Source organism: Brevibacterium sp. CCUG 69071 (assembly GCF_021023135.1).
Classification (GTDB): domain Bacteria; phylum Actinomycetota; class Actinomycetes; order Actinomycetales; family Brevibacteriaceae; genus Brevibacterium.
Window position 1 is genome coordinate 344,079 of the sequence record NZ_PGFV01000002.1, and the last position, 57,671, is coordinate 401,749.

The 57,671-nt window shown below is 65.2% G+C and carries 50 protein-coding genes (2 of these 50 cut by a window edge); 30 read left to right on the forward strand and 20 right to left on the reverse strand.

Annotated elements, in window-relative coordinates; translation table 11 throughout:
- On the reverse strand, positions 1-2,565 hold the 5' portion of the coding sequence (locus CV023_RS06830; RefSeq protein ID WP_230744723.1) for a choice-of-anchor G family protein. Its footprint begins 1,125 nt before the window's first position; 2,565 of the gene's 3,690 nt are visible here — the first part of the coding sequence; its start codon is at positions 2,563-2,565; its stop codon lies off the left edge, out of view.
- Between the two features lie 736 nt (positions 2,566-3,301).
- Between CV023_RS06830 and galE the strand changes: the two genes are divergently transcribed.
- On the forward strand, positions 3,302-4,285 hold the full coding sequence (gene galE / locus CV023_RS06835) for a UDP-glucose 4-epimerase GalE (RefSeq protein WP_230744724.1): 984 nt from the start codon (positions 3,302-3,304) through the stop codon (positions 4,283-4,285).
- 36 nt (positions 4,286-4,321) lie between these two features.
- Here galE and CV023_RS06840 read toward each other — a convergent pair whose 3' ends face one another.
- Together CV023_RS06840 and CV023_RS06845 are read right to left on the reverse strand one after the other, a co-directional pair.
- Positions 4,322-5,074 (reverse strand): class I SAM-dependent methyltransferase, encoded by a 753-nt coding sequence (locus CV023_RS06840; protein ID WP_230744725.1) that lies wholly within the window; start codon positions 5,072-5,074, stop codon positions 4,322-4,324.
- Between the two features lie 56 nt (positions 5,075-5,130).
- On the reverse strand, positions 5,131-6,324 hold the full coding sequence (locus tag CV023_RS06845; protein ID WP_230744726.1) for an alpha/beta fold hydrolase: 1,194 nt from the start codon (positions 6,322-6,324) through the stop codon (positions 5,131-5,133).
- A gap of 54 nt (positions 6,325-6,378) precedes the next feature.
- Between CV023_RS06845 and CV023_RS06850 the strand changes: the two genes are divergently transcribed.
- Positions 6,379-6,741 carry a MerR family transcriptional regulator gene (locus CV023_RS06850; protein ID WP_230744727.1) on the forward strand — a complete coding sequence of 121 codons (363 nt, stop codon included), beginning with the start codon at positions 6,379-6,381 and terminating at the stop codon, positions 6,739-6,741.
- A gap of 123 nt (positions 6,742-6,864) precedes the next feature.
- Positions 6,865-8,670 (forward strand): formate--tetrahydrofolate ligase, encoded by a 1,806-nt coding sequence (locus tag CV023_RS06855; protein WP_230744728.1) that lies wholly within the window; start codon positions 6,865-6,867, stop codon positions 8,668-8,670.
- 61 nt (positions 8,671-8,731) lie between these two features.
- On the opposite strand, the gene CV023_RS06860 is transcribed toward CV023_RS06855, so the two are convergent.
- Genes CV023_RS06860 through CV023_RS06870 form a run of 3 tightly spaced genes read right to left on the reverse strand, consistent with a single transcriptional unit; the run spans position 8,732 to position 11,101 of the window.
- Positions 8,732-9,295: an antibiotic biosynthesis monooxygenase gene (locus CV023_RS06860; RefSeq protein ID WP_230744729.1), complete on the reverse strand. Its 564-nt coding sequence runs from the start codon at positions 9,293-9,295 to the stop codon at positions 8,732-8,734.
- A gap of 28 nt (positions 9,296-9,323) precedes the next feature.
- On the reverse strand, positions 9,324-10,115 hold the full coding sequence (locus CV023_RS06865) for an NAD(P)-binding domain-containing protein (protein ID WP_230744730.1): 792 nt from the start codon (positions 10,113-10,115) through the stop codon (positions 9,324-9,326).
- Positions 10,112-11,101 (reverse strand): helix-turn-helix transcriptional regulator, encoded by a 990-nt coding sequence (locus CV023_RS06870; RefSeq protein WP_269067193.1) that lies wholly within the window; start codon positions 11,099-11,101, stop codon positions 10,112-10,114. Before CV023_RS06870 ends, CV023_RS06865 begins: the two co-directional genes overlap by 4 nt.
- 125 nt (positions 11,102-11,226) lie before the next feature.
- Between CV023_RS06870 and CV023_RS06875 the strand changes: the two genes are divergently transcribed.
- Complete coding sequence (locus tag CV023_RS06875) at positions 11,227-11,631, forward strand: VOC family protein (RefSeq protein ID WP_330166651.1); 405 nt, start codon at positions 11,227-11,229, stop codon at positions 11,629-11,631.
- A 16-nt stretch (positions 11,632-11,647) separates the two neighbouring features.
- Here CV023_RS06875 and CV023_RS06880 read toward each other — a convergent pair whose 3' ends face one another.
- Complete coding sequence (locus CV023_RS06880) at positions 11,648-12,115, reverse strand: SRPBCC family protein (protein ID WP_230744732.1); 468 nt, start codon at positions 12,113-12,115, stop codon at positions 11,648-11,650.
- Between the two features lie 52 nt (positions 12,116-12,167).
- A complete protein-coding gene (gene bla / locus CV023_RS06885) occupies positions 12,168-13,127 on the reverse strand; it encodes a class A beta-lactamase (protein WP_230744733.1) in 960 nt (319 codons plus the stop codon).
- A 139-nt stretch (positions 13,128-13,266) separates the two neighbouring features.
- Between bla and CV023_RS06890 the strand changes: the two genes are divergently transcribed.
- Positions 13,267-14,187, forward strand: a complete 921-nt coding sequence (locus CV023_RS06890; protein ID WP_230744734.1) for a LysR family transcriptional regulator — start codon at positions 13,267-13,269, stop codon at positions 14,185-14,187.
- Between the two features lie 5 nt (positions 14,188-14,192).
- Complete coding sequence (locus tag CV023_RS06895) at positions 14,193-15,092, forward strand: serine hydrolase (protein WP_230744735.1); 900 nt, start codon at positions 14,193-14,195, stop codon at positions 15,090-15,092.
- Between the two features lie 104 nt (positions 15,093-15,196).
- Here CV023_RS06895 and CV023_RS06900 read toward each other — a convergent pair whose 3' ends face one another.
- From CV023_RS06900 to CV023_RS06910, 3 genes are read right to left on the reverse strand one after another with little or no spacing between them, the layout of a single operon-like run.
- On the reverse strand, positions 15,197-16,033 hold the full coding sequence (locus tag CV023_RS06900) for a MetQ/NlpA family ABC transporter substrate-binding protein (protein WP_230744736.1): 837 nt from the start codon (positions 16,031-16,033) through the stop codon (positions 15,197-15,199).
- A gap of 47 nt (positions 16,034-16,080) precedes the next feature.
- Positions 16,081-16,755, reverse strand: a complete 675-nt coding sequence (locus CV023_RS06905) for a methionine ABC transporter permease (protein WP_230744737.1) — start codon at positions 16,753-16,755, stop codon at positions 16,081-16,083.
- Positions 16,755-17,771 carry a methionine ABC transporter ATP-binding protein gene (locus CV023_RS06910; RefSeq protein WP_230744738.1) on the reverse strand — a complete coding sequence of 339 codons (1,017 nt, stop codon included), beginning with the start codon at positions 17,769-17,771 and terminating at the stop codon, positions 16,755-16,757. Before CV023_RS06910 ends, CV023_RS06905 begins: the two co-directional genes overlap by 1 nt.
- 473 nt (positions 17,772-18,244) lie before the next feature.
- On the opposite strand from CV023_RS06910, the gene CV023_RS06915 reads away from it, so the two are divergent.
- From CV023_RS06915 to CV023_RS06930, 4 genes are read left to right on the forward strand one after another with little or no spacing between them, the layout of a single operon-like run.
- Positions 18,245-19,318: a glycosyltransferase gene (locus CV023_RS06915; RefSeq protein ID WP_230744739.1), complete on the forward strand. Its 1,074-nt coding sequence runs from the start codon at positions 18,245-18,247 to the stop codon at positions 19,316-19,318.
- A complete protein-coding gene (locus CV023_RS06920; protein ID WP_230744740.1) occupies positions 19,315-20,979 on the forward strand; it encodes a hypothetical protein in 1,665 nt (554 codons plus the stop codon). The genes CV023_RS06915 and CV023_RS06920 overlap by 4 nt, the downstream gene beginning before the upstream one ends.
- Positions 20,980-21,001: 22 nt before the next feature.
- On the forward strand, positions 21,002-21,514 hold the full coding sequence (locus CV023_RS06925; RefSeq protein WP_230744741.1) for a GtrA family protein: 513 nt from the start codon (positions 21,002-21,004) through the stop codon (positions 21,512-21,514).
- A gap of 7 nt (positions 21,515-21,521) precedes the next feature.
- The gene (locus CV023_RS06930; protein ID WP_230744742.1) at positions 21,522-21,884 is read left to right on the forward strand and encodes an iron chaperone; all 363 of its coding nucleotides are present in this window, start codon (positions 21,522-21,524) and stop codon (positions 21,882-21,884) included.
- A gap of 40 nt (positions 21,885-21,924) precedes the next feature.
- On the opposite strand, the gene CV023_RS06935 is transcribed toward CV023_RS06930, so the two are convergent.
- From CV023_RS06935 to CV023_RS06965, 7 genes are all read right to left on the reverse strand, one after another.
- Positions 21,925-23,214, reverse strand: a complete 1,290-nt coding sequence (locus CV023_RS06935) for a DUF6716 putative glycosyltransferase (RefSeq protein WP_230744743.1) — start codon at positions 23,212-23,214, stop codon at positions 21,925-21,927.
- Positions 23,215-23,269: 55 nt separating this feature from the next.
- Positions 23,270-24,262: a hypothetical protein gene (locus tag CV023_RS06940; protein WP_230744744.1), complete on the reverse strand. Its 993-nt coding sequence runs from the start codon at positions 24,260-24,262 to the stop codon at positions 23,270-23,272.
- On the reverse strand, positions 24,262-25,692 hold the full coding sequence (locus CV023_RS06945) for an alpha-2,8-polysialyltransferase family protein (protein WP_230744745.1): 1,431 nt from the start codon (positions 25,690-25,692) through the stop codon (positions 24,262-24,264). Before CV023_RS06945 ends, CV023_RS06940 begins: the two co-directional genes overlap by 1 nt.
- Positions 25,689-26,684 (reverse strand): glycosyltransferase family 2 protein, encoded by a 996-nt coding sequence (locus CV023_RS06950; RefSeq protein WP_230744746.1) that lies wholly within the window; start codon positions 26,682-26,684, stop codon positions 25,689-25,691. Before CV023_RS06950 ends, CV023_RS06945 begins: the two co-directional genes overlap by 4 nt.
- Positions 26,685-26,899: 215 nt before the next feature.
- Positions 26,900-27,787 (reverse strand): N-acetylneuraminate synthase family protein, encoded by an 888-nt coding sequence (locus CV023_RS06955; protein ID WP_230744747.1) that lies wholly within the window; start codon positions 27,785-27,787, stop codon positions 26,900-26,902.
- Positions 27,784-29,157, reverse strand: a complete 1,374-nt coding sequence (locus tag CV023_RS06960) for an acylneuraminate cytidylyltransferase (protein ID WP_230744748.1) — start codon at positions 29,155-29,157, stop codon at positions 27,784-27,786. Before CV023_RS06960 ends, CV023_RS06955 begins: the two co-directional genes overlap by 4 nt.
- Before the next feature lie 148 nt (positions 29,158-29,305).
- Entirely contained in the window at positions 29,306-31,093 is a 1,788-nt protein-coding gene (locus CV023_RS06965) for a dolichyl-phosphate-mannose--protein mannosyltransferase (protein WP_230744749.1), read from the reverse strand.
- A 169-nt stretch (positions 31,094-31,262) separates the two neighbouring features.
- Between CV023_RS06965 and CV023_RS06970 the strand changes: the two genes are divergently transcribed.
- The 10 genes from CV023_RS06970 (at position 31,263) to groL (ending at position 42,116) form a co-directional block, all read left to right on the forward strand.
- The gene (locus CV023_RS06970) at positions 31,263-31,949 is read left to right on the forward strand and encodes a DUF4190 domain-containing protein (protein ID WP_230744750.1); all 687 of its coding nucleotides are present in this window, start codon (positions 31,263-31,265) and stop codon (positions 31,947-31,949) included.
- Between the two features lie 153 nt (positions 31,950-32,102).
- Positions 32,103-32,528 (forward strand): DUF4190 domain-containing protein, encoded by a 426-nt coding sequence (locus tag CV023_RS06975; RefSeq protein WP_230744751.1) that lies wholly within the window; start codon positions 32,103-32,105, stop codon positions 32,526-32,528.
- A gap of 98 nt (positions 32,529-32,626) precedes the next feature.
- Entirely contained in the window at positions 32,627-33,049 is a 423-nt protein-coding gene (locus tag CV023_RS06980; RefSeq protein ID WP_230744752.1) for a DUF4190 domain-containing protein, read from the forward strand.
- Positions 33,046-33,999, forward strand: a complete 954-nt coding sequence (gene rsmI, locus CV023_RS06985; protein WP_442859925.1) for a 16S rRNA (cytidine(1402)-2'-O)-methyltransferase — start codon at positions 33,046-33,048, stop codon at positions 33,997-33,999. Before CV023_RS06980 ends, rsmI begins: the two co-directional genes overlap by 4 nt.
- A gap of 730 nt (positions 34,000-34,729) precedes the next feature.
- Positions 34,730-35,353, forward strand: a complete 624-nt coding sequence (locus CV023_RS06990; RefSeq protein ID WP_230744753.1) for a hypothetical protein — start codon at positions 34,730-34,732, stop codon at positions 35,351-35,353.
- A 223-nt stretch (positions 35,354-35,576) separates the two neighbouring features.
- The gene (gene metG, locus CV023_RS06995; protein WP_230744754.1) at positions 35,577-37,292 is read left to right on the forward strand and encodes a methionine--tRNA ligase; all 1,716 of its coding nucleotides are present in this window, start codon (positions 35,577-35,579) and stop codon (positions 37,290-37,292) included.
- Positions 37,292-38,266 carry a TatD family hydrolase gene (locus tag CV023_RS07000; protein ID WP_230744755.1) on the forward strand — a complete coding sequence of 325 codons (975 nt, stop codon included), beginning with the start codon at positions 37,292-37,294 and terminating at the stop codon, positions 38,264-38,266. Before metG ends, CV023_RS07000 begins: the two co-directional genes overlap by 1 nt.
- Positions 38,267-38,555: 289 nt before the next feature.
- Positions 38,556-39,749: a resuscitation-promoting factor gene (locus tag CV023_RS07005; RefSeq protein WP_230744756.1), complete on the forward strand. Its 1,194-nt coding sequence runs from the start codon at positions 38,556-38,558 to the stop codon at positions 39,747-39,749.
- Between the two features lie 444 nt (positions 39,750-40,193).
- Positions 40,194-40,487 (forward strand): co-chaperone GroES, encoded by a 294-nt coding sequence (gene groES / locus CV023_RS07010; protein WP_166973277.1) that lies wholly within the window; start codon positions 40,194-40,196, stop codon positions 40,485-40,487.
- A 36-nt stretch (positions 40,488-40,523) separates the two neighbouring features.
- On the forward strand, positions 40,524-42,116 hold the full coding sequence (gene groL / locus CV023_RS07015) for a chaperonin GroEL (protein ID WP_230744757.1): 1,593 nt from the start codon (positions 40,524-40,526) through the stop codon (positions 42,114-42,116).
- A 172-nt stretch (positions 42,117-42,288) separates the two neighbouring features.
- Here the strand turns inward: groL and CV023_RS07020 are convergent, their stop codons facing one another.
- Positions 42,289-42,528 (reverse strand): hypothetical protein, encoded by a 240-nt coding sequence (locus CV023_RS07020; RefSeq protein WP_230744758.1) that lies wholly within the window; start codon positions 42,526-42,528, stop codon positions 42,289-42,291.
- 304 nt (positions 42,529-42,832) lie between these two features.
- Here CV023_RS07020 and CV023_RS07025 point away from each other — a divergent pair, with 304 nt between their 5' ends.
- Both CV023_RS07025 and CV023_RS07030 read left to right on the forward strand, forming a co-directional pair.
- Positions 42,833-44,410 carry a polysaccharide pyruvyl transferase family protein gene (locus CV023_RS07025; protein ID WP_230744759.1) on the forward strand — a complete coding sequence of 526 codons (1,578 nt, stop codon included), beginning with the start codon at positions 42,833-42,835 and terminating at the stop codon, positions 44,408-44,410.
- A gap of 190 nt (positions 44,411-44,600) precedes the next feature.
- On the forward strand, positions 44,601-45,284 hold the full coding sequence (locus CV023_RS07030; protein ID WP_230744760.1) for a DUF1707 SHOCT-like domain-containing protein: 684 nt from the start codon (positions 44,601-44,603) through the stop codon (positions 45,282-45,284).
- 83 nt (positions 45,285-45,367) lie between these two features.
- Here the strand turns inward: CV023_RS07030 and CV023_RS07035 are convergent, their stop codons facing one another.
- Positions 45,368-45,814, reverse strand: coding sequence for a hypothetical protein (locus CV023_RS07035; protein WP_230744761.1), 447 nt, complete (start codon positions 45,812-45,814; stop codon positions 45,368-45,370).
- 85 nt (positions 45,815-45,899) lie between these two features.
- Between CV023_RS07035 and CV023_RS07040 the strand changes: the two genes are divergently transcribed.
- From CV023_RS07040 to CV023_RS07075, 8 genes are all read left to right on the forward strand, one after another.
- Positions 45,900-46,904 (forward strand): pseudouridine synthase, encoded by a 1,005-nt coding sequence (locus CV023_RS07040; RefSeq protein WP_230744762.1) that lies wholly within the window; start codon positions 45,900-45,902, stop codon positions 46,902-46,904.
- A 9-nt stretch (positions 46,905-46,913) separates the two neighbouring features.
- A complete protein-coding gene (locus tag CV023_RS07045) occupies positions 46,914-47,576 on the forward strand; it encodes a GntR family transcriptional regulator (protein ID WP_230744763.1) in 663 nt (220 codons plus the stop codon).
- Between the two features lie 232 nt (positions 47,577-47,808).
- Positions 47,809-49,335, forward strand: coding sequence for an IMP dehydrogenase (gene guaB / locus CV023_RS07050; RefSeq protein ID WP_230744764.1), 1,527 nt, complete (start codon positions 47,809-47,811; stop codon positions 49,333-49,335).
- Between the two features lie 554 nt (positions 49,336-49,889).
- Positions 49,890-51,398 carry a pyridoxal-dependent decarboxylase gene (locus tag CV023_RS07055; RefSeq protein ID WP_230745173.1) on the forward strand — a complete coding sequence of 503 codons (1,509 nt, stop codon included), beginning with the start codon at positions 49,890-49,892 and terminating at the stop codon, positions 51,396-51,398.
- The gene (locus CV023_RS07060) at positions 51,395-52,843 is read left to right on the forward strand and encodes a lysine N(6)-hydroxylase/L-ornithine N(5)-oxygenase family protein (RefSeq protein ID WP_230744765.1); all 1,449 of its coding nucleotides are present in this window, start codon (positions 51,395-51,397) and stop codon (positions 52,841-52,843) included. Before CV023_RS07055 ends, CV023_RS07060 begins: the two co-directional genes overlap by 4 nt.
- Positions 52,840-55,317, forward strand: a complete 2,478-nt coding sequence (locus CV023_RS07065; protein WP_230744766.1) for a GNAT family N-acetyltransferase — start codon at positions 52,840-52,842, stop codon at positions 55,315-55,317. The genes CV023_RS07060 and CV023_RS07065 overlap by 4 nt, the downstream gene beginning before the upstream one ends.
- Before the next feature lie 151 nt (positions 55,318-55,468).
- Positions 55,469-56,554, forward strand: coding sequence for a LacI family DNA-binding transcriptional regulator (locus CV023_RS07070; RefSeq protein WP_230744767.1), 1,086 nt, complete (start codon positions 55,469-55,471; stop codon positions 56,552-56,554).
- 111 nt (positions 56,555-56,665) lie between these two features.
- Positions 56,666-57,671, forward strand: partial view of a substrate-binding domain-containing protein gene (locus CV023_RS07075; protein WP_230744768.1) — the 5' portion only. The gene runs 89 nt beyond the window's last position; only the first 1,006 of its 1,095 coding nucleotides appear in the window; its start codon is at positions 56,666-56,668; its stop codon lies off the right edge, out of view.

Below are 57,671 nucleotides of genomic sequence, written 5' to 3' on the forward strand. Positions count from 1 at the left end.
GGCCGAGGCTGATGCGGAGGCCGAGGCGTTCGCATCAGCGGTCGTCTCGTTGCTGGCGTCTGCGACCGTGGAATCGTCGGCATCAGCAGCGGCCGAGGCCGAGGCTTCGCTGGACGAGTCCGCGGTTGCTGCCGAACTTGCGGCGGCGGCCGGATCGGCATCGGCCGCTGCTGTGGCGTCAGCGTTCGTCGAGTTCGTGTTGTCGGCGTTGGCGGCGGCGTTGGCTGCCTGCTGTGCCGAGGCGTTGGTCTCATCCGTGGCGTCTGCCGAGGTCTCCGAGGAGGCTTCTTCATTCGCGGCGGATTCGGCTGCTGCTTCGGCGTTCTCATCCGCTGCTGCCGATGCCGTGTTGTTGGCATCTTCGTCAGCGGCTGCCTGAGCGGCTGCCTGCGCGGCGGGATTGCCGTCATCGTCAGCATTCGCCGATGCCGATGCCGAAGCCGCAGCGTTGACGTTGGCATCCGCGTCGTCGGCGGCTGCAGCGTCTGGATCAGCTGCCGCGTCTGGATCGGCTGCTGCATCTGCATCTGCAGCGGCGTTCTCCGAGGCGGTGGCCGAGGAATCAGCGTTCGAGGCTACGGATGCGGCTGCTGCCGGGTTGGCATCGGCCGCGGAGGAGGCTTCAGCGTTGGTGTCATCCGTGTTGTCCGCATTCGCGGCTGCCTGCGATGCTGCCGTCGACGAAGCGTTCTCGTCGGTAGTCGCATCGGTTGACGCCTCCGAGGAAGCATCCTCGGTGGCAGCAGCCTCGGCTGCTGCTTCGGCATTCTCGTCCGCGGCGGCAGACGCGGTGCTGGTGGCATCGTCGTTTGCGGCGGCTTCGGACGCGGCCTGTGCGGCAGGGTTGTTGTCGCCATCGGCATCGGCCGAGGCGGCAGCCGCGGCAGCTGCGTTGGCGTTGGCATCCTCATCGCCGGGCTCTTCCTCCGCGGTCGCGCGGACCGAAGAAGAGGCGAGGTTGATGTCGACAGCGTTCGCTTCGGGCAGCAGTTCCAGGCTCACTGCATTGACGGTGAAGCCGGAACCGTTGTTGCCGTCGACCAGGCTCTCATCCAATGCTGACTGGGTGCTGGCCCGTCCTTCGACAGGAGTCGGGTTCGGCGACTGCTCGTTGATCGTGAGGTCGACAACCTGGTTGAGCGCATTGAACACCGGATCGAGAGACTCGAGCACCGGATCGATGATGCCGGTCACCGAACCGGAGAGTTCATCGACGGTCGCCGTGAGGATCCCACCGACAATGGGCTTGGTGATGTCGAGTACCGCGGAGATGACCGGCTGAGTAATGGCGTTGAGGACCGCGCCGACAGGGACACCGAGGAGTGAGAGGTCGGTTGTGATTGTCGGGTCGGAGTCATCCGTTCCGGCGAGCTGTCCGAGCGTTGCGTCGACGGTGACAGAGCCGTTCACGGCAGGAATTCCGAGAGCCGAGATTCTTGCTGGAAGGTCGATGACTAGATGCACTTCGTTGAGGGCGTCGGTGAGCGTCTCCGTCACTTTGCCGGTGAGTTCGCCCAAGGCGTCGGAAACGGCCGTGGTGATCTTCGAGATCGTCGCAGAGGTCAGTACCTCGGTGTTTGGATCGAGGCCATTGAGGTCTTCACCGTTGCCGCCCTCGACGATTTTCGCGAGGTCGATCTTGATGTCGCCTTCGGCGAGGTCGATGGAGACGATTCCGGACTTGTCTTCGAGCTGCTCGTTGACGATGTTCTCGACGACGCTGTTCAGTGCGTCGCGGACTTCGACCGACACGGTCGTATTCGGACCGCCGATCTCCACCGAGGCGGCTAGCACGTCGATGTCGACCCCGATCTTCGCGAGCTCGCCGACAAGACCCTCGTCACCGATGACTTCTTCGAGCGTCGCCCCGGTACCGTCGACCAGATCATCGAGCAGGTCGGAGATGTCGCCGACGGCCGGGCTCGAAACGGTGAGGATTCCGTCTGCGACAACGTACTGCGAATCATAGGTGGTGCCGTCGCTGTCAGCAGTCGAGGCAATCGCTCCGAGCTCGAGGCTGAGCTCATCGACGATCTCGTCGGTGACTCCGTCGAGGCCCAACTGACCGAGCACCGAGGTGAGATCGACCTTCGCATTGCCGAAATCACCGTTGTTGATGTCATCGATATTCAGAGCGCCATCCGAACCGACTGCTCCAGCACTGGCCTTGGCGCTGTCAGCAGACGGCGCGTTGCCGTAGGCGTTGAGCGCTCCTACATTGCCGAGCTCGAGCAGACCGTCGCCCCCCTCGTCGCTGATGAGCGGGAGTGAGAGGCCGGGAACTTCGATTCCCAGTGACCGAAGCACTTCGAGGTTCAGCGGGGTTGTGTCGGCTGTCGCATTGGACGGTGAGCTGCTGTAGGCCGACAGCGCGTCGACAGCGTCAGCGCTGAGCAGGTCGGCGGCGATCAACTGTCCGAGAGCTTCCGAGTCCTCTTCAGGATTGACTTCATCGGCGGTACTCGGTGATGTTGTCAGCAGGGTCAGCCCCACTGCCGTAGCTGCGGCGACCGTGCCAACCGCGATTCTCCGGCCGGTACCGGGCCGGCCCTTTAACTTCTTCATGGTCCCCCACATCGATTGATTCTTGCGTGTTCGCAGACCGCAGCCTGAGTGGAGACGGGCAGTCTCCTGACAGAACAGTCACAACACTACGGAGTCATGAAAAAGTAACGTATGAATAACTCACAAAGTTATACTCTCGTTATAGTTACGCAATGGTAGGTTGGGTCTGCACGACAACGTGGAGTACGTGCGAGGAGGTTGGAGGTAACCGTGGTGGCCGCTTGATGCCCTGGTGAGAGTTCCCCCAGGCGCGCGGTACACGTTGCCGAGCAAGAAGAACCCGCAGGTGAGTGGCCTCAAACCGGGGGTCTGAGGCTCGGCCGAACTGCTGCCCCGGTGAGGTACGTGCTTCTCGACGCTGGCCGATTCTCCGTGCCCTGCGATCCTTAGAAGGAAACGAAATGATCCTGAAACGATTACAACTGCTGGCGTCATATGAAGAAATGCCGACAAAAGCGATGAGAAATCGAGGGTTTCGGCGCGTGCAGAAGCGTCGAAACCGTGTGTCTGGCCACCTGCTCCACCCGTGCATCTACGCCCGGACGATGGAAGGACCGGCGTTCTCGTTGATACCTTCGCCGGCCCGACGACGCTGAGCTCAACAGCTCTGCGCTCCGGGGCGCGGCCTTGGTTCGGTGTACAGCGAGTCGTATAAGCGCAGCCCCACCACCTATTGTTGAGGTGGACGCTGCCCATAATGGCGGGATATCCATGATGGAGAAGGAGAGATCTGCGCATGTCAGTACTGGTGACAGGGGGAGCGGGCTACATCGGCTCACACGTGGTGCGGCTGCTGTCCGAACGCGGCGACGAGGTGCTCGTCGTCGACGACTTCTCCACCGGGATCGCGTCCCGGGTCGAAGGCCTGCCGGTCCTCAACCTCGACCTCGCCGCCGCCGACGCTGAAGACCGCCTCGTCGCCGCGATCGAGGAGCACTCGGTCGACTCGATCATCCACTTCGCCGCGAAGAAGCAGGTCGGCGAGTCCGTCGAGGAACCGGTCATGTACTACCGCCAGAACATCGGCGGATTGACGAACATCCTCGCCGCCGTCGAGCGCACCGGCATCGCCTCCCTTGTCTTCTCCTCCTCGGCCGCGACCTACGGCATGCCCGACGTCGACATGGTTCCCGAAGACCTCGACTGCCGCCCGATCAACCCCTACGGCCAGACAAAACTCATCGGCGAATGGATGATCGACAATGCGATCACCTCGGCGAAGATGCGGGGGGCCACCTTCAACGCCGTGAAGCTGCGGTACTTCAACGTCGCCGGAGCCGGCTGGCCCGAACTCGCCGACACCGCGGTCATGAACCTCATCCCGATCGTCCTCGGCCGCCTCGCGGCCGGCGAAGCCCCCATCGTCTTCGGCGACGACTACGACACTCCCGACGGCACCTGCATCCGCGACTACGTCCACGTCAAAGACCTTGCCGAAGCGCACATCTCTGCCCTCGACTACATGAAGGCCGGCGGCACCACGGAGACCGTGTTCAACGTGGGCACCGGCACCGGAGCATCCGTGAAGGAAGTCATCGACGCCATCGCCGAGGCGACCGGTCGTGACATCGTCCCCGAAATTGGCGAGCGTCGTGCCGGTGACCCCCCGGCCCTGGTCGCCGACGTCTCCCGTATCGGTGCACTGCTGAGCTGGAAGGCCGAATACGACCTCGATGAGATCGTCCGCAGCGCGGTCGAAGCCGCAGGGATGGGGCGCTGACCGTTCTTCCGGGCTCTTAACCGTTCTTCCGGACAGCTAGCCGTTCTTTCGGGCCGCGATGAGGTGCCGTGTGGAGTGGGCGATGAAGGGTTCGCCCCTGCGTAGGCTTTCGTCGAGCCTCCGTAGCTGCGGGAGGTAGGCATCGACGGTGAACCCGGGTACCCACCACGGGCACTTGCGGAGGATCCAGACGATGGCGCCGATGTCGCGGAACTCCATGCGGCAGCGTGCGGTACGCAGCGTTTCGACCCTCAGCCCGGCCGCCTCGGCGTCCTGGGCCTCCGTATCCGGATGACGCGCCTGACGGTTCTCCGGCAACGGACCGAGGAAGACCTCGATGAGTTCGAAGGCCGAGGCAGGACCGACATGCTGAGCGAGGTAGATGCCGCCGGGAACAAGGACGCGGGAGACCTCAGACCATCTGGGGCGAACCGGATGACGGGCGCTGACGAGTTCGAAGCTGCCGTTGGCGAAGGGCAGATGATCCGCGGTCGCCTCGGCCACGTCGACGCCACGCGGACCTAATCGCTGACGGGCGCGGAGGAGATTGGGCGGGTGGGATTCGGTCGCGGCCATCCGCGGCGGCAGGACAGGCGCCTCGTCGATGACCTCACCGCCGCCGGTGTCGATGTCGAGCGCCGCCTGGACGGTCGACAGGCGTTGGGCCAGCAGCTGCGCGAATCCCCACGGCGGACGTTCCTCACTGGCCCGTCCCTCGAGCCAGTCGAAGCCCCATCCCATGATATCGGCGGCCTGGGCTTCGGCGACGAGGTCCTCGAACGAGCGCATGAACCCATCGTCTCATTGTTCGTCTCACTATTCGTGTCACTGTTTGCCGTCCGGGATCACCGCGTCGTCGTCCGGGCCACCGAACTGTCGTTGGGAAACACCACGTCGGCGGGGGCCTCCGCGGTGCCGTCGGGGGCCTGCGCTTCGTCGGAGGCCACCGGATTGTCGTCGACGGACCGAGACGAGAACCAGGAGCGGATGTCGGCCGCGAACTCCTCCGGGCTCTCGAGCGGGACGAGGTGCCCGGCGCCGGGGAACCGGGTGATGCCCGGGTATCCCGGAAGTCTCTTGGCGAGGCGTTCGGCCTGCTCGACGGGAATCCATGGATCGTCCTCGCCCCAGCCGATGTGGACGGGGCACCGCACCTCGCCGAGGCTGTCCGCAATGCCCTGCGTATGCCGAGGTGAGAGGCTCGCCACCTGGCGATAGAAGGCGCTCTGCCCCGCGGGCGAGCACCAGGGGTCTGCAAGATCGTCGAGGTGGGACAACTCGAGTCGGGAATCCTCGAGCCGGGGCACCTCGAGCCGGAAAATCTCGGGTCGAGGGCCGTTGGGCGCGGAGCTCGCGGCGCCGGCGATGTACTCGCGCACCAGTGCGCGATGAAGGGGTGCCGGGAGTGCGGCGAAGACGGGTTCGTTCTCGGCGACGAGGCGGAAGAACGGCGAACCCCACGGGTCGAGGGTGACGATGTCGAGCAGGTACAACGAGGCGAACTCGCGGCCGTCGAACAGGTGCGCACCCAGCGCGACGGCCCCGCCGATGTCGTGGGCGATGACATGAGGTGACTCGAGCTTCCAGACCTCGAGCAGCTCGGCCAACCGGCGACCTTGGGTCACGAGGTCGACGGCAGGGGGCTCGGGTAGGGCGGGGATCGCCTCGGCGGGAGCAGCCTCAGCGGGAGCAGACTCGGCGGGCGGGTGATCGGTGAAGCCGCCGCCGGGGATGGACTCACCATAGCCGGGCATGTCCCAGAGGTGGACGCGATAACTCTGCCCCAGCTCGTGGGCGAGCGGGCGCCACATTCGCGATGACCACGGGGTCCCGTGGCAGATGACGATGTCGCCGAGGCGGTCGTCGCTCTCCGGTGGCCCGATGACTTCGGTGGCCACTTTAGTGCCGTCGCGGAGTCGGATGCGGGTGCGCGGGGAAGTGGGCTCGGCATCCGTGAGGCGATCACCGGTGCGGCGGCAGGCGGTGGAGCGACGGTCGGCTGTGGGGTGGTCGACCGTAGGGCGGGTCTGCGGGTTCATGGTTCGACGGTAGAACTTCAGGTCGACATGAAGTCAAGGTGGCATCATGGTGTGATGAAGATCGGAGATGCGGCGGCAGAACTCGGGTTGGCCGCGCACGTGCTGCGCCACTGGGAGGACGAAGGCGTCGTCGTGCCCGGGCGGACCGCGAGCGGGCATCGCGACTACTCAGCTGAGCACCTGAGTCGGTGCCGGATCGTGCTCTCGTGTCAAAGCGTGGGGATGAGCCTGGCCGAGATCCGGGCAGTTCTCCACCGGGGTGAGTCCGGCCGCGGACCGCTCATCGACGCTCGCATCGAGGGCATCCGGCGCCAACGGGCGGCGCTCGACTCGGCCGAGAGATTCCTTCTCCACGTCCGCGGGTGTCGACACGATCTCATCACCCGTTGCCCGGAGTGTTCGATCCACGCTGAGTGAGCGGCGGCAGATGACGGAGAACCACCTCGGCGGGTGTTGCGGTGAGCGGAACGCAGCTCGCAATGCGCAAATTCACGTTGTGTTGATGGTCACAAAACGGACCATAAGCGGCATGATGGCCTTATGACCACAGATTTGGATATTGCGCTCAACGCCGAGCTCGATCCCATCGTCGACGTTGCCGGTGGACTGGGTTTGGACGCGAAGGACATCATTCCCTACGGCTGGACCAAGGCCAAGGTCCCCATCGACGTGCTCGACACCGCACGGGCCTCGAGCACCGACGGCAAGCTCATCCTCGTCACCGCGATGAGCCCGACGCCCGCGGGTGAAGGCAAGACCACCACGAGCATCGGACTGGCCGACGGACTCAACGAACTCGCGCGCTCGAAACCCGAGGTCGGCAAGGCCGTGCTGGCCCTGCGCGAACCGAGCATGGGGCCGGTGTTCGGAATGAAGGGTGGGGCGGCCGGCGGCGGGTACGCGCAGGTCGTGCCGATGGAGGACATCAACCTCCACTTCACCGGTGACTTCGCGGCCATCGCGTCGGCGAACAACCTCGCCGCGACCATGCTCGACAACCACATCCACTTCGGCAACGACCTCGACATCGATCCGCGCCGGATCCACATCCGCCGCGTCGTCGACCTCAACGATCGCGCCCTGCGCGGGGTCGTCATCGGCCTCGGCGGGATCAACGGGGGAGTGCCCCGCGAAGACGCCTTCGACATCGTCGTCGCCAGCGAGGTCATGGCCGTGTTCTGTCTCTCGACCTCACTGGCCGACCTCAAGGAACGCCTGGGCCGGATCGTTCTCGCCCACAGCCGTGCTCGTCAACCCATCACGGTGAGCGACATCGGGGCCGCCGGGGCGATGACCGCGTTGCTGCGCAATGCCTTGGCCCCCAACCTCGTCCAGAGTCTCGAGCACACTCCGGCATTCATCCACGGCGGGCCCTTTGCGAACATCGCCCACGGCTGCAACAGTCTGCTCGCGACGAAGGCGGCGCTGTCCCTCGGCGACTGGACCGTCACCGAGGCGGGCTTCGGCGCGGATCTCGGCGCCGAGAAATTCCTCGACATCAAGTGCCGGACCGCAGGGATCTGGCCCTCCGCGGTGGTCGTCGTCGCGACCCTGCGGGCTCTGAAGTACCACGGCGGCATCGAGGTCAAGGACGTGCAGACGCCCAACACCGAGGCGGTCCTCGCCGGCATGTCCAACCTCGAACACCATTGCGGCAACCTGCTGAATATCTACGGGCTGACCCCGGTGGTGTGCTTCAACAGGTTCCCCAGCGACACGGACGAGGAGATGGCCGCGGCGATCGAGCACCTGCGTGCCCAGGGGATCGCTGCGGTTGAGTCAACGCATTGGGCCGATGGCGGCAAGGGTGCGCTTCCCCTCGCCGAGGCGGTCGTCGAGGCCGCTGGAGGTGCCGGGGGTGCCGGGGGTGCTGGGGCAGACAGCGCGGGCTCCGCCGAGTCGCGGACGATCCATGCTGAGTCCGGCGGTGAAAAGCGACACGAATCGTCCGCAACTCGCCCATTGCCTGGCGAGCCCCGCTACTCTTACGAGCTCGACCAGCCGCTCGAGGACAAGATCCGCACGGTCGCCCAGCGGATCTATGGGGCCGCCGATGTCGATCTGCCTGTCGCGGTCACCCGCAAGCTCAAGCAGTTCACGGAGGAGGGCTATGGCGACGCCCCGATCTGCATCGCCAAGACCCAGTACTCCCTGAGCACGGATGCCACGCTGCGCGGGGCGCCGAAGGATCACATCATCGAGGTCAAGGATGTCCGGCTCTCGGCGGGCGCCGGATTCGTCGTCGTCATCGCCGGCGACATCATGACGATGCCGGGCCTGCCGAAGGAGCCTTCGGCGCTGAAGATCGATGTCGACGAGAACGGTGACATCACCGGGCTGTTCTGAACTTCGAACCGAACTGACGATACGCGATCACAGTCGCACAGCCTCGGTGCAGGAGACAGACTCACCTCCGCGGCTTCTGCAGCCAGGGGCGCAGCAGCCGGGTGCTCACGGGCAGGAAGATGTAGGTCATCAGCGGTGTGAGGATGCAGATGTTCAGCAGCACCGCGAGCACTTTCGGCCAGCTTTCGAGGTGCGGCATGAGGAGGAACGTTGAGAGCAGGCTGAGCGGGAAGAACGGCAGGAAGATGCTCACCGCCTGCTTCCACCTCGGCGGAACCACCGTTTCTGGGATCGTCAGCGTGTCCTCGCCCTGCGGTTCGAACCAGCCCTCGATGCCGGTGCGGTGTTCGACGCGGGTGGTCTCGACGAGTTCCGAGGCACTGTCGATCCACCAGCGACGATCGTCCGATTCGTCCCATGCGCGTAGGGACTTCTCGTCGGCGAAGCGATAGAGCAGGTGCCACTCGTCGGAGTCCGGGGACGTTCTCACCCAACCTGAGCCGAGGTAGCCGTCGCGTTCGCGGGCCAGCGCCTGTCCTGCCTGCGCCCAGGCGTTGAAACGACGGTGCTGCCCGGGTTGGACGGTGCGGGTGATCGAGACGGTGACAGGAGAATGCTGTGGCATAGGCAGAAGCCTATGCCACGCTCACGATTCAGCTCGAGCCGGTCACCCGCGCGAAGATGCGATCGAGAGCCGTGGCGAGCGCGGCCCGGTTGTCCTCGTCCATCCACTCGCGGTTGAGCATCTCATTGAGTCCACCGGGGGTCTCGTGAGCGGCGACGAGCTCGCTAATCGGATCGTTTGTCTGAGCGAGGGTGGTGCCGAGACCGACATACTGGCCGCGGATGAAGTGATCGGCATCGGACTGCTCCCATCCTTGGTCGATGAGCCAGGCGGTGATCGTCTGCAGATAGGCGAAGTGCGCGGACATCGTCGCCGTCACCGCCGACAACGTGTTGAACAGAGTCTCGTCCTTCGCCGTGACCGATCCGCCGAGGTCGTCGAGGATGGCCTCGACCTCTGTGTTCGCCGGATACATCGCGGTCACACCTTTGCGCTCGCGGACGGCCGGCAGGGGGATGATGCGCACAGTCGTCGGCGCATTCGGCAGGTGCTTCGCCAGTTCCTCGGTCGAGACTCCGGCGACGGCGCTGACCAGGGTCTTCTCAGCCGGGATCTCGATTCCGCCGAGGACCTCCGCGGTCTGCTGAGGGAGCACGGCGAGAACGATGAGATCGCTGCGGTCGACGACTTCCTGGTTGCTGCCGGCCACCTCGGCGGTGGAGATCTTCTCTGCCAGACCTGCCGCGCGTTCGGCGTTGCGAGGGGAGAGGACGAAGCTGCGTCGACGCTCATCCGCGGTGTCGGCCTGGGCCGCTGCGCTCAATCCGTCGACCATCGCCGAGGCGATCTCGCCGACTCCGATGAAACCGATCGTGCTCATGTGGTGCCTCCTTGCGTGGGGTGCGTGGTGGACGCGTGATCATTGTATTCGACGAGTTCAGCACCGATCCGTGCGAGCTCATGGCGCAGTTCGGGCGGTGAGAGGACCTCGATCGTTCGACCCCAGCCGGCCAGCTGCTCGGCGAGGGCGACGACAAGGTTGGCCTGCACCTCGGCGATGGTGAATTCCGAAGACTCCTCGACGACGGTGAAATATCGTCCGAAGTGCGCGCGGAGGATCGGCACGGTCCAGTGAGGACAGCTGATCGTCGAGGTGACCGTTGAGCGCAGCGCCTCCACCTCGTCGACGTGCGCAGCCCAATATGCGGCGAGATCGAAATCGGTGTCGACATCGGAGAGAGGAGTGGCCGGATCCGTCGGCTTCACCTCGACGATTCGGTCGACGCGATAGGTCCGGACCATATCGGAGTGAGCGACGAAGTACCAGATTCCGGCCTTCGCGACGAGTCCGAGGGGTGCCGCCGGCAGCGTTTCGGCGGACCCGTCGCGGTGGACGTAGCTGAATTCGACGACGTGCTTCCGCACGAGTGCGGTGCGCAGTGTCTCGAGCAGTTCGAAGCGCTCGCCCGAACGTGGGATCTCGGCCCAAGAGGCGTGATCGTAGTGGATCCGCGTGGCCAGGACCTCGGCCTCGGCGCGCAGCGATTCGGGGAGAGCACGGATGAGTTTGCGGGTGGCCAGTCGGGTGTCGGGGCCGGCCAGTCCGGCAGTGCCGAGCATCCAGAACAGGGCGCGTGATTCGCCGCCGGAAAGGCCCGTGAGATTCGTCCGAGCTCCACCGATCAGTCGCCAGCCTCCACCTCGACCGGGCTGAACAGTGACGGGCACGCCGGCGGCGGACAGGGCTTCGAGATCTCTGCGTGCCGTGGCGATCGAGATCTCGAGTTCCGCCGCGACCTGCGCCGCCGTCACCTTTCCCCGGGACTGCAAGAACAACAGAAGTGAAAGAAGACGATCGGCACGCATGGGTCAAGTGTCTCAGCAGAAGTGCTCATGAGGTGAGCACTTTAGCTGACATGGTGGTGTCCGTGGATCGAAGCCGATCCTCATCAGCCGCCGACACCAATCGTCGGCACACGTGAAAGGACAGAATGATGAGTCTTCTCAAGGGACTGACGACGATGGTGCTCACCGCCGAGGATGTCGAGTCTGCCGGCCGGTGGTACGCGGAGCTGCTGGGGGTCGCGCCCTACTTCCGCCAGCCGCCCGAAGGTCCCGCGGCTTATCTCGAATTCCGGATCGGTGCCGACGAGGACGAACTCGGGATCATGGACCGTGACTACTCACCGGAAGGCACCACCGGAGGAAGCAGCTCGGTGACCTATTGGTATGTCGACGATGTCGAGGCGGCGGTCGCGGAATTTCTCGCTCACGGGGCACAGCCGCATATGCCGGTCACCCCGCGCGGAACCGAATTCGTCACTGCGTCGGTGGCTGATCCATTCGGCAACGTGCTTGGCCTTATGCACAGCCCGCATTGGGCGGGGCGCCACTGAGCGGTGCAACGAGACTCTACGCGTTCTCGATGACCTGCTTGATCGCCTTGAGGGTTCGGGGGATGCCGTCCCTCGCGGCCGCGGTTCGCTCGGCAATCTGCTCTGCTGCCTGGGGTCCGTACTTCTCGGCGAAGAACGCCTGGCCCTCCGGCAGGAACTCCCACGATTCGGTGAGCAGCGTGCCGCCTTCGGCTTCCTCCACGCTGTAGGTCCAGTGGACCCGGCCGGGGCCTACGCTCCATCCGAAGGCGCGACCTTCATCGGCGATGACGACTTGACTGCGGGTCTGCCATTCGCGATCAGGGGTCACGTTCCGTCCGGTGAACCAGGCGCCGACCCGCGGACCGTCGCCCTCGTCCCACCAGCACTCCCGGCAGATCGGTGACCATTCGCCGGTTCGGGTCACGTCCGCAACGGTCGCGTAGACGACAGCGGGATCGGAGTCGATGAGGATGGAATCGGCAAGGGTGAGGGATTCGGTCATGCATGTCACTCTACCGACCCGGATCGGTGAAATGAGCGCTCGTCCACGTCCGTCACGTGAACCCGTCGAGCACCGCCCGCGCGGTCTCCTCGATGAGGGCGGCGTCGGATTCGACGGCCGGATCGTTGTTCTCGGTGAGGATCGCGATGACGATCGGATCTCTCTGCGGCGGGAAGACGAAGGCCACGTCGCTGCGGAGAGCATCGGCATGACCGGACTTGTCCGCAACCTTCCACCCTTCGGGGGCACCTGCAGTGATGAGGTCCTTTCCGGAGGCGTTCCCGCTCATCCAGTCGATGAGGGACTCACGATTCTCATCCGAGAGGTTCTCCGGCTCGAGCAGCGCCGCGAGGTTGCCCGTGAACGCTGCCGGGGTCGTCGTATTCCGGGAATCGCCCTCTTTGACGACGTTGATCTCGGGTTCGTAGTCGGCCACCTCGGTGGTGGTATCTCCCCGGTCCTCAAGTGCGGAGTCGAATCCCTTCGGACCGCCGAGGTGGTCGAAGACGATATTGGTCGCAGCATTGTCGCTGTCCCTGACGGCTGCCTCTGCCAGGTCACGCAGAGGCAGACCCTCCTCGAGGTGCTCGCTCGTCACCGGGGTATGCCCGGCCTTCTCCACGTCCTCCTTCGTCCACGTCACATGCTCGTCCAGCTGCTCGGGCGTCGAGGAGGCCAGGAGTTCGGCGACGGCCAATGACTTGATGGATGACGCGAAGCCGAAACGTTCATTCTCCCGATGCTGCACCGTGGTCCCATCGCTGGTGTCGAGTGCGTGCACGCCGACACGGGCATCGTGGGCGTCTTCGATCTCCTTGAGCTCGGATTCGATCGCTGCATGGTCCGCAGCCCTCGTCGGGGATGCCTGCGCCGAGGTTGTCGCAGGTGGAGTCGAGGGGTGAGACGGGGAATCGGCTTCGGGCTCGTTCCCAGTTGGTGAGCAGGCGGCCAGGGTGACGAGCGAGAGGGACAGCGCGGCCGCGCTGATCGAACGAGAGATTCGTGGAGTCATCGACATTCCTTCTGCGAGACGGTGGGGCTGACATCGGTCGAGCGGACTGCTTCGACAGTAACCACTCTTCCTCCCCAAACCGATGCAGTCGAAGACGGATCAGAGCTTTTCCATATCAAAGACGTATATCATTCCGGGAATGGACCTCATCGAAGCCTGCCGCACTTTCACCGCGGTCAGCGAGCTGGGCAGCATGACGCTGGGCGCGGCAGCCTCAGGGATCCCGCAGCCGGTGGCCAGCAGGCGGATCGCGGGCCTCGAGGAGCAGTTCGGGGCGCGGCTGTTCGATCGGACCGGCCGAGGGGTGAGCCTGACGCCCTTCGGGCAGGACATGCTCGCCTCGGCGAAGCGCCTGGTCGACCTGGCCGATGCGATGATGCTCGACGCAGACAGGGCCAGGCTGCGGCCGGTCTCACTCGCGGTGCCGACCTCATGCACGACTCGGGACCTTGCCGTGCTGACCGCCTCGGTGATCTCGGCAGGTGTGCACATCGACATCCATTCCGCGCCGCCGCACAGGCGCACCGAAGATCTGTCGAGCCGTCGGATCAGGGCCGCTTTGCACACGGTTCCCGAATCGGAGGGAACCTGGAGAGTCGACTTGGGATGTGCCCACCGGGCGCCGCTGCCGGGCCCCGTGCGTCTGTCTGCATTGCGCCGATCGAGGTCGCCGGTCTCAGGACGCGGGCCGCAGCTGTCGGGGATGCGGCTGAGGCTTCTCATCGAAGACGATGTGCCGCATGTGCGTGATCGCATCCGTCGCGCGGCCGAGGTCGCCGGCCTGCTTCCTTCTCAGGTGGTGACCGACTCGTCGGATCCCGCCGCCGTCGCTGCGGTCCTCGGTGATGGGGACCTGCTGCTGTGCAGCTCTGTCGAAGCGGAGAACCTGGGCCTTCACTGGAGTCCTCTCATCGAACCGACCATCGCCAGGGGCTACTCGCTTGCCGCCACCTCGGGAGATGACGTGAGCGTCCTCGGCCGGTTCAGTGACGAGATCGCCGACTGTCTCGGCGGCGTCCGGGCTGTCGCCTCGGAGGGCGGGGAGCGGGAGATTGGGTGAACGGCATGAATGATGAGGCGCGAGTCATCCATGACATCAATGCGGAATTGGCTTCGGCAGGGCTGAACGCAAACATCGTCGTCCGCGACCTGGACAGCAGGCGAGAGATCTCCACCTCCACCGATGCCGCAATGCCCATCGCCTCCGTGGTGAAGATTCCGATCGCTCTGGCCCTGCTCACCCGCATCAGCGAAGGAGACCTGGACGGGTCTCAGCCGATCACGATCGAACCGGAGCGATTCGACACCGCCGGCCAGACTGGAACGAGCCGGTTCCACCACCCGGCGCAGATCGCTCTCGACGACCTCGTGATGCTCTCGGTGTGCTTCAGCGACAACACGGCCACGGATGCTCTCCTCGACATCGTCGCCCCTGCTGAGATCCAATCCGACCTTGACCGGCTGGGTGTGCGCGGCATCCACATCAGGCACCACCTCGGAGGCCTGCTGCAGACTCCGCTGGAGAGTCTGCCGGAGTCCGAGGCGCATCTCGCCTACGATCTCGCCAGGAGCAGTCCGAGCCCGGGAGCCGGACACCGAATCTGGCAGCTCGACGTCTCCCGGGCCAATGTCGGCACCGCCGCAGGCCTGACCGATCTGCTGCAGGAGATCTGGCGCCCGAGCCGGATCGACCCTGCGGTCGCCTCCCGATTGCGGTCGCTGATGGCGGGCAACATCATCAGGCACAGGCTCGCTCCGGACTTCGCCTCCGATGCGACGACCTGGTCGTCGAAGACGGGGACTCTGCTGAACCTGCGTCACGAGATCGGGGTGATCGATCACGCCGACGGGCAGTCCATCGCGGTCACCGCGCTCAGTGAATCGAGCAATCCTGCCTCGGCACAGCCGGCGGCAGAGGCGGCACTCGGCGCGGCGGCCAGGGCGCTGCACAATCTGCTCCGATAGCGGCCAGCGACCGCTGGCGTCGGCTAGATTCTCCCCAAACTACCCGACGGCGGCCCAGCACCCTCGCGCGAGGGTGCTGGGCCGCCGTCGGGTAGTAAGTGGGATCAGAAGCTCGGCAGGACCGATCCGTCGGACCACTTGTCTTCGATGAACTTCTTCACTTCGGGGGAGTGAAGGAGCTCGTCGAGCTTCTTGATGTTCTCGTCGTCTTTGTTCGCGGTGCGAGCGGCGAGGAAGTTGCCGTAGGGGTTGTCCTCGGCCTTCTCCAGCAGGATGCCGTCCTTGGCCGGGCTCAGCCCCGCCTCGAGGGCGTTGTTGCCGTTGATCACCGAGGCGTCGACGTCCTCGAGGGTGCGGGCCAGCTGGGCGGCGTCGGCCTCGACGAACTCGACGTTCTTCGGGTTGTCCTCGACGTCGGAGAGCTTCGCGTCGACCGCGTCGACACCGTCCTTGAGGGTGATGAGCTTCGCGCCCTCGAGCATCTTCAGCGCCCGGCCCTGGTTGGAGGGGTCGTTGTTGATGCCGATCTTCGCGTTCTTCGGGATGTCTTTGACATCCTTGATGTCCTTCGAGAACAGCGCGAAGGGCTCGAGGTTGATGGGTTCGAAGCCGGTGATCTCGTATCCCTGGCCCTCGACCTCGGAATCGAGGTAGGGCTTGTGTTGGAAGTAGTTCGCGTCGATGTCACCGTCGTTGAGTGCCTTGTTCGGCAGCGTGTAGTCCGTGTACTCCTTGACCTCGATGTCGAGGCCGGCGTCCTCGGCGAGGTTCTCCTGCACGAAGTTGAGGATGTCGCCCTGCGGGACCGGGGTCGCGCCGACGGTGAGCTTCGTGACGTCGCCGTCCTTCTCACCGACGGAATCGGTGCCGCCGCCGACGAGGCCGCAGCCCGAGAGCAGCAGGGTCGCGCTCGCGGCGATGGCGATGAGCTTGGTCTTCATGGTTCTCCTTGATTTCAGTGATGCGTGAGTGTGGTGAGTTCGGTGGTTCAGCGGTGGTCGACCGCGCGGGCGATGCGGTCTCCGATGAACTGGATGAGGGTGACGATGAGGACGAGGACGATGATGCACGCGATCATCGTGTCCGCCTGGTACCGCTGGTAGCCGTAGGAGATCGCCAGCGCGCCGAGTCCGCCGCCGCCCACGGCACCGGCCATGGCCGTGTAGGACACCAGAGTCACCGAGGTGACCGTTGCGGCCCCGATGAGACCGGGCTTGGCCTCGGGGACGTAGACCTGACGGACGACCTGTCCGTTCGAGGCTCCCATCATCAGTGCCGCTTCGACCTTGCCTTCCGAGACTTCACGCAGGGAGTTCTCGACGAGGCGGGCGTAGAAGGGGATCGCGCCGATGGTCAGGGACACCACGGTCGCCTGCCAGCCGAGCGCTGATCCCACGACGAAACGCGCGAAGGGAATGAGCGCGATGATGAGGATGATGAAGGGGATCGAGCGGGTGATGTCGACGATGATCGACAGCACTCGGTAGACGACGGCATTCGAGTTCAGTCCGCCCCTCGAGGCGGTGAACAGCCAGATCCCCAGGGGCAGGCCGAACAGCACGGCGAGGCCGGTCGACCAGGCGGTCATCAGCAGGGTTTCGATGGCTGCGGGCAGCATCTGCTGCGTGATGGCGGGGTTGTCGAACCACATCGGATCGTTCATCAGGCTGCCTCCTCCGCATAGATGCCGGCGGCTTTCAGAGCAGTGATGAGCTCCTTCGACTCCGCGGCCGTGGCCAGAGTGAAGCGAATCCGACCGACCTGCCTGCCCTCGATCGTCTCGACGGCTCCGGCGAGGATCGCTTCGGCGCCGACGCCGACGGATTGGGCGCTCGTGAGGACCTTCGGCAAGGTGGTGCCGGCCAGAGCAACCTCGACGAGGTGGTTGGTCCGGTTACCGGCAGCACCGTCGACGGCTTCGGTGTCCTCGGCCGGTGCCCTGTCGTCGAGACTGATGGGCGGAAGGGGGACGAGATCTTTGGCCAGGTCCGATCCCGGCTCGGAGATCACCTCGGCGAGTTTCCCGGTCTTGGCCACGCGACCATCGGCGAGCAGCGTCACGGAGTCGCAGATCTCACGGATGACGGACATCTCGTGGGTGATGATGAGGACGGTGATGCCGAGGCGATCGCGCAGCGAGCGGATGAGGCCGAGGATCTGATCCGTCGTGGACGAATCCAGCGCCGAGGTGGGCTCATCGCAGAGCAGGACCTTGGGTTCGGCGGCCAGTGCCCGGGCGATGCCCACGCGCTGTTTCTGACCGCCCGAGAGCTGGGCGGGGTAGTTGTCGACGCGGTCGCCGAGGCCGACGATCTCGAGGAGTTCGCGGGCCTTGGCCAGGCGTTCGGCCTTGGAGACGCCGGCGATCTGCAGCGGATGGGCGACGTTCTTCAGAGCGGTGCGCGAGTCGAGGAGGTTGACGTGCTGGAAGACCATCCCGATGCTGCGGCGAGCCTCCCGCAGTCCCGATCCGGACTGATCGGTGAGATCGACGCCGTCGATGGCGACCGTGCCCGAGGTGGGGCGTTCAAGCCCCGTCAGGCAGCGGATGAGAGTGGATTTCCCGGCGCCGGAGCGGCCGACGATGCCGTGGATCTCTCCGGCAGGGACCGAGAGGTCGATCTGCTCCAGGGCGACGGTGCCTCCGAACACTTTGCGCAGGCCGCGCAGTTCGATCACAGGGGTCTCCTCGTCTGTCAGGTGGGCCGGGGCACGGTGGTGCACGGCGGAATGAGGCGGGTGTCATCGGGTGTCGATGCACCGCCTCCGCGGGTCAGGAACCCGAACACGGCGGGCAGGAGGTCTACGGCCCAGTAATGCCGACGATTCAGCATGCCAAGACATTCACGCGGCGCACAGAGGAAATGTCATAAATGGACATGTGCGGGCTGTTTCGTGACGAAGGACTCACCTGGAGAGAGCGGCTGGCGCGGCGGATCCGGGGGAGACGGGTCGAGCGGGTCGGACGGAAGTGAAGTGACGGGAGAGTGAATTCCGCCGGAAGGGACAGCATATACAGCGAGCAATTCGCCCTGTCTTTACTCGGATTTCATCTCTGCCGCGTATGCGTTGATGGATAGGGCTCACGGGCCACCGGCTTCCAACTTCCGGCAGGTTTCCCTGCGGCCGGGTGACAACGATGGGAACACTGCATGCTCGAGGACACCACCAGAATCGCGGCGATCGTTCCCTGTCACAACGAGGAGATCACCGTCGAGAAGGTGGTCTCCGACCTCAAGGCCGCCGTGCCGGGCATCACCGTCTACGTCTACGACAACTGCTCGAGCGATCGGACCTCGGAGCGGGCAGCGGCGGCCGGGGCGATCGTCCGGAAGGAGAACACCCCGGGCAAGGGCAATGTCGTCCGCCGCGCCTTCGCCGACATCGAGGCCGATATCTACGTGATGATCGACGGCGACGACACCTACGAGGCGGCTCACCTGCCCGAGATGATCGACACCCTGGTCTCCGGCCCCTATGACCACGTCCTCGGTGTGCGCCAGGACAACCAGGAGACCACCTCGTATCGGCCCGGGCACGAAGCCGGAAACAGGATGTTCAACCAGCTCACCGGGTGGCTGTTCCGCTCGCAGGTCTCCGACATGCTCTCGGGCTACCGCGTGTTCTCCCGCCGCTTCGTCAAATCGTTCCCCGCGATCAGCCGTCGGTTCGAGATCGAGACGGAACTGACCGTCCACACCATGTTCCTACGTCTGCCCACCGCCGAGGTGCCCATCGACTTCCGCGACCGTCCCGACGGCAGCGAGTCCAAGCTCTCGACCTTCGAGGACGGCTTCCGCATCCTCGGCCTCATCTCCGCACTCGTCAGGCACGAGCGGCCGAGGCTGTTCTACGGCTCGCTCACCCTCATCTTCGCCGCTCTGTCCATGGTCTTCGGCATCCCGGTGATCTGGGAGTTCTGGCAGACCGGCCTCGTGCCGCGCTTCCCGACCGCGATCCTCGCCGCCGCACTCATGGGGCTGGCTTTCCTGCTCGGCAGCGTCGGCCTGACGCTGGACGGACTGCGTCGAGCCAGGCGTGAGACCTCCAGGCTGTCGTATCTGGGACTGCCCGCGGTCGATGTCCGAAGCGTCGGTGCTCGTGTTGCGGACGAAATGGATTCGCGCCCGAATGAGATGACGAGGAACGCATCTTCCGGTGCCGAGGGCATGCCCCGATCCAAGCCTCAGAGGCCCCGAGGAGCGCGGACGCCGATCGCCTCATGACGGAACCGAAGCTCCGGGGCGCACGGGTTCGACCGCTACTCGGTTCGACAGTTTCGAACGGTTCGACGATCCACCGCACCGTCACCTCGGCGTGGGCGTGGGACGGAGTCCTGGCGCTGCTGACGCTGATCTGGTCATACGGGTTCATCCGCCTCTTCTTCCCCGGACGGGTAAACGTCGACATCGGCAACCAGTACCGGCAGGCGCTGGGCGAGGTCCCGGTCACTGATTGGCACCCACCGGTGATGAGCGCGGTCTGGCGAGTGCTCATCGATGTCACCGGCCAGGCCGGCAGCCTCCTGGTCCTTCAAGTAGGAATGCTCGCACTCGCCGCGTGGCTGGTCGGGGTGCTCATCCATCGCATCGGAGCTCCCCGCTGGGTCTCTCTGTTGGGCCCGGCGATCATGGCGACCCCGTGGATGCTGTCGCAGATGACCACCCTGTGGAAGGACACGCAGATGGGGGTGGCGATGCTGTTGGCCGTTCTCCTGCTCGTCTTCGCCCGGTTCGCACCCCGCCCATGGATGATCTGGGCTCCGTGGATCGTGGCGATCTTTCTGCTCGTCTATGCCCTCGGTCTGCGGAAGAACGCGTTGTTCGCGATCGTCCCGATCGCGGTCTACTTCGGATTCTGCCTCGTTCGTCGATTTCGGCGCCGAGGTGATTCGCCGCGCAGGGCCGTGCTTGCCACGGCGGGAGTCTCTGTATTGGTGCTTGCTCTCCTCGGAGGAGGCGTCAAAGCCACGGATGCCGCCATCTCGTCGGTCGTGGAGGTGCAACCCACCGGCCAGATCTCACAGATCTTCCTCGATGACGTGATGTTCTCCGTCCCCGAAGCCGAACTGCAGGTCTCGGACGCCCCCGAGGAACTCAAGGACCACATCAGCTCGGCCCGCGACAAGTGCCTGGAGATGGGCGAGATCTGGGACGCCTACTGGAACTGCTACGGCCGAGGTGAGACCGGGAAGGCGTTCAGCCCGATTGCCTATCAGGACGAGCTGAAGGATCTGTGGCTGAGCGAGGTGGTCACCCACCCCGTGCGGTATGCGGAGTATCGTGCCGCCGTATTCTCCTATTACTTCTTCTCCTCCAAGCTCGAATACTGGGAGGCGGATTGGAACGGAGACGCAACGAAGGTGGGGTATGGACATAGCAGCGTCAAGGCCGACTACATCTTCAAGCCCTATGTCGAGGATTTCGCGCTGGGCACCTTCCCGATGCTGTTCAAACCCTGGTTCTGGACGCTGCTGGCGGCCCTCCTGCTGGGACTCGGTCTGTGGACCCGGCGGAAGGGCGGACCCGCGGCGAGCGAGCCCGCGCGGCGGCGCGCTCGGGACTCCGCCGCGAGCGACCGGGCCGAAGTCGCTGCGGATCGCACCTCGGGCGGGAGGACCCTGTGGCCCGAGGTCACGATGTTGGCCACCTCGGCGCTGTGCTACATCTTCGGATACTTCCCGATCGTGCCCGCCAACCATTTCCGCTACACGTTCTGGCCCGCGCTCGCCGTGACCGTCGCGACTGTTCTCGTAGTGGCGATGTGGCGGTCGGGTCGGCTGCGCGGTGGTCGACCGACCGCGACCGTCGGGGAAAGATCGGGGCGGGCAGGTCGACCGGCCGTGGCCACGCCGCCGACGCGCGCGTCCAGCGAGTCCGAAACCTAGCCGATTAGACTCAGGTACTGTAATGAAAGAGTCATTCTCGGCCCGGATGAGGCGTCTCGCGGCGGAAGCGTTCAAATTCCTCACTGTCGGTGGTCTCGGCTATATCGTCGACGTGGGTCTCTCCAACGTCCTCGCCTGGGGACTCGGCCCGATCCCCGCCCTGCTCGAGGGCAGCCCGATCAAAGCGAAGATCATCTCCACCATCATCTCGATGATCGTCGTCTGGCTCGGCAACAAGCTCTGGACCTATGGGGATCGGACGACCGATTCGAACCTGCGCGGGATCCTGCTGTTCGTCGCGGTCAACCTGGCAGGCATGATCATCACCGTCATCCCCTTGGGCGTGACCTGGTATCTGCTCGACATGCGCGACCAGCTCACCTACAACATCTCGACGAACATCATCGGCATCGGCCTGGCCATGATCTTCCGCTTCTATGCCTACCGCACCTGGGTCTTCAAGGATGCAATCCCCGCCGCCGAGGTGGTCGTGGAGATGGATGAGACGAGCACCGTTCCCGACGACCGGAAATGAGGCCGGAATGAGCGAGAAGGCGAAAACCGTTGATGAGTATCTTGAGGGCGTGGACCCGCAGTTCAGGGCGGAGCTCGAACGGATCCGCACGCTCGTGACCGAACTCGTCCCCAGCGTCGAAGAGACGATGAGCTACCGCATGCCGACCCTGAAGTACAAAGGCCGCGCCTTGGTGTACTTCACGGCCTCGAAGAAGCACATGAGCCTGTTCCCCTCGTCGTGGGCGATCGAAGAGTTCGCAGACCGGCTGGGGGACTACTCGACCACCGAGCACGCGATCCGGTTCACGTTGGAGAAGCCGCTGCCCACCGACCTGATCGAAGACCTGGTCCGCTTCCACGCACATCAGATCGACGCAGACCGGCACTGATCGAACCACGACGATCTCATCCGCGGCATCGAGTCGAACCTCAGCGACCGGTCCTGATCTTCCGGTAGGCACGGATGACCGGGGTGGGTGCCATCGTGCGCAGCTCGGCGCGGATGAGCAGACGCTTCTGCTTCCACACGGCGCTGCGGCGATTCGGCAGCTGATTCGCCCGCGCCCGGGTCGCCAGCAGTCCCAGATGACGGCGCAGACCACCGTCGGCGACGTGGAAATAGTTCGCGGCCAACCACTCAGGGCTCGGGAATCCGATCGACCCGGCGGCCACCTCGGCGAGGGTGCCGGTGGCACCGGAATCGGCGAAGGCCTCATTGAGCAGCGTTCGGTCGAAGCCGAAGTCGGAGACGAGCAAGGTGGGAATCCCACGGTCGAAGGCTTCCAGGGCCGCCGTCGACGAGACCGTGACCAGAGCCGAGCCGGGGATGAGGAATTCGTCGAGGGGGCCGTAGCCGAGTTCGATCCGGTCGGCTCCGGGAACGCCGCGGCTGCGAAGGGTCTCGAGGAGCTCGAAGTACGAATGCTGCTCGTGGTGGGTCTCGAACTCGCCGGGGCGGGAACGCAGCTTGACGATCGCCGTCGAATCATGGTGGCGATGAGCGAACTCGGCGAGGGCGGCGAGAATCGACTCACGGTCGGCCGCTGACTCGGGCACCTTGGCCTGAGGCGCGAACACGAGAGTGCGGGGCACCTGGGCAGAGGCCGAGGAATCGCTTTCGCGCGGAATCTCTGCGGGCGCGTCCGCGGGAGTGTCTGCAGGTTGGGGGATTCCGGTCGAACGGAGCATCGGCAGCCGGGCCAGAAACACCTCGCAGGGCACCTGCGCCAGTTCGCTCGCCTCCGTGTAGGCGGCCACCTCGGCGTGGGAATGGGCGATGAAGGCGTCCATGAGGCGACGGTAGTTCATTCCCTTGCCGCTGGCCGGCAGGCCCATCCCGGGCAGCCCGGAGACCAGCGCCGGGCGATTCTCGAGCAGGTGCGCGGTGAGAAAGAGCTGGGCGACGATCGGCCCGGTCGCCGCGCCGAGCACGATGTCGGCGCGATGATCGGCGATCGTCTCGGCAAGGTCGGCGCGAGTCACGACGGGGATCTTGCGCCCCGCCCAGGAAGTGCCGGCCACGGCATGGCGGATCTGCTCCTCGGTGGGCAGGATCGGATTGTCGATGAGGCAGACATGAGCCTCGACGTTCGGCAGGCTGCTGAGCAGCTGCGTCGCCCATTTGAGGTAGGACTCGGAATCGGAGACCGAGACGATGCGGATGATGCCGTCCTCGCTCGCCGGCGCAACGGCGGAGGAGGCTGCCGGCTCTGCCGGCACGGATGGGGCAGGCGCGGCCTCTGTCGGTAAGGCCTCTGCCGGCACGGATGGTGGTTCAGGAGTCGACATCTGCCTTGACCGTCTGGGCGTTGAGGGACTTACGCAGACTATCGGGTGAGGACCCGGTCCACCACTTCGCGGGGATCTCGGTGACGGCGATCGTGACGTCAGGGTTGAGCGTGGCCAGGGACACCGCCGCGGTGCTCGGCAGGCTGCGGATCGTCGAGTCCGAGGGCAGGTTGATCAGTCGCAGCTCGATGGGCAGACCGACGTGTTTGATCCGGATCCGTTCGTCTCGGGCGAGTTCGGCAAGGAATTCGTCGGTCTCACGCCGGTGCGGGTAGTAGGTGATCGGGCCCTCGGCGGCGAGTTTGTCGAGCCAGGACCGGTAGGCGTCTTCGTGGATGAGTCCGTCGGCGGCCAAAGCCGAGCCGATGACGGGATTGTCCCGAGGATGACTGCCGCCGGTGGGCAGGGTCTGCAGATGGGTGAACTTGTGGCGGGTGATCTCCGCACCGGTCTTGAGGAAGGCCTTGCGCATGGTCTTGGACACCGGCAGCGCCGTATGCCAGCGCAGCCTGCCCGCCGGTGCCAGACCGCGCAGCCGATCGGCGACATGAGCGGCCATCACCGCGCGAGATGCCTTGAGCTTCTGTCGGGGTCGGACCAGCGTCCCGCGCTTGGCGGTGAGGATTTCGATCGTCGAATACGTGGCCAGGCCGTCGTCGAGGATGACGACCTCGGGCATCCGGCGCTCGAGGTAGGCCAGGGACAGTGCCTTGTGGACCTGGCCCGAGCAGGCGTCGCCGATGTAGATCCGATCGGGAGGGGACTTGCGCAGAATCCCCGGCTTCGCCCCCTCGCGTTCGAGGCGGACGCGCTTCGGCAGCCATGCGGTGTCGAAGGCGTCGAGGAAGGAAGTCATCCCCTTGGCGTTCGCACGCGCCCGGATGAGGAGGTCCTCGTCGGGTTCGTGAGCCTCGAGTGCGGAGAGGAACTGCAGGGGCGATTCGACGAAAGCGATGGATGTGAGTCTCCGTTTGCCCATCAACGGCTTTGGACCCTCTTCACAAACCGCTTCTGTTTCCTCACGATCGCTTTGACGGCGAGCGCACCTGACTGTCTGAGCATTCTGCGAGGGGCAAACACCTGGGCGTTGCCGCCCGGCAGGCCGAGACTGCTCAGCCTCCTGCGTTTGAAATAGCGTCGGAATCGATCTTCGGCGCCGACTGCGAACACATTCTCGAGGAATTCGGTGGCTTCCTCCCGCAGATCATGGGACAGATTCGGCGCCATGCAGTAGGTGACGGCGCTGATCAGTCTGGCAAGCTCGGGTGGGGGAGATGCCGAAGGATCGGGCTCTTGGCCATCACAGAGCTCCGAGATGATCGTCAGGGGGATCCGGTTGCTGTTCTGGTACGGAGTGATCGCCTCCAGGAGCATGTTCGTGCCGATCGCCACGGCCGGAACTCCGTAGATCTCGCGCGCCGTCATCAGTGCGGTGGAGAATCCGCCGAGGACGAGCGCGGGACGGAACCGATCGACGATCACCTCGGCCAGCAGGGGCTCATCGAGAATCTGCAGGGAGATGCCTGCCTCCTCGGCGGCGACGAACAGCGGGTCGAGCTGCGAGGGAGGAGCCGCCGGATGGGGTTTGAACACGACGGTGCGCAGCCCTCGTTTTTCTGCTTCCCGGATCATCATCACATGAAGGCCGGTCTCATCCTCATCACTGATCAGGCCAAGTGCCGACAGGTACTGACCGACGATCAGTGCCCAATCCCCTTCGCGGGCGGTTTCACCGAGGGCTGATGTGAGCGCCTCCTCCATGTGTTCACCGATTTCGGCGACCACTGCGCGGAAGGCGTCAAGGCTCAGCGGCCGGTGCACGATGCCGTATTCGGCGAGCAGTCTGGGTTCGCTGCCCGGGACCAGCGGGAGGAAGTGCAGAGTCGACATCCGCTGACCATTGGTGAGTGGGATGTGGCTGCGGGTCGGTCCGTAGGTCATCAGTCCATCGGCATGCACCCGGATCGCTGCGCGATTGAACACCCGCCCCAGGGCGATGGCGGGATTGACCTGGGGCGACTCGAGGATCAGCTCGACGTCCGAATCTCCGAGCTGCCAGGCGCTGCGCAGATAGGCCTCGACGACGGGAACATCGGTCTGGTCCGGTCGCCATGACGATGGATGAACATGCAGAGGTGCGAGTGTCTCATTGAGATCGATGACACGATCGAAGCGACTCAGGAGGGATTGTGCGGCAGGAGCGTCGATGAACGAGCCGGACAGCTCCATGACGATGGCATTGTTGCTGACAAGCAGCAGTCGCTCATCCGGCCCGGGTGTGCCCGCAGGAGCGTTGCCGTCGGTGCCGACCAGGGCGGGGGCTGCCGGATTGTCGTATTCGCCTTCGTCGATTCCCGCGGCCAAGCAGACCAATTCGAAGAACGTTGAGGCCAGGAAGATCTGTTTCACTTCATCATCTCCGCAATGAGGCTCGGTGCCACGTTGAGGTAGCTGCTCACATTGAGCTGACGGGCGGATTTCTGCAGAACGAACTCCTCGCGCAGGAGCTCGGGTGGGATCTTGGCGGAGATGGTTCGCGAACCACGACGCAGCTGGGACCGCAGTGCTCCAGGTGAGGCAGCGAAGCGAGTGATCTGGTGATCGAGAATGGCCAGCCAGTTTCTGATCGCCTTCGGCCAGAACTCCTCGGCTTGATCGTCGGCGGCCACGAGATCGAAGATCTGGCCGAAAGCGCGGATGAAGTCCAACTGTCGGGCGTCGACGATTCGTGAAAGCGAGTTCGTCAGTCCCCGTCGGTAGAGGATCCCTGGGGCGTCGACGACGGCGAAGGACTGAGCCTGGAGGTGCAGACGCCAGATCCAGGAGCGGTCTTCGGCCGTCATGAAGTTCTCCGGGAATTTGAGGATTCCTGCATCGAGGACACGGCGGTGGAAGATCCCGGCCCAGGCATAGGGGTAGTCGACCATCGTCGGTTCGTGTATCGGGAGGATGCCCGCTCGCGGATCCAACGCAATGTTGCGCACCGACATCGGAGCGAATTTGCGAACGCGTTTCGTCCCCTCGACAGTCGTGTGATCGCAGCGGATGAAATCGACGTCGAGCCTGTGTGCCGAGTCGAGCAAAGTCGGGAGGTGGTCGGGGGCCAACCAGTCGTCGCCATCAAGGAACACGATGTGTTCACCCTCAGCGATGTCGAGGCCCTGATTCCTCGCGTTGGCCAATCCAGTGGCTTCCGGGTTGGTCAGAACGTCGAAGCGGGGAAAAGACGTCGAGACCTGCTCGAGGACGTGCGGAGTCTCGTCCGTTGATCCGTCATTGATGAAGATCAACTGGGCACTGTCCCGGATATCGCCCTGCTTCTGCAGCGAACTGAACAGTGTGTTCAGATACGGTGCACCGTTCTTAGCGGGGATGACGATGCTCAAATCGACGGTCGACACAAGGTCCTTTCACGGTGGTGGAAACTCCAAGGCGTCAATCTAGCGTCTTTTGGAGAATAGAAGTTGGCCTGCAGGTGAACACGCAGCTTCGGAATCCGACCGCTCAGCACCTCGGCGGGCGCGTGCTCAGCACTCTGGCGGGCGTGCGAACGGCCCCGTCGCGGGAAGAGCGGCGGGGCCGTGCAGAGATCAGGCAGATCAGGGTCTCGGTTCGCTCAGACGGTGACCTTGCGGAGCGAATCGATCTTCGACTCCTCGCCCGGCATGACGCGCTTGTCACCGTCGCCGAAGGCGGTCTCGAGGACGCGCACGCCCTTGACCAACGAGGCGAACTCGCGCGGCTCCATCGAGGCCGACTGGTCCGAACCCCACATCGAGGAGTCCAGCGTGATGTGGCGTTCGATGGTCACGGCACCCAGGGCGGCGGCGGCGAAGGAGATCTCGAGGCCCAGCTCGTGACCGGAGTAGCCGACGGGCACGCCGTAGCGCTCACGCATGGCGGGAATGGCCTTGAGGTTGACCTCTTCGGGCGGCAGCGGGTAGGTGGAGGTGGCGTGCATGAGCACGAGCTTGTCGCGGTCGAAGACCTCGACGGCCTTGTCCAGCGTCGTCCAGTCGGACATGCCCGACGAGCAGAGCACGGGCTTGCCGGTGGCGGCGATCGCGCGCAGCAGCTCGAAGTCGGTCAGCGAAGCCGAGGCGACCTTGTAGGTCAGGGCGTCGAACTCGTTCTCGAGGAAGTCCACCGAGTCGGTGTCCCACGGAGAGGCGAACCACTGCAGGCCGAGTTCCTTGGCGTAGCGGTCGATCTCCGCGTATTCGTCCTTGCCGAACTCGACGCGCCACTTGTAGTCGAGGTAGGTCATCTCACCCCACGGGGTGTCGCGCATCTTCGACTTCTGGTGTTCGGGAACGGCCACATCGGGGTTGCGCTTCTGGAACTTCACGGCCTGGGCACCGGCGGTGACGGCGACATCCATGAGCTGCTTCGCGATCTCGACGTCGCCGTTGTGGTTGATGCCGATCTCACCGATCATGTACACGGGCTGGTTCGGGCCGACGAGCTGATTGCCGATGGCCACGGGGGCGAGTTGATCAGTCATGAAACCTGCTTTCGATTGGTACGCGAGGTGTCCGCGCGGTTCGTGAGCAACGGCTGTTGCTGCTGGATGGATGGCTGGTTGATGTCTGCCGGTGCTTCGGTCGAATGCCGTGATGAGACGTTGACCGAGGCGAGTGCGGGGCCCGAGGCGAAGCCGGATGCTTCATCGGGGACGGGGATGAGGTCGCAGACCTCGCGGACCGCTCCGCGGCCGCCGGGCCGGTCGAGGACCACACGAGCCGCTGCGAGCACCTTGGGATGGGCGTCCGCGACTGCGATGGGCCAGCCGACGACATCGAAGGCTTCGAGGTCGTTGATGTCGTTGCCGACATAGGCCACACGGGCCGGATCGAGACCGTTCTCTTCGATCCACGAACTGAGGATCATCGATTTATTGTCGATGCCCTGGGTTACGTCGACATGAAGTTTCTCTGCCCTGCGGGTGACGACTGGATTGCGTTCTTTCGACAGGATCATCACAGGAACCCCGGCCTTCACCAGTCGGGAGACGCCCATACCGTCGCCGCGGTGGACGCGCACCTGCTCATTGCCGTCCTCATCGACGTAGGCGCCGTCATCGGTGTGGACGCCGTCGAAGTCGGTGACGAGTGCGTCGACGTCGATGACCTGCGCGGTCTCCTGTGTCGAGGCGATCGCCCTGACCAGTGTCAGGTCCGACATGTCGTCGATCTCGCGGGCATGCTCGGGCGGGACCTCCTCGATGCCGATGCGGCCGAAGAAGCGGTGCTCGTGCTCGAGCAGGCCGTCGGTGCGCATGACGTAGAACGCCCCGGTCTCGTTGAAGTGCTTGGCCCGGTCCTGTCGGCGGGGACGGAAGCTCGCTTCGTGACCGACGGCCACGGCCTGCTCGCCGTCATCGAGGCGCCACAGGAACGAGTGGTCCTCTACGGCGGAGAACACGACATCGGCCTCCCCGCTGCGCACCGTGCGCACGGCATTGTCGATCGAGGCGGAGTCGATGAACGGGGAGGTGCACTGCATGAAGACGGTGGTGTCGAAATCCTCGCCGAGGCTGCCCAGCGTGTGGATGAGAGCCGATTCGCTGGTCGCGGTGTCCCCGGCGATCTCCGCGGGACGGTCGGCCACCTCGGCGCCGGCCCGGATCGCTTCCGCGGCGATGCCTGCGTGGTCGGTCGAGACGACCACCCGGTCGATGCTCGGGGTCGCCTTGGCGGCATTGATCGCCCGAGCCAACAGCGAGATTCCGGCGACCTTCTGCAGGTTCTTCAGGGGGATCCCCTTGGATCCGCCGCGGGCTGGGATGATGGCCACCGCCCGGTGCGGGCGTCCCGCGGCCTCGGATGCGGTGGGAGCTGCCGGCCCGGAAGCGGCCGGCGCTGGGGGAGTCATCGTAGAAAGGTCGTTCACAATGACACGACGTTAACGAGGCGGCGTTACCTCAAGGTGAATACGCCGTGTCGCCGAGGCGACCGAGCGGTGGCGGGGATGTGTCGGTTTCGTGTGCGAGAGCTCGGGAAGCGGTGCGTGGGAGCTGCACTCAGCGCCAGGTGACGTTCCACATCCGGTCGTTCCAGGCCTCGAAGGGGATGATCTCGCCGGTGTAGATCGGCCAGAAGTAGGCGAAGGCGAGGACCGCGGCGGCGAGGATGAGACCGACGGTCATCCGCCGTGCCAGCAGCGGCCACGAGGGTCGGGCGCCGGGACTCCGACCCCACAGTAGGGTCAGGCAGTAGGTGAGCGCGAGGACGACGAAGGGGACCATGACGATCGTGTAGAAGGTGAAGATCGTGCGTTCCTGGTAGGCGAACCACGGCAGCCAGGTGGCGGCGAGCCCGGCGAGGATGACGGCCGGGCGGACGTCGCGGCGGGTGATCCAGACGATCAGGCAGGCGAGGATCGCCAGCGGGGCGAGTCCCCAGATGACGGGGTTGCCCACCGAGGTGATCGCCGAGGAGCACCGCTCCGCCACGCAGCCCATGCTGTCGTTGTCGTAGGACTCGTAGTAGAAGGAGGTGGGCCGCCATTGCACGATCCAGCCCCAGGGGTTCGACATATAGGGGTGTTCCGAGTCGAGGCCGACGTGGAAGGAATACGCGGTGTAGTGGTAGTGCGCCAGCGAGGGCAGCCACTGCAGCCAGTCGGGCAGCGCCTGCCACCATCCGGGATTCTCGGCCGCCCACTGCCGGTCCCAGGCATCATCGGACCGGATCCACCCGGTCCACGCGACGAGGTAGGTGAGCAGCGCGACGGGCACGAGCTTGAGGAACGAGGGAATGCTGTCGCGGACGAGTGTGCCCAGCCAGGGATGGACGGCACCGGCCCGGTAGCGCGAATGCACGTCCCAGGCGACGACGAGGATGCCGAACGCCGCCAGGGCATAGAGCCCCGACCACTTCACACCCATGGCCAGCCCGATGCTGATGCCCGCTGCGATGAGCCAGGGACGCGCGCCGAGGCGGGGCCCGAAGTTCGCCAGATCTCTCCGTCCGGTGCGACCTCGGTCCCGGGGGCGGGAGCCGTCGGCGACGTCGGCGGTCTCGGGTGGGGGAGCCGCCTCGGCGGCCAATCTCTTCGTCACGTGCTCGCGGTCGAGGACGATGAAGAAGAAGGCGAGGAGGACGAAGCCCATGAGCACGATGTCGAGCAGGCTCGTGCGGGAGTGGACGAAGTGCTCGCCGTCGACGGCGAGCAGGCCCGCGGCCACACAGGCGAAGAAGGCGGAGCGGAAGAGCTTCCAGGCGATGACGCCGATGAGGAAGATCGTCAGGGTGCCGATGATCGCCACGGAGAAGCGCCAGCCGAAGGAGTCGTCGGCGCCGAAGAGGTGGATGCCGGCGCCGATGATCCACTTGCCCAGCGGCGGGTGGACGACGTATTCGGGATCGGGTTCGATGACGCTGGGGTCGCCGGTGTTGAAGGAGTCGTCGGCGTCCTCGGGCCAGGCGCGTTCGTAGCCGAAGGTGAAGACCGAGTAGCCGTCCTTGACGTAGTAGGTCTCGTCGAAGATCATTCGGTGCGGGAAGTCGAGCCGGAAGAGTCGCAGACCGCCGCCGATCGCGGTGATGATGAGCAGCGCCGGCCACATCCAGAGCGGGGCTCGGGTGGCCCACATGCCGGCCGTGAAGGTGCGGCGGCGCATGGCGGCCGCGTGGACTCGGACCGTTTCGCGTTTGGTCTCCAGACGCTCACGGGCCAGGCGTCGGCCCGGCGCCGAGGCGGTGGGAGCTGTCTGGGTAGGCGCGGCCACCGTCTGGGCGGGGTCGGCCGACGTGTGGGCGGGGTCGGTCGACCGCCTCGGCGCCTGGGGATCTTCGGGTTGACTCATTGCGTTCAAGTTTAAGGTCCGCCGCGGTGCTCGCCCTCAACCGACGCACAGGGTGCGTCATCGCGTGGCCGGCGGGTGTGACTTCGGTCGCTGGGGATCATTTCATTGTCCATCGGCCCATGGTGACGACTAGGGTAGTAAGAGCAGGCAGCAGACGAGTGAAATGGTGATGAGCGTGTCCTACAACCCGGACTACCGCCCGAGCGATCCGCCGCAGGTCGGTTCGCAGCAGTTCAACAATGGCTATGGATCGTCGCAGCCGCAGAACGGAACCGGCTCCGGCCAGCCGGGGTACGGGCAATCGGGGTACGAACAGTCAGCCGACTACGGCTACAGCCAGCAGGCCTCTGGTCAGCAGAGCTTCTGGCAGCAGAGCGGACACGACTACGGCCAGCAGGGCGCGTACAGCCAGCCGAACTCCTATGGCGGCTACAGCCAACCTGGTGCCTACGGAACGTACAGCCAGCAGAACGCGTACGGGTACAGCCAGCCGGTGACCTACGGAGCGCCGATGATGCTGGTGCGTCCGAAGCCGAACGCCCTTGCAGTGTGGTCGATGTGGATGGGCATCATCGGGCTCGGCGGCGGTTTGATCTGCGGCCTCTTCTCGATCATTCCGATCATCGGCTACCTCTTCGCCTTCATCGCGATGTTCCTGTGGATCGCTCCGATTCTGGCGGTCATCTTCGGACACCTCGCACACTCGAAGATCAAGAAGACCGGTGAGGACGGTCGCGGGCAGGCGACGGCCGGCCTCGTCATGGGCTATATCGGCATCGGCTTCGCCATCCTCATGGCCATCATCGTCATCGGGGTCATCGGACTGGGGTTCTTCGCCGCGGGCATGGGCTACTGATTCGGCCTTTCGGCCCGGGTTCACCGGTCTGGCATCCGTGGTGCAGGACTGCAACACAATTAGACGGTGGCCGAGTCTCGTGGTCGATAGCGTTGGAGACAGAACGCAGGGGTTGACCCCGAGCACCGCCAACGCGACTGGAGCGAATCGGACATGTACACTCGTCAACTTCCCGCCGGCGGAAGCTATGCAGGCACTGCCCCCACCGCGGGCAGCACCTTCAACGGGGCCAGCTCCTACAACATGAGCATGCCGGCAGCCGCTATCCAGCCCTATGCCATTGCCCCGGCCTATGTCTACCGGCCGATCGCCCCGACCAACACCCTGGCGATCGTCGGCATGATTCTCTCGATCGCCGCTTTCAGCTTCGCCCCGGCCGCGATCGTCGGAATCATCCTCGGTCACATCGCCCGGCGTCAGATCCGCAGGAGCGGAGAGCGCGGTGACGGGATGGCGGTCGCCGCGCTGTGGATCGGTTATCTGCTCACCTTGTTCTGGCTGCTGTTCCTCATCCTCTACTTCGGACTCATCGCTCTCGCGGTCGGTCTGGAAGTGTCCACCGCCGGTCAGATCAGCTGATTAGCCGACCCGAACTGAGACCCACCTGTAACTGCCCCGCCTTTTGCCGCGCCGATCGACTCGGTACCGTTGGAGGCAGACCCCAAGGAGAGAACGCCATGAGCAGTCAGAACAACTGGAACAATCCGGACATGTACTACCAGCAGCCGCAGTCGGGTGCTCCCGGCAACTCCGGCTACAACCAGAATGCCGCGTACGGAGCCAATGCCCAGTACGCAGGGACGACCTACGCATACCAGCCGCTGCCTCCGACGAACACCTTGGCGATCATCGCTCTCGTCTCTTCGATCGCCGGTGTCGTCGCCATTCCCATCCTCGGCGGGATCGCGGGCATCATCATGGGGCACATCTCCCGCAAGCAGATCAAGCAGACCGGGGAACGCGGAGACGGAATGGCCGTGGGTGCTCTCTGGACCGGCTACATCGGCACTGCGCTGTGGGTCCTCTTCTGGGTCGGCTATGTGGGTGTCATGGTCCTCATCTTCGGCGTGGCGATGGTCGGAGCGGGTTCGGCCGGTTGAGCCAGCCAACGCCCCCTGCCTACGATGAGCGGGACCAGGACACTGCGACCGATGACCAGCACTCTGTGACCGATGGCCTCGGCCCACTGCCGGCGGACGGCGCAGAATCCACGGGTCCTTCCGACGGCGGACGACTCATCCTCGTCGGCACTCCGATCGGCAACCTCGGCGATGCGAGCCCGCGAATGCAGCAGGCCATCGCCGCAGCCGACGTTATTGCCGCCGAGGACACTCGGCGCTTCCTCTCGCTGGCCCAGCGCCTCGAGCTCGACCACACCAAGCGGGTCATCAGCGTCTTCGACCACAACGAGGGCAGCCGTGCGCCCGAACTCGTCGAGCACATCCGTGGCGGCCAGACCGTGGTCCTGCTCAGTGACGCCGGGATGCCCGCCGTCTCCGATCCGGGCTACCGAGTCGTTAAGGCCTGCGCCGAAGCGGGGCTGCCGATCACCTCGACGCCGGGACCATCCGCCGTGCTCATGGCGCTCGCCGTCTCCGGTCTGCCGAGCGATCGATTCAGCTTCGAGGGATTTCTGCCGCGGAAATCCGGGCAGCGCAAGAGCTTGCTCGAGGAACTGAAGGCCGAGAAGCGGACCATGGTCTTCTTCGAAAGCCCCCACCGCATCGCCGATGCCATGGACGACTTCTGCGAGGTCATCGGCGGCGACCGTCCGATGAGCATCAGCCGCGAGCTCACGAAGACCTACGAGGAGACGCTGCGCGGGACCACGGGAACGCTGCGTGACCTCGCCGCCGATGGTCTGCGCGGGGAACTCACCCTCGTCCTCGCCGGCGCCACTGCTGTGGAGACGAATCCGGAGGACCACCTCGGCGCGGTCTCAGCCCTCGTCGACTCCGGCGTGCGGGCGAAGGACGCCGCCGGCCAGATCGCGAAGCAGTTCGGACTGTCCAAACGCGATGTCTATGAGGCCTGGCTCCACCAGGAGTGAGGCCGGCCGGTGCGAAGCGGGGTCTCCACTCATGCGCGCGGGGCTGTGGATGGAGCGCTTGCGGGTTGGTGTACCGCTTAAGTCACTGTGCAGCGGTTGTAACCAGCCGCCTCTGACTTAAACAGTGCATCCGCCCCGGGCAACCCGCCAGTCTCCTCGCCTGAGTCGAGGATGCGTGGCTGTGGACGACTGCGGCGACTCGTGTGCATCGGCTCTGTGGAGGAGAAAGCCGTATGCACAAGCGGACTATTGAGGCTGTACGCGGTGTGCGCCTTGAGGCCAGGCTTGCGGCATGTTCAACATCGCGTACTTTCAGGACCTGAGATGTGCCGGCGTCACGACCACTCGGATCCGGGCGGCTCTGTCCTGCTGCCTGCTCAGACTCGGGCACGGGGTCTATTCGGTGATTCGGCGATGCGGGAATCCCGGTCACGCGGTCTTTGCGACGTTCATCGACAACGAGGACTGGATCCGTTTTCACGCCGAGGGAAAGCCGCGGGATTCAGGCCAACGTGCCCGGTACTCCGAACATCTGGACAGACTGCGGGTGCTCAGCTATCCGAACTATCGGCCCGACGATGTGGTCTGGTCAGTGTCGGCGGCTCGAGTGCATCGGATCGGGCTGTTCGATGCGCCGGTTCGACCGATCTCTGTCATCAATCCGCGTTTCCGCACGATGAATAGAACAATTCGACGGCACAAGCGTCCGGTTCCGGCTGAGGACACCTGCGTGTTCGAGAACATCGTCAGCACCACCCCTGCTCGCACGGCTCTGGATCTGAACGCGGATCTGAGTCCGGCAGCCGGGTTCGCGGCCATGGAGCAGGTGCTGCGACGGCACATGCTCGGCGACGATGAAGACCTGATCTTCAGACTCGGCTACCCGCCGAACCTGGAAGCGGAGGTTCCCGCGGCCGTCCGTTCGCTGTTCGCGAGTCCGGTCGCACGGCTGTCCAGCGGGCGGAAGCGGGCCGAGAAGCTCGGGGGACTGATCAGCCCGTTGTCCGAAAGCTATGCGGAGAGCCGCGCCTCGCTCAACCTGCACCTGCTCGGCCTGCATGATTTCGTGCAGCAGTTCGAAGTCAGGGACGGGCGACGAAAGCTCACGCGTCTGGACTTCCTGCTGAAGAATGCACGAGTGGCGCTGTACGTCGACGGGACACAGAAATACGTCGACACGGGATTCGACGCGATGAACAAGGAGAGCCGCCAGCACAATCGGCTTCTCGCATTGGGGTTCAAGGTCATCCGGTTCAAGTTCAACGAGGTGCTCGGCTTGCAGACGTTCTCACAGAAGCTGTTCTCACAGGCTCCGGAGCTGCGCGGCCAGTGTGGCTGTCGGCTTAAACTCTGAGGGGAGGGTGCACGGGTGCGCGGGTGTGCGAGTACGAAGGTGCGCGGACGCGAAGGTACGCGGGTAAGCGGGTACGCAGATGCACGCAATAAGTCAGCATGCACCGGTTGCAACCAGCGCATGCTGACTTAACACGTGCAATGGCCGCCTACGCCCATGCCCACGCCCCCACCCCCGGACCCGTGCGCACCGGCGCCGCGGCGTCCCTTAGACTGAGTTGCCTATGGGTTACTACTTGACGACAGCCATTGCCTACCCCAACGGGGCCATTCACATCGGGCACGCGTACGAATACATTGCGGCCGACACGATCGCGCGGTTCAAACGTCTCGACGGCAACGACGTGTTCTTCGCCACCGGCACGGATGAGCACGGGCTGAAGATGCTGCAGGCGGCGAACAAGCTCGGCATCACCCCCAAAGAACTCGCCGATGACAATGCGAAGAACTTCCGCGACACCCAGCTCGCCCTCGGCTCGACCTTCGACCGCTTCATCCGCACCACCGACGAGGACCACTACGCGGCGTCCAAGGCGATCTGGCGCAAGCTCGAAGAGGCCGGCGACATCTACCTCGACACCTACGCCGGATGGTACTCGGTCCGCGATGAGGCCTTCTACACACAGGATGAGACCGAGGTCGTCGACGGCGTCCGCCTGTCCAAGGAGACCCGCACCGAGGTGACCTGGACGGAGGAGGAGTCCTACTTCTTCCGCCTCTCGAAGTACCAGGACAAGCTGCTCGAGCTGTACAAGAACCACCCCGAGTTCATCGGCCCGGACTCCCGCCGCAACGAGGTCGCCTCGTTCGTCGCCTCGGGGCTCAAGGACCTCTCGGTCTCGCGCACCACCTTCGACTGGGGTGTGCCGGTGCCCGGCAACGAGAAGCACGTCATGTACGTGTGGATCGACGCCCTGACGAACTACCTCACCGCTGCCGGATACCCCGACGACCAGGAGCGATTGACCAAGTGGTGGCCGGCGAACGTCCACATCATCGGCAAGGACATCATCCGCTTCCACAGCGTCTACTGGCCCGCGTTCCTCATGAGCGCCGGGATCGAACTGCCCAAGCGAGTCCACGCTCACGGCTTCCTCTTCAACTCCGGTGAGAAGATGTCGAAGTCCGTCGGCAACGTCGTCGACCCCATCGACCTCGTCGACGCCTTCGGTCTCGACACTCTGCGCTTCTTCCTCTTCCGTGAGTTCTCCTACGGCCATGACGGGTCCTACACCAAGGACTCGATCATCACCCGCAAGAACTCCGACCTCGCCAACGAGTACGGCAACCTGGCCCAGCGCTCGCTGTCGATGATCGCGAAGAACTGCGATGCCCAGGTGCCCCAACCCGGCGAACTCACCGAGGACGACGAGAAGCTGCTGGCCCTGGCCCGTGCGGTCCCCGACACCGCCCGCCGCCACGTCGACACGCAGGCCCTACACCTCTACGTCGAGGCCTGCTGGAAGGTCCTCTCCGAGGCCAACCGCTACTTCTCCGCCCAGGAGCCGTGGAAGCTGAAGAAGACCGATCCCGACCGCATGGCCACCGTGCTGTGGGTGACGATCGAGGTTGTGCGCATCATCTCGATCCTCATCCAGCCGGTCATGCCCGAGTCCGCCGGCAAGATCCTCGACCTCCTCGGCGTCCCCGCCGGAGTCGGGGAGGCCGGGGCGAAGGTGCTGCCCTCCGCACTCGATTCGGGATCCGGCGCCGAGGCGATGGACTCCCTGATCGTAGGAGCCGGAGCGGGCGTCGTCGCCGGGGCCGGATTCGCCGCTGCCGGCATCGCCCCGGTCGCCGCCGAAACCGCGGAGAGCGGGATCGCCGCTGCCGAGGTGGACCCCCGGTCCTTCGCGGCCGTGGGCTTACCGCTCGAGCCGGGCACTCCGCTGCCCAAGCCCGAGCCGGTGTTCCCGAAGTTCGTGGAGGAGACCGAGTAATGGCCTCGCGCGCTGCCGGAACCTACCCGCCGGTGCCCGAACCGCTCGCCTACCCCATCGTCGACACCCACACTCACCTCGACATCTGCACGGGAGTGCGCCTGCCGCTGGGTTCGGGCGAGCCGGAACCTGAGGTCACCCCCGATGAGGACGAAGAGTTCCCCTCCCTCGACTTCTTCTATGAGACAGCGCAATCGGCCGGGGTGCAGCGGATCGTCCAGATCGGCTGCGATCTGCCCGCTGCACGGTGGACCGCCGAGCTCGTCGCCTCGCAGTACGCCGGGGCCGACCGCGCCGAGGTGGCACCAGGGTCGACCATCCCGACCCCGCCGGCGCGCAGCCGGGAGTGGATGCTCGGTGGCGCGGCCCTGCACCCCAATGAAGCACCGCGGCTGGCCGCACGTGGCCTGCTCGACGAGGCGCTGACGGAGATCGAGTCGCTGGTGACCTCCCACTCCCGGATGCGCGTAGTGGGGGAGACCGGCCTCGACTACTTCCGCACCGGTGACGAAGGCATCGCCGAACAGCAGCGTTCCTTCCGTGCTCACATCGAGATCGCCAAGCGCACCGGCAAGGCTCTGCAGATCCACGACCGCGAGGCTCATGCGGATGTGCTGCGCATCCTCCGCGAGGAGGGTGCCCCCGAGGTCACGATCTTCCACTGCTTCTCCGGCGACGAGGCGATGGCCCGCGAATGCGCCAGCGCCGGCTACTTCATGTCCTTCGCCGGGAACCTCACGTTCAAGAACGCCGAGGAGCTGCGGCGCGCGGCGAAATCCGTCCCACTCGATCTGCTGCTCACCGAGACCGACGCACCGTTCCTCACTCCGCACCCGCACCGGGGGCGCCCGGGTGGCCCGTACCTCGCGGCGATCACCGCGAGGAGGCTTGCCGAGGTGCGCGGAATGAATGAGGAAGATCTGTGCGCCGCGGTCTGGAACAACGCGAGCACCGCGCTGGGCAGCTGGAGCTAGATCTGACCGTCTGAACCGAGCGTTGGGCGGAACCGAACGGTTGACGTGGACTGCTTGACCGCCTCGGCGGGGAGGGCTCTGCGGGGTGGGCTGTGAGGGAGATTACGGAACGGAACGACCGCCTCGGCGGGGAAATGTCACGGTCGGGTGGCCCCCGGAATCACGGGGAAGTCCTGGTCAGCAGGGGCAGGGAAGCGACCCTGCCGTTACGTTTTCGTGATATTTTGCTAACCGTGTAACGAATCGGTTACAGTGTATGAGTCGATGAACTCTGCTCAGGGATATTTCTGTGATTGATTTTCTCAAGAACCGCAAGGTGCAGATCGCTGCACAGGCGGTCGTGATTACCGGACTCGTGGGTGGCACGGGCGCCGTGGTCACCATGAACAAGCCCGTGACCCTCGAAGTCAACGGTCAGGCCGAAGAGATTCGGACCTTCGGCGGAACGGTCGGGGACATCCTCGACAGCCGCGACCTCGACCTCGACAAGCGCGATCAGATCAAGCCCGGCGCCGATACGAAAGTCGACCGGGACATGACGATCACGGTCAACACCGCCAAGGACGTGTCCCTCTCGGTCGACGGCAAGGAGACCGACGAGTGGACCAACGCGAACACCGTGGGTCAGGCGCTGGCCGACCTCGGTGTGAACGCGAAGGACGCCGAGATCAATGCCGAGCCCAATCAGTCTCTCAAGGACAAGGGCAACGACATCGAGGTGACGACCGCGAAGGACCTCACCATCGTCGCCGACGGCAAGGACCACAAGGTCTCGGCCGCGGTGGGCACGGCAGAGGATGCGCTCGGCGAATCCAAGATCAAACTCGACAAGGACGACTTCCTGTCCGTGCCGATGTCGGCGGATGTCTCCGACGGCCAGGTTCTCACCGTCAACCGGGTGGAGAACAAGACCGTCAAGGAGAAGGAGTCGATCAAGGCCAAGGTCGAGAAGAAGAAGTCCGACTCCCTCTACAAGGGCGAGACCAAGGTCGAGTCCGAGGGCAAGGATGGTCAGAAGGAGATCTCCTACAAGATCAAGACCGTCAACGGCGATGAGGTGAAGAAGGAGAAGAAGGACGAGAAGGTCCTCTCCGAACCCAAGACCAAGGTCGTCATCGAAGGCACCAAGAAGAAGGAGACCCCGAGCGACACCGGTGGCTCGGACTCCGGCGGCTCCGGTTCGGGCGGCTCCGACGACGGATCCAGCTCCGGCGGTGGCGGCGGCGGCTCGATGAGCACCCAGGAGATCAAGGACATGCTCGGTGGACCCGGCTCCAAGTGGTACTCGGTCGTCAAGTGCGAATCGAACTTCGACCCGAAGGCCTCGAACGGCACCCACTTCGGTCTCTTCCAGTTCCTCCCGCAGACCTGGCACTCCATGGGCGGCAGCGGCAATCCCTCGGATGCCAGCCCGCAGGAGCAGTTCCAGCGTGCGAAGAAGCTCCAGGCCGAAGCCGGCTGGGGGCAGTGGACCTGCGCCTGAGCCGAGGTTGCGCCTGAGCTGGTTCGCAACTGAGCCGGTCGGCGACTGAGCCAGTCGGCGGCTGAGCCGAGGCGATCGACCGAAAGCGCGGATTCCGGGAATACCCCGGGGTCCGCGCTTTCTGTATGCGCGGCTCGTTCGGGTCGCGGGGTCCGGTGCCTTCGAGGCCTGGCGCTGCGCCCTCGGCCCCTTGGGTTCCGCTGCGCCTCCGACCCCGCGTGTGCGGCCCAATCTGAACTTTCGCCCAGAGCATGACGAAACCTTGGCACTCGAGTTGACCGAGTGCTAAACCCGTTCTAGAGTCGAATTAGCACTAGCACTCATTGAGTGCCAGTTTTACGAGACGGTCGAATCGCTCGGCACCCGCGACGACGAGAGATTCATGGCAGCAGCCGCCGTCTGACTCAACGAAGAATTGAACCCAGCGAAGGGAGAGGGCCCGATATGTCGGTCTCCATCAAGCCACTCGAAGATCGGATTGTCATCCGTCAGGTCGAAGCAGAGCAGACTACCGCCAGTGGTCTGGTCATTCCCGAAACCGCCAAGGAAAAGCCTCAGGAAGGCGAAGTTGTCGCAGTGGGCCCAGGCCGCGTTGCCGACAACGGAAACCGCGTTCCCGTTGACGTTGCCATCGGCGACAAGGTCATCTACTCCAAGTACGGAGGCACCGAAGTCAAGTACGCAGGAGAAGAATTCCTCGTGCTCTCAGCTCGTGACGTGCTCGCCGTCATCGGCTGAATCCTCTGAACAACCACTTCACTGACAGGAGGACGAATGCCTAAGACTCTGGAATTCAACGACGAAGCTCGTCGTGCACTCGAAAAGGGTGTCAATACCTTGGCCGACACCGTCAAGGTGACGCTGGGACCCAAGGGCCGCAATGTCGTGCTCGACAAGAAGTGGGGCGCCCCCACGATCACCAACGATGGCGTGACCATCGCTCGTGAGGTCGAGGTCGACGACCCGTATGAGAACCTCGGCGCTCAGCTGGCCAAGGAAGTTGCCACCAAGACCAACGACATCGCCGGTGACGGAACCACCACCGCGACGGTCCTGGCTCAGGCCTTCGTCAACGAAGGTCTGCGCAATGTGGCCGCCGGTGCTGCTCCCGGAGCGCTCAAACGCGGAATCGAATCCGCCGTCGAGGCTGTCTCCGATCAGCTCGGCACCATCGCCCGCGATGTCGCCGACTCCTCGGAGATCGCCCATGTCGCCGGTCTGTCCGCTCAGTCCGAAGAGATCGGCAAGCTCATTGCCGACGCCTTCGACAAGGTGGGCAAGGACGGCGTCATCACGATCGACGAGTCCCAGGCCGCTTCTGTGGAACTCGAGATCACCGAGGGAATGCAGTTCGATAAGGGTTACCTCTCGCCGCACTTCGTGACCGATGCTGATCGCCAGGAAGCTGTGCTCTCCGACGCGCTCATCCTCATCAACCAGGGCAAGATCTCCAATATCCAGGAGCTCCTCCCTGTGCTCGAGAAGGTGCAGCAGGCCGGAAAGCCCCTGTTCATCGTTGCCGAAGACATCGAGGGCGAGGCTCTGTCGACGCTGGTCGTCAACAAGCTGCGCGGAATCATCAATGTCGCTGCCGTCAAGGCACCCGGCTTCGGTGACCGCCGCAAGGCCATCCTCGAGGACCTCGCCGTCCTCACCGGTGGTCAGGTCGTCACCCCGGATATGGGCATGAAGCTCGACCAGATCACCCTGGACGAGCTCGGCAACGCCCGCACCATCACCGTCACCAAGGACAACACCACCATCATCGATGGTGCCGGGTCCGACGATGCTGTTGCCGGCCGGGTCGCCCAGATCCGCGCCGAGGTTGAGAACACCGATTCCGACTGGGACCGCGAGAAGCTGCAGGAGCGCTTGGCCAAGCTCTCCGGCGGTGTCGCCGTCATCAAGGTCGGCGCCGCCACCGAGGTGGAGCTCAAGGAGCGTAAGCACCGCGTCGAAGACGCCGTGTCCGCAACTCGTGCCGCCATCGAAGAAGGCGTCGTCGCCGGTGGTGGATCGGCTCTGATCCACGCCGCGAAGGTCCTCGACGGAAACGACCTGGGACTGGCCGGAGATGCGGCCACCGGTGCCGACATCGTTCGCCGCGGCGTCGTCCAGCCTCTGCGATGGATTGCCGAGAACGCCGGTCAGGACGGCTACGTCGTCGTCTCCAAGGTGCAGGACCTCGAGTCCGGCCAGGGATACAACGCCGCCACCGATTCCTACGGCGACCTCATCGGCGCCGGAATCATCGACCCGGTCAAGGTCACTCGTTCGGCTCTGCGCAACGCCGCTTCGATCGCCGCCCTGGTTCTCACCACCGAGACCCTGGTCGTCGAGAAGAAGGAAGAAGAGGACGAGGACTGAGCCATCCGCTCAGACTGAGTCGTTTCTGACCAGCATCAGTGGCCCGGAACATCATGTTCCGGGCCACTGGTGTATTCACAGCAGAACGCCGAGGCTGTTCCGCGGAAGCCCTCCGGGCCGTGTGCTCGTCGACGACAGCGTGGACGTCGTAGAGCACTGACCTGGAAGAGCGCTAACCTGCGAGGGCATCGCGGAGCCGCAGCAGGTCCTCGCGCACCAATGCGGCGTCCTGATCGAACTCGTCTTCGCTGGTGCCCGGCCTGCGGAAGAGGGTGAAGACCACCTCGGCGCCAGTGTCATTGGCCAACACCCTCAGCGGATTGTGGACCGTCGTGCCGTCGGGGAAGACCACCTCATGGTCGAGGATCCCGAAATCGCGCCCCGGCAGGAAGCGGACCTCGACGGAACCCATCGGCGAATCGGCGATCCATCAGCCCTCCGCCTCCCGGATGCCCGCACTCAGCCCGGCCGCTCAGGTGTGCAGATTGGCGGGGTTTCCGGCGAAGCGCGCCACCTCGGTGGGGGAACGGTCGATGGATTGGGAGAGATGAAGCGCCGGAAATGTCATAGTCCAAGTGGACCACAGGTCGAATGAGGAAAGTGTCGAGCAGTCGGGTTCATCTGGTGGTCTTCGTCTGTTCACCTGAAGGAGCGGGGGAAGTACTACTGTGTCCCGGAGATTCTGACGATGAACGCGCAGGCTGCCTTAGGGAGACATGAAACGCATTACGATGATCGGCGACGTCGGCTGGAGCCGGTTCTATCACCTCGGTGACGAGGCGATGACCGAGATGGCTCTCGACGCACTGAATCAACGAGGCGGTATCGAGGTCACGCTCATCGCCGGTGAACCTGCTCACGCCAGTGAGATGTATGGCGTCAAGGCGATTCCACGGATCGGCTTCAAACGGAACCGTCCGCCCAACATCACCCGCATGGAGCGCATTCTCGAATTCGCCAGGACCGAAGGTGCCAGCGGTGGCCTGGCACCCGGGGATCCGGCCATCAGAGTGATCGAGGCAGTGCGCAGCTCCGATGCGGTACTCATCGCCGGCGGCGGCAACCTCAATTCGATGTTCGCTCATCACATCTATGAGAGGGTGACTCTCGGCAGGATCGCGCAGCTGTTCGGCAAACCCTATGCGCTGACCAGTCAGACTCTGGGGCCTCTGATCTACGACGAGGACCGGAAGCTCGTCTACGAATTCCTCGCTGCTGCCGAATTCCTCGGCAGCAGAGAAGGCTACACCACGAAATTCGCCAAGCAGGTGGGCGGTAAGAGGGCAGTCATCCGGCGACAGGTCGACGATGCGTTCTCCCTAGAGGCTCGAGACAGTGATCGGGACGACGTCTCCGACCTGACGAACGAACCGTTCATTCTGGCAAGCTATGCGGAGAAGGCCTCCTCGCCGGTGCTCTCGGACAGCCGCTACCACGAGATCCTCACTGAGATCACGCGCAGACTTGCCGACGAAACCGGGTTGAAAGTGCTGCTGGTTCCGCACGGGGGCGGTTTTCCGCCGGCCCAACACACTCGCGATCAGATCGCCAATGCACAGATTGCCGAAGAGATCGGTCGGGACAGGGTCGAACCGACGCGAATGCTCACTGCTCGGCAGCTTGTTGCTCTGACGGAGCGGGCCGAGTTCGTCATCGGCACCCGGTACCACGCCGGGATCTTCGCGGGTGCGGCAGCAGTGCCCTTCATCTCTGTCGTACCCAACCTCTATTCCTCCATTCGCATGCGTGGTGCGGCAGAGAATGTCGGCATGGAGCAGTTCGTCCTGCCGATCGAGTCGATCGATGACATCGTCGACACCGGTGTCGGCTTGGCGGAGAATCGTTCGACGTTCCACGAGGTGCTCAAGGAGAGTTCTTTCCGCCGGCGCGAGGAGCATAGGGACTGGTGGGACTTCGTCGTGGCGCATACCGTCGGTGGCGAATCAGGCGTGAAGCCGGATGCGTCCTCGGTTCCGGCGCCGGGATTCTTCCATGCCGAGGAGATCACCAACGGATTCGGCACCGAGCTGGAAGCCAACCGCGCACGCTTGGCTGCAATCGAAAGCTATGGGCTCCTGCTGGCGAAGAGAGACCGACAGCTGGCCGTCGCCCGGCGCGAAGCTCACGAAGCCACCCGTGCCCTGGACCGCAGTGAGGCACGGCACCAACGACAGGACGACATGACAATCGTCAAGTTCGCCCGATCGGCACGTAAACTGCAGCGGCGTTTGAAAAGGTCGGCTCGGCGGGCTCTGAACCATGCGCCAGCGGTGATTGCACCACGGTCCGAATAGCCTGTCGGTCGACCGCCGATGGTGACGCGGTTCCGGTGAAGCCCTGACCGAGCGGGCACCAGCGCGTGCGGCCACGTTGATCAGTCCGGTGGACGCACTCGAAGCCGGATAGCCACAGCTCGAGCCAGTGCAGGCCGTTCCTCCGCCCCGTTTCGTTGCCGCGCGCACAGGAATCGGGCACGATGGTGGGATGACTCCCACTGGTTCAGATGAGCCGATCGGGCAGCCCGAAGATCCTGCGCGCACGATGCGCATCGGCCACCCCGAGTGTGACGCCGCGATAGAAACACTCCGGAAGGCCGCAGGCGAGGGACGAATCTCCCTTGACGAACTCGAGGAGCGGATGGAGCGCGTCGAGTCGGCACGTTTCCCGATCGATCTCGATGAGGCGCTGGCAGATGTCACCCCGGATCGGCCCTCGGCGCACGCCCGTGCCGAAGCCGATGGCATCCGTGCCGATGACCTCGCGTCCCGGCGGTCCGGTGCGGGCTGGAGCACCGAGAACAGAGAGATCGTGCACGCGCCGTGGACCACCGGACTCATTCGGAACGGCCGCTGGCCTGTGCCGGCCTACCTGCGCTGCGAGCCCGCCGGAGTCCTCCTCGAGCTCAACTTCCTCGAGGTCAGCACGGATCTCAAGATCATCGACATCGAAGTCGCGGCCCGGACCGGCACCCTGAAGCTCGTCGTCCCCGACGACTGGGGTGTCGACATCGCAGACCTCCAGCGCAGATCGATCGCCGTCATCGCGTTCAAGGCCAACCAAGCTGCCGAAGAAGGCAGTCCCACGATCCGCGTCCACGGAAGCATCGGTGCGGGAGTCCTTCAGGTGCTGTTGCCCAATCGTCGACAGCGCAGGAAGCTGAGCAGCTGATCCTCTCGGTTGTCTGCCTGGACGCGAATACGGTGCGTTGCCGTCTGGCGTCGCCATCGACTTCCTCGTCGACAGGGCATGAGTCAGTCCCTGCGGTGGGCCGAGGTGCAGCGACGCCGGTGGAGCCGGAGATTGCGCGAGCCGATTCTGCGCAGGCGCATCAGGCATTCGTCGGGCCCGTCGAAGTCCGGGCGAGGAGCGCGCCACAGACTGGGGCGAGGGGCATTGTGTTCGTCTGCCTCCCAGTCCTCATCGCGGCGCTGCGCGAAGTCCGAGCCGTCGATGAATGCCCGGAGTGCGGCGATGAGCGTGAGCTGGAGGTCAGCGACCGAATCGGTGCCCTCCGAGAAATCGAGGGGGATGTCGGCGACCTCCGAGTCGGCGACGACTCGGACGATCCATTTGCCTTCACCAGCCGGGTCGGGATTCATTGCGATGCTGTCCCACTCGTCGTTGGCGTACAGGCCGAGAACAACAGGAGTGGCGACCTTGTTGAGGAGGAACTCTTCCGTCAGATCGGTGTGGTCCATACCTTCCACCATAGAACTCCGCGCGCCCGATTTCTCGCAGCCCCACGCCTCCAGGCGACATCGGCTCGCCCGATAGACTGCGTGAATGCCCCGCAGCCCGCTTCCGCCCCGTGACGGAATCTCGGCGACCTCGCTGCGCGCACCGGGCGGACGGGCGACACATACTAAGAACCATCTGCCGGTCCCCGATACCATCGGCGACTGGCTGCGGGAGGAATTCCCCGCCGCCCCGGTCGACGACATCGAACGACTCCTCGCTCAGTCTGGCGCCGAGGCGGGGCGGCTCTGCGATATCACCGGCCGACCCGTGGCCTGGGACGACCCGGTCGAACCCGGCGGGTTCTATTTCTTCCACCGTCCAGTGCCCCCGGAGGCACGCATTCCCTTCGAGATCTCTGTCGTCTGCGAAGACGAGGACCTGCTCGTCGTCGACAAACCCCACTTCCTGGCCAGCACCCCCAACGGGCGCTTCGTCCGCGAGAGCGTGGTCACCCGAGCACGCCAGGACTTCGACCAGCCCGACCTCGTGGCCATCCATCGTCTCGACCGGGTCACCGCGGGTCTGCTCATCCTCTCGAAGCGTCCCGAGACCCGGGGCCGCTACCAGCGTCTCTTCCAAGATCGGAAGGTCACCAAGACCTACCGGGCACTGGCACCGCTGCCGCCGGAGAACCTCGACTTCCCGCTGCTGCGGGAATCGAGACTGATCAAACCCCCGGGCGGGAGGCAGGTCCTCGAAGTCGAAGGCGAACCGAACGCGATCAGCCGGATCCGCCTGCTCGGAACGGTGGAGCCACCTCGGCGCGGGGAAACGACGTCGGATGCGATCGCCGAATACGAACTCGAACCGCTGACCGGCAAGACCCACCAGCTGCGCGTGCACATGAACGCGCTCGGGCTGCCCATCCTCGGCGATCCCGTCTACCCGATCGACCGCGAACCGGATCCCTATGATTTCGATTCCCCGCTCCAACTGCTGGCCGCCGCGATCGCATTCGACGATCCGCTGACCGGTCTCCCGCGCCGATTCGACACCGCGCTGCGCCTGGGCCCGGGGCGCTTCCACCCAAGATCCGCGGGGACACGGTAACCTGGGGGTATGAGTCCAAACGCACCCGGATGCACCTCAGAGGCGATCGTCGCCCTGGTCCGGTCCCGAATCACCTCCGGCGAATACCCCGCCGGCAGTCCCGTGCGGGACGGTGCCTTGGCCAAGGAATTCAACGTCTCCCGCAATACCGCGCGCGAGTCGCTCAGCCTGCTCCGCCACGCCGGACTGCTCGTCCAGGAACCCAACCGCGGCTTCTTCGTCCGCACCTTCGGCATCGACGAACTCAGGGACCTCTACCGGGCCCGCCGGGTCTTCGAGATCCGTGCGGTGCAGGAATCCCAGGACGCTACCGAGGAGGCGATGGCCGTCGTCGAGGCCTCGGTGGTCCGCGCCGAGACCGCTCCGGACAATGAAGGCTGGGTCGATGCGCAGGAGCACTCGGCCTCCTTCCACCGCGCCATCGTGGGCCTCCTCGGCTCGCCCCTGCTCGACGAGTTCTACCTCAACCTCATGGCCCGACTCTCGACGACCTTCTCCCGCTCGGTCGAACCGGGCAAATACCACTCCCACTGGGCCAACCCCCACCGGGACATCCTCGAGAAGATCAAATCGGGGGACCGGCAAGGTGCCGAGGGACTGCTGCGCATCCACCTCGACGACTCCGAGGCCTCCACTCTCGACCTCGCCCGATCGGTCGGCGCGGGACGCTGAGCCGCGTCCGGCGGCTCGGGCATGGGTGATTGCTCTCGAGTCGGTGGTGGCGAGGCGGATCGGTGGTGAATTGGCGGAGCGGTGATGGCTTGCCGGAGCATTCTCTTCGCGGCAGAGCGTGCGCGGAGTCCTGTTGCCAGTCTCACAGCCGAGGGTACTTGAAAACGTAGATACTGCCTGATTGTCTCCGATAGCATTGAGCAACCGTATCTTCGCGTCGAAAGGCTGTTTCATGGTCAATCCTGAGCAGGAATCACAGGCCGCAAACGATCCGTTCTCCCTCACCGGGCTCACGTATGACGATGTCCTCCTCCTGCCAGGCGACACCGATGTCATCCCCTCGGAAGCCTCCACGACGACCAGACTGACCAAGGGGATCGAGCTCAACATCCCGCTGGTCTCTGCGGCCATGGACACCGTGACCGAGTCGCGGATGGCCATCGCCATGGCCCGCATCGGCGGTCTGGGCATCATCCACCGCAACCTCTCGGCCGAGGACCAGGCTGATCAGGTCGACTACGTCAAACGCTCCGAATCGGGGATGATCAACGATCCCCTGACGATCACTCCCGAGAAGACTCTCGAGGAGCTCGACGAGATCTGCGGCAAGTACCGGATCTCCGGTCTGCCCGTCGTCGACGAGAACGATGTGCTGCTGGGCATCGTGACCAACCGCGACCTGCGGTTCGTCACCCGCAGCGAATACGCGACGCGCACCGTCGGCGAGACCATGACTCGGATGCCGCTGGTCACCGCCCCCGACGGCGTCTCTGCGGAGAAGGCCTTCGAGCTCCTCGCAGAGCACAAGGTCGAGAAGCTGCCGCTGGTCGATGAGGACAACGTCATCCGCGGCCTCATCACCGTCAAGGACTTCGTCAAGACCGAGGAATACCCCCTGGCCACGAAGGACGACGAAGGTCGCCTGCGGGTCGGTGCCGCCGTCGGCTTCTACGGCGACGCCTACGAACGCGCAGGCCTCCTCGCCGAGGCGGGCGTCGACGTCCTCGTCGTCGACACCGCCAACGGTCACGCCAGGGGAGTGACCGACATGATCCGCACGATCAAGGCCGACAAGGCGTTCGCCGGAGTCGAGATCGTCGGTGGAAACGTCGCCACGAAGGAAGGCGCGCAGGCGCTCATCGACGCCGGCGTGGACGGGGTCAAGGTCGGTGTGGGACCGGGCTCGATCTGCACCACCCGCGTGGTCGCCGGAGTCGGCGTTCCCCAGGTCACCGCCATCCACCTCGCCGCGCAGGCCGCTCGCGCCGCGGGCGTCCCGGTCATCGGCGACGGCGGACTCCAGTATTCGGGCGACATCGCCAAGGCCATGGTCGCCGGAGCCGACACCGTCATGCTCGGGTCCCTCCTGGCCGGCTGCAATGAGTCACCGGGCGAACTCATCTTCGTCAACGGCAAGCAGTACAAGGCCTACCGCGGCATGGGCTCCCTCGGTGCGATGGCGCCGCGCAAGGGCAAGTCGTACTCGAAGGACCGCTACTTCCAGGCCGATATCGCCACCGATACGGACCTCATCCCCGAGGGCATCGAAGGCCGGGTGGCCTACCGCGGGCACCTCAAGCAGGTCGCCCACCAGCTCACCGGCGGACTGCGGCAATCGATGTTCTACGTCGGTGCCCGCACTATCGACGACCTCAAGGCCAAGGGCAAGTTCGTCCGCCTGACCACTGCCGGGCTCAAGGAGAGCCACCCGCACGACATCCAGATGACTGTCGAGGCCCCCAACTACGTCGTCAAGTGATCGCCCGGGACTCGTGAAGTGATCGTCGGGAGTTCATGTAGTGATGGTCCGGAGCTCATGAATCGGGACGATCGGCTCCCGATCTGAGGTCTCGGAACCACCAAGCGGCCGTAGTCTCTGCCACCGCGCAGAGACTACGGCCGTTTTCTGCGTCTCACGATGTCGGACGAACCACCTCGGTGTGACAAAGACCACTCAACCAATTCGAGTGGGTATGTATCTGTTGTCAGCACGCTTCCTTGCCGCATGAGTGCTGGGGAGGGGCCGTCTCGCCCGAGAATCCGGGCTACTTCCGTAGTCGGTCGGCGTGATTCCGCCCACCTTGCGCTTCGGACTTATTAGGGTAGGTTCCCCTAATGCGACCCGCCTGATGCGGGCCGCACGACGAAGGAGGAAACCTCACCGTGACGACTTCTCTGCTCTCGGACACCGAAGCGAAACCGCCCGCACCATCACTTCAGGCCGCTGTCGGCACCGCCGACACCACGGCCACCGACACCACGGCCGCCGACTCGCTGCTCGGTGCCCACAGCGCCGCAGCGTATTCCGACCTCATGCACGAGACCATCGACGCACTCGCCGCGCGCTTCGCAGCGGTCGACACCCCCACCTCGGCGCGGGATCGCACCCAGCTGCAGAGCGCGGTCGACGAGGTCGACCTCGACACCGCCGGAATCGGGAACTCGGCGGCCTTGCGCGAGGCCGACTCGCTCTACGCGGCCAACGCCGTGTGGTTCCACCACCCCAGCTACGTCGCGCACCTCAACTGCCCCGTGGCCGTGCCCGCCGTCGCTGCCGAGGCGATGCTCGCGGCCATCAACACCTCGGTCGATACCTACGACCAGTCCGAGGTCGCGACGCTGATGGAACGTCGCTTGATCCGCTGGACGACGGGCCACCTCGGCTTCGAGAGCGGCGACGGAATCTTCACCTCCGGCGGCACCCAGTCGAACCTGCAGGCCCTCTACCTGGCCCGCGAGAACGTGATGCGCGACCGGACCGCGGAATCCGCTGCGCTGGGATCCGCGGAATCCGTCGACTCTGCCGAGGGCGCGAACCAGGATCCCACCCGCCGAGGCGAGCTGTCTCGGATGCGGATCCTCACCTCCGATCAGGCTCACTTCTCGGTCTCCCGTGCCGCTCACATCCTCGGCCTCGACGCCGAGGCGGTCGTGACCGTGGGCACCGATGAGGCCGGTCGCATGGATCCCGCCGAACTCGTTTCAACGCTGACGGCCGTGACCGAGGCCGGGAACATCCCCATGGCCGTGGTCGCCACGGCCGGGACCACCGACCTCGGCGTCATCGATCCGCTGGAACCCATCGCCGCGGCCTGCACGGACGCGAACGTGTGGCTCCACGTCGATGCCGCCTACGGCGGGGGACTCCTCTGGGCACCGCGCCGACGTCGCCTGCTCACCGGAATCGAGGGGGCCACCTCGGTGACCATCGACTTCCACAAGACCTTCTTCCAGCCCGTGTCCTCCTCCGCACTGCTCGTCCGCGAGCCTCGCCTCTTCGCCCCGACCCTGCACCACCACGACTACCTCAACCCGGAGGCGGAAGCGGCCGGCGCCGAGGCGGAACCGAACCAGGTCGACAAATCCCTGCAGACCACGCGCCGCTTCGACGCGCTCAAACTCTGGGCGACCCTGCGGGCCCGCGGGGCGAACGAGATCGGGACGATGATCGACACGGTCTGCGACCTCGCCGCAGACGTCCGGGAGCTCCTCGCCGCACAGCCCGACTTCGAGGTCCGCGGGGCCTCCGACCTGTCGACCGTGCTCTTCCGCTTCACGCCCCGCACCGCCGATGCGGGGACCGCCGACGAACTCGTGCCGATGATCCGCCGGGTCCTGTTCCGGTCCGGCCGGGCGGCCGTGGCCCGCACCGTCATCGACGGACGGCCCTGGCTCAAACTCACCCTGCTCAACCCCGAGACCACGGTCGACGACGTCACCGCCGTCCTCGACCTCGTCCGCGCCACCGGCCACGGCATCCTCGCCGGACGCCACCTCGAGAACAACGACACCTTGACCTCGACCGAAGGAGGCGCAGCATGAGCGCGACCGACACTGACATCCACGACCTGCTCGGCATCGGCATCGGCCCCTTCGGGCTCGGCCTGGCCGCACTGTCCGAGCCGCTCGACGACGTCGACGCCGTGTTCCTCGACCAGCGGCAGGAATTCCGCTGGCACCCCGGCATGATGATCGAAGGCTCGACCGTGCAGGTGCCCTTCCTCGCCGACCTCGTGACCATGGCCGACCCCACCTCGCCCTACTCCTTCCTCAACTTCCTCAAGGATCGCGGTCGCCTCTACCCCTTCTACATCCGCGAGTCCTTCTACCCCCTGCGCGCCGAGTTCGACGAATACTGCCGGTGGGTCGCGGCTCAGCTCGAGACCCTCCGCTGGGGTCGTCGGGTCACCTCGGTGACCAATGACGACGACATCTTCACCGCCATCGCCGAGGTGGTCGACCCGACCGGTGCGATCGTCGGAACCGAGGTCCACCGGGCCCGCCACCTCGTCCTCGGCGTTGGCACCTCACCTGTCCTTCCTCCGGCGCTGGGCAACCTCGAGGCCGCAGGCGCCGAGATCACGGGCGCGGGACCGGTAATCCACACCGCCGTTTACCTCGACCACCGCGAAGAGCTGCTCGATTCCGGGGCGGTGACGATCATCGGCAGCGGACAGTCCGCGGCCGAGATCTACCGGGACCTCATCGAGGACGCCGAGGAACGCGATGTGCGCGTTGACTGGGTGACGCGCTCACCGCGGTTCTTCCCGATGGAGTACACGAAGCTGACCCTCGAGATGACCTCGCCGGAATACACCGATCACTTCCGGGCCCTGCCCGATGAGCTGCGTGAGCAGGTGGGACGTGAGCAGCGGACCCTGTACAAGGGAATCTCCGGCGATCTCGTCGACGACATCCACGACACGCTCTACCGGCTCAGCCGAGGCGGCCGTCAGCTGCACACGAACCTGCTCACCGAGGCCGAGCTCGTCTCCGCAGAGATCGACCCCACCACCGGAGAGTACCTGCTGGGATTCAGGAACACGGCCCTGGACCGAGAGTTCACCCGGCGGAGTGCCTCGGTGGTCTCGGCCACCGGCTACAAGTCACAAGTGCCGGACTTCCTGTCCGGACTCGGCGACGAGATCCGCCTCGACGCGAAGGGACGCCTCGACGTCAGCCGCCACTACACGGTCAACGAATCAGGCACCGTCCACGTCCTCAACGGAGAAGAGCACACCCACGGCGTCACCGCCCCTGACCTGGGCTTCGGCCCCTGGCGGGCCTCGGTGGTGCTGTCCCACGTGACCGGTCGCGAACCGTATCCGATCGAGCAGACCATCGCCTTCCAGACCTTCGGAGTGCCCGAGAGCGACGGCGGGCCTGCGAGCGAGACAGGGCCTGCGAACAACGCAGGGGACGAGCCGACCGTCGACCTCGAAACCGCCTTCGACTTCGACGATGCCAAGGAGATGACACACGCATGAGCACCGACACGATCACCCGGCCGCAGGCCGACCCCGACGCAGACCCGGCGACCGCCTCGGCGGCAGGGGAGGGTGTGAGCATCCGCCCTGTCGACATCGACCGCGACACCGCGAACCTGCACGCCTGGCTCAGCCATCCGCGTGCACACTACTGGCAGATGACCGAGCTCGACGAGACCGGCGTTCGGGACTACCTGACCGGCATCGACGCCTCGGCCGATGACCAGGGCTGGATCGGAGCCGTCGACGGTCTCGACTGCTTCTACGTCGAGACCTACACCCCGGCGACACTCATCCCGCACGATGTGCTGCTCACCGGCGCGGGCGACCTCGGCATGCACCTGCTCGTCGCCCCACCCCAGGGTCCCGCCGTGTCGGGACTGACCGGGCGGATCATGGCCGAGGTCATGGACTTCTGCTTCCGGGCCTCCGACCAGGACGGCCGCGGAGCCGAACGCGTCGTCGTCGAACCCGATGCACGCAATGCGGGCATCCTCGAGAAGAACCGCGCCGCCGGCTTCACCCCGATCCGTGAGGCCGAGATCGCCGTGGGCGAAGAGACGAAGACGGCACTCGTCAGCACGTGCACACGCGGCGACTTCGCCGCCAGCGAACTCGGCAGACTGGTTGGGCATTCCCGCGCGGTCGCCGGGGACACCTCGGCGACTCCCGAAACGCCAGCCGAGGTCACCCCGAACGCCTACGCCCACCTCAATGCGGACACCTTCGCGGTCACGCAGCGCCACCTCGTCGCGAAGGCCCTCTCCGAGTTCGCCCACGAACGGCTCATCACCCCGGTCCGGTCGACCGAGCCGGCCGCCGGGCCCGATGATTGGCAGCTGCACGTCGACGGAGGGTCGCGTTACACCTTCACCGCCCGTGTTCTGCCGCTTGAGCACTGGGCGATCGACGAAGGCAGCATCACGCGTCGCCAGGACGGCACCGAGGTCCCGCTAGACGCGCAGGAACTCGTCGTCGAACTCCAGGACGCCCTGGCGATTCCCGAGGACCTCATCTCGACCTACCTCGAGGAGCTCGCCTCGACCCTGGCCGGCAGCGCCTTCAAACTCGCCGAGGCGTGGAAGGGCCGACGTCCCTCATCGACGGGCCTCCTCGACGCCGATTTCCAAGCCACCGAGGCGGCCATGACCGAGGGCCACCCCGGGTTCATCGCGAACAACGGACGAATCGGGTTCTCGCTCGGCGACTACCGGACGTGGGCGCCGGAGAACGGCCGCCGCAACCGCATCGAATGGGTCGCAGCGAGCCGCGAGCACAGCCACCTCTCGCTCGGCACCGGACTGACCGAGGCCGCCCACCTCGACTGGGCGCTCAGCCCTGCGGAGAGAGAGCTCTTCGACTCACGCATCCGGGCCGCCGGCCGCAGTCCGGAGGACTTCCACCTCCTGCCCGTCCACCCCTGGCAGGCCGACCACCGGCTGGCGATCACCTTCGCAGCCGATATCGCCCGCGGGGATCTCCTGCCTCTGGGCACCGGCCTCGATGAACATCAGGCTCAGCAGTCCCTGCGCACCTTCTTCAACCACTCGCGTCCCGGCGCCCCCTACGTCAAGGTCGCACTCGCGGTGCAGAACATGGGCTTCCTGCGCGGGCTGTCCCCGAAGTACATGCGCGACACCCCGGCGATCAACGACTGGGTCGCCGACCTCGTCGGCTCCGATCCGAGCTTCGCCGAGGCGGGCTTCCGACTGCTGCGTGAGCGCTCGGCACTCGGGTACGCCGGTGACGTCTACCACCGGACGCAGGAGACGAACCCGCACCGGAAGATGCTCGCCTCCCTGTGGCGCGAGAACCCGTTGACGGCCATCGCACCAGCTCAGAAGGTTGTGACCATGGCTTCGCTGCTCCACCGGGATCACCGGGGCGTCTCCTATGCCGCCGAGCTCATCCGCGCCTCCGGGCTGAGCCCCGCGGACTGGGTGCGGGCCTACCTGCGCGCCTACCTGCAGCCGCTCGTCCACGCCCTGCTCGCCCACGATCTCGTGTTCATGCCCCACGGTGAGAACCTCATCCTCGTCCTCGACGAGCACACCGTGACCGGCGCCTTCATGAAGGACATCGGCGAGGAGGTCGCCGTGGTCGGCCGGCGCGAACTGCCTGCCGACGTCGAGCGGATCCGGGCGCTCGTGCCCGGCGACGAGAAGGCGCTGTCCGTGTTCACCGACATGTTCGACGGGGTGCTGCGCCACCTGTCGGGGATCCTCGACGTCGACGGGCTGCTGCCCGCCGGACAGTTCTGGTCGCTGGTCGCCGAGGTGCTCGACCGGTACGAATCCGAGCACCCCGAGCATGCCCGCGGGGTATCCGGGGACGTGGATCTGCGTTCCCAGAGCTTCGCCCATTCGTGCCTCAACCGGCTGCAGCTGAAGAACACGAAGCAGATGGTCGACATCGGCAACCAGGCGGAATCGCTGCTCTACGCGGGCACGATGGACAATCCCGTGGCCCGCTGACCGGCAAGGCCACCGCCACCTCGGCGATGAATCCGGGAGGACCCGGCCGACGAACTCCGCGTCGGCCGGGTCCTCTTCGCATGCCAGCGGTTAGTATCATTTCTACGGTCGCGGACACTTCTTGCGACGGATCCGACGCAAGGGTGTGGTCATGGCGAAGCAGAACGATCGGCCGACTCTGGCCACGGTCGCTTCGCGCGCGGGAGTGAGCATCAAGACCGCCTCCCGCGTCCTCAACGGCGAGAAGCACGTGGCCTCGGCGACCGCGCAGAAGGTCGAGGACGCCGCCTCAGAACTCGGATTCCGCCTCAATTCGAACGCCAGACGCCTGCGGGCCGGTGCCAGCTCACCCTATGTCGGCGTGGTTCTCAGCGATGCGAACGACCCTTTCCAAGCGAGGATCTTCGCCCGCCTCGAGGCCGAGTTCGGCGCCGTCGACCTGCGTCCGGTGCTCACCGTGGCGGGCGGAGACCCGATGCGTGAGAAGGCCTTCCTCGACGAATGCCTCGCCAATGACCTCTCCGGGCTCGTCGTCGTCCGCGCTCACCCGGAGGCGGTGGCCCACTACGACAGGGCCGTGCGGTCATCGAGCGTGCCGATCGTGTCCTTCGACCCGGCTGTGGCCGGTTCCGGAATCGACGTCATCACCGGTGACGAGGTCACCGCGGGCCGTCTGGCCGCGACGCAGCTGCTCGATCACGGGCACATCGCCATCGGCGTGGTCGGCGATCACTCGACCAGCCTCATCACCACTCGTCGGCTCGAGGGGATCCAAGCCGCCTTCGTCGGCCGCAGCAACGTCGGCTGGCAGGCCTATATGCGCGAAGACGCCCACGACGAGGTCAGCGCGAAGAACGTCGTCGCCGCCTGGCTGGGCTCGCGCCGCGCCCCGAGTGCGATCATCGCCCTCTCGGCGACCCTGACCCAGGGCGCCATCGACGCCTGCCGCCGCCTCGACGAATGGCCGGCGCTGGTCGGCATCGACGATTTCCCCACCGCCGATCTCCTCGACGTGACCGTGATCGACCGTGACGTGGACACGATGGTCGCCGAGGCGGTCCGTCGTCTGCGACCGAAACGGGCTGAGCGCACCGGCGCCGGTGAGGACGAGGGTCTGCGGCGCGGACCAGACAGGGCATCCGGGTTGCGAGGCGGTGCCGGATCCGGCGATGACTCCGTCGAGATCGCCCTGCGAGTGATCGCACGCGGCAGTGGTGAGGAAGCCCCCAAGAACTGAGGCGGTCGCGGCGCGCACAGAATTTTGTGTGAAACAGTTGACACCGGGCCACGATCAGCGAATTATATTCACCAGCCTGACAACGTTGTCAGAATGATTGAAAGGTTCACAATGAAGCACAACCTGCAGTCCCGCAAGGCGTTCGCGCTCCTCGGCGCTTCGGTCGCGATCGGCGCTCTTGCGCTCAGCGGCTGCGGCAATCAGAAGGGCCAGGGCAACGAAGAGGCCGACAGCGGTTCCGGCGGTGACGGCGACGTCACCATCGCGCTGCTCCTTCCCGAGTCGAAGACCACGCGCTACGAATCCCTCGACAAGCCGAACTTCGAGAAGTACGTCGCCGAGGCCAATCCCGATGCCAAGGTCAAGTACAGCAACGCCAACCAGGACGCGACCCAACAGCAGCAGCAGGTCGAGGCCGCGGTGACCGAAGGCGTCGACGCCATCGTCCTCGACCCGGTCGACGCCTCCGCTGTCGCCTCGTCCCTGTCGAAGGCCGAGGCCAAGAAGATCCCGGTCATCTCCTACGACCGCTTCTTCGAAGGTGCGGATTACTACACCTCCTTCGACAACAAGAAGATCGGCAACCTCCAGGGGCAGGCCGTCCTCGACGGGCTCAAGGCCGAAGGCGTCGACCCGAAGTCCGGGCCCGTGTGGATGGTCAACGGCGATCCGAAGGATCCGAACGCGGCGGACTTCAAGGCCGGTGCTGAGGAGACCCTCAAGGGCGCCGGCGTCGACATCGCCGGCAGTCACGACACCCTCGACTGGAACCCCGACGACGCTCGCCAGTGGGTCGAAGGACAGCTGCAGAGCTCCGACGAGGACCCGATCGCGATCTACGCGGCCAACGACGGAACAGCAGGCGGCGTCCTGGCGGCGACGAAGAAGGCCAAGGTCGACACCGTGGTCACCGGTCAGGACGCGGAGGTCGACGGTCTCCAGAACATCCTCAAGGGCGACCAGTTCGCCACGATCTACAAGTCGATCCCGCCGCAGGCCGAGTTCGCGGCCAAGGCCGCCGTGGCACTGGCCTCCGGTGAGGAGCCCGAGGCCGGCACGACCTACAAGGACACCCCGACGGACTTCGTCGAAGCCAAGGTCGTCACCAAGGACACGG

Coding starts and splice junctions, on each gene's coding strand:
- CV023_RS06980 (WP_230744752.1), top strand. CDS start 32,627: ATGAGCAGTCAGAACAACTGGAACAATCCGGACATGTACTACCAGCAG.
- CV023_RS06890 (WP_230744734.1), top strand. CDS start 13,267: ATGGACCTCATCGAAGCCTGCCGCACTTTCACCGCGGTCAGCGAGCTG.
- guaB (WP_230744764.1), top strand. CDS start 47,809: ATGGTCAATCCTGAGCAGGAATCACAGGCCGCAAACGATCCGTTCTCC.
- bla (WP_230744733.1), bottom strand. CDS start 13,127: ATGACTCCACGAATCTCTCGTTCGATCAGCGCGGCCGCGCTGTCCCTC.
- CV023_RS06930 (WP_230744742.1), top strand. CDS start 21,522: ATGAGCGAGAAGGCGAAAACCGTTGATGAGTATCTTGAGGGCGTGGAC.
- groL (WP_230744757.1), top strand. CDS start 40,524: ATGCCTAAGACTCTGGAATTCAACGACGAAGCTCGTCGTGCACTCGAA.
- CV023_RS06970 (WP_230744750.1), top strand. CDS start 31,263: ATGAGCGTGTCCTACAACCCGGACTACCGCCCGAGCGATCCGCCGCAG.
- CV023_RS06965 (WP_230744749.1), bottom strand. CDS start 31,093: ATGAGTCAACCCGAAGATCCCCAGGCGCCGAGGCGGTCGACCGACCCC.
- galE (WP_230744724.1), top strand. CDS start 3,302: ATGTCAGTACTGGTGACAGGGGGAGCGGGCTACATCGGCTCACACGTG.
- CV023_RS06875 (WP_330166651.1), top strand. CDS start 11,227: ATGATGAGTCTTCTCAAGGGACTGACGACGATGGTGCTCACCGCCGAG.
- CV023_RS06880 (WP_230744732.1), bottom strand. CDS start 12,115: ATGACCGAATCCCTCACCCTTGCCGATTCCATCCTCATCGACTCCGAT.
- CV023_RS06925 (WP_230744741.1), top strand. CDS start 21,002: ATGAAAGAGTCATTCTCGGCCCGGATGAGGCGTCTCGCGGCGGAAGCG.
- CV023_RS07060 (WP_230744765.1), top strand. CDS start 51,395: ATGAGCGCGACCGACACTGACATCCACGACCTGCTCGGCATCGGCATC.
- CV023_RS07035 (WP_230744761.1), bottom strand. CDS start 45,814: ATGGACCACACCGATCTGACGGAAGAGTTCCTCCTCAACAAGGTCGCC.
- CV023_RS06960 (WP_230744748.1), bottom strand. CDS start 29,157: ATGACTCCCCCAGCGCCGGCCGCTTCCGGGCCGGCAGCTCCCACCGCA.
- CV023_RS06870 (WP_269067193.1), bottom strand. CDS start 11,101: ATGCGTGCCGATCGTCTTCTTTCACTTCTGTTGTTCTTGCAGTCCCGG.
- CV023_RS06850 (WP_230744727.1), top strand. CDS start 6,379: ATGAAGATCGGAGATGCGGCGGCAGAACTCGGGTTGGCCGCGCACGTG.
- CV023_RS06905 (WP_230744737.1), bottom strand. CDS start 16,755: ATGAACGATCCGATGTGGTTCGACAACCCCGCCATCACGCAGCAGATG.
- CV023_RS06845 (WP_230744726.1), bottom strand. CDS start 6,324: ATGAACCCGCAGACCCGCCCTACGGTCGACCACCCCACAGCCGACCGT.
- CV023_RS07030 (WP_230744760.1), top strand. CDS start 44,601: ATGACTCCCACTGGTTCAGATGAGCCGATCGGGCAGCCCGAAGATCCT.
- CV023_RS06920 (WP_230744740.1), top strand. CDS start 19,315: ATGACGGAACCGAAGCTCCGGGGCGCACGGGTTCGACCGCTACTCGGT.
- CV023_RS06955 (WP_230744747.1), bottom strand. CDS start 27,787: ATGACTGATCAACTCGCCCCCGTGGCCATCGGCAATCAGCTCGTCGGC.
- groES (WP_166973277.1), top strand. CDS start 40,194: ATGTCGGTCTCCATCAAGCCACTCGAAGATCGGATTGTCATCCGTCAG.
- CV023_RS07040 (WP_230744762.1), top strand. CDS start 45,900: ATGCCCCGCAGCCCGCTTCCGCCCCGTGACGGAATCTCGGCGACCTCG.
- CV023_RS06975 (WP_230744751.1), top strand. CDS start 32,103: ATGTACACTCGTCAACTTCCCGCCGGCGGAAGCTATGCAGGCACTGCC.
- metG (WP_230744754.1), top strand. CDS start 35,577: ATGGGTTACTACTTGACGACAGCCATTGCCTACCCCAACGGGGCCATT.
- CV023_RS07070 (WP_230744767.1), top strand. CDS start 55,469: ATGGCGAAGCAGAACGATCGGCCGACTCTGGCCACGGTCGCTTCGCGC.
- CV023_RS07055 (WP_230745173.1), top strand. CDS start 49,890: ATGCACGAGACCATCGACGCACTCGCCGCGCGCTTCGCAGCGGTCGAC.
- CV023_RS06865 (WP_230744730.1), bottom strand. CDS start 10,115: ATGAGCACGATCGGTTTCATCGGAGTCGGCGAGATCGCCTCGGCGATG.
- CV023_RS07045 (WP_230744763.1), top strand. CDS start 46,914: ATGAGTCCAAACGCACCCGGATGCACCTCAGAGGCGATCGTCGCCCTG.
- CV023_RS07065 (WP_230744766.1), top strand. CDS start 52,840: ATGAGCACCGACACGATCACCCGGCCGCAGGCCGACCCCGACGCAGAC.
- CV023_RS06915 (WP_230744739.1), top strand. CDS start 18,245: ATGCTCGAGGACACCACCAGAATCGCGGCGATCGTTCCCTGTCACAAC.
- CV023_RS06860 (WP_230744729.1), bottom strand. CDS start 9,295: ATGCCACAGCATTCTCCTGTCACCGTCTCGATCACCCGCACCGTCCAA.
- CV023_RS07025 (WP_230744759.1), top strand. CDS start 42,833: ATGAAACGCATTACGATGATCGGCGACGTCGGCTGGAGCCGGTTCTAT.
- CV023_RS06895 (WP_230744735.1), top strand. CDS start 14,193: ATGAATGATGAGGCGCGAGTCATCCATGACATCAATGCGGAATTGGCT.
- CV023_RS06855 (WP_230744728.1), top strand. CDS start 6,865: ATGACCACAGATTTGGATATTGCGCTCAACGCCGAGCTCGATCCCATC.
- CV023_RS07020 (WP_230744758.1), bottom strand. CDS start 42,528: ATGGGTTCCGTCGAGGTCCGCTTCCTGCCGGGGCGCGATTTCGGGATC.
- CV023_RS07000 (WP_230744755.1), top strand. CDS start 37,292: ATGGCCTCGCGCGCTGCCGGAACCTACCCGCCGGTGCCCGAACCGCTC.
- CV023_RS06940 (WP_230744744.1), bottom strand. CDS start 24,262: ATGGGCAAACGGAGACTCACATCCATCGCTTTCGTCGAATCGCCCCTG.
- CV023_RS06840 (WP_230744725.1), bottom strand. CDS start 5,074: ATGCGCTCGTTCGAGGACCTCGTCGCCGAAGCCCAGGCCGCCGATATC.
- CV023_RS06900 (WP_230744736.1), bottom strand. CDS start 16,033: ATGAAGACCAAGCTCATCGCCATCGCCGCGAGCGCGACCCTGCTGCTC.